General features: G+C 44.9%; 59 protein-coding genes and 1 pseudogene (2 of these 60 cut by a window edge). 30 read left to right on the forward strand and 30 right to left on the reverse strand.

All coding sequences use genetic code 11. The features are described 5' to 3' along the window. The 3 genes in view from napA to napF are tightly spaced (at most 20 nt apart) and all read right to left on the reverse strand, a layout consistent with a single transcriptional unit that may run on beyond the window. Positions 1-1,620, reverse strand: partial view of a periplasmic nitrate reductase subunit alpha gene (gene napA / locus LZU85_RS02105; RefSeq protein WP_237286249.1) — the 5' portion only. It extends 870 nt beyond the left edge of the window; only the first 1,620 of its 2,490 coding nucleotides appear in the window; it begins with the start codon at positions 1,618-1,620; its stop codon lies off the left edge, out of view. Continuing rightward, a complete protein-coding gene (locus LZU85_RS02110; protein ID WP_237286250.1) occupies positions 1,617-1,922 on the reverse strand; it encodes a chaperone NapD in 306 nt (101 codons plus the stop codon). Before LZU85_RS02110 ends, napA begins: the two co-directional genes overlap by 4 nt. Before the next feature lie 20 nt (positions 1,923-1,942). Next, on the reverse strand, positions 1,943-2,425 hold the full coding sequence (gene napF / locus LZU85_RS02115; RefSeq protein ID WP_237286251.1) for a ferredoxin-type protein NapF: 483 nt from the start codon (positions 2,423-2,425) through the stop codon (positions 1,943-1,945). A gap of 250 nt (positions 2,426-2,675) precedes the next feature. On the opposite strand from napF, the gene narQ reads away from it, so the two are divergent. From narQ to LZU85_RS02145, 6 genes are all read left to right on the forward strand, one after another. Then, complete coding sequence (gene narQ / locus LZU85_RS02120) at positions 2,676-4,391, forward strand: nitrate/nitrite two-component system sensor histidine kinase NarQ (RefSeq protein ID WP_011081651.1); 1,716 nt, start codon at positions 2,676-2,678, stop codon at positions 4,389-4,391. Beyond that, on the forward strand, positions 4,388-5,020 hold the full coding sequence (locus tag LZU85_RS02125; protein WP_017421675.1) for a response regulator: 633 nt from the start codon (positions 4,388-4,390) through the stop codon (positions 5,018-5,020). The genes narQ and LZU85_RS02125 overlap by 4 nt, the downstream gene beginning before the upstream one ends. A 145-nt stretch (positions 5,021-5,165) precedes the next feature. Beyond that, positions 5,166-5,411 carry a hypothetical protein gene (locus LZU85_RS02130; RefSeq protein ID WP_011081649.1) on the forward strand — a complete coding sequence of 82 codons (246 nt, stop codon included), beginning with the start codon at positions 5,166-5,168 and terminating at the stop codon, positions 5,409-5,411. A 282-nt stretch (positions 5,412-5,693) separates the two neighbouring features. Beyond that, positions 5,694-6,698, forward strand: coding sequence for a response regulator (locus LZU85_RS02135; RefSeq protein WP_176297038.1), 1,005 nt, complete (start codon positions 5,694-5,696; stop codon positions 6,696-6,698). After that, on the forward strand, positions 6,698-7,138 hold the full coding sequence (locus tag LZU85_RS02140; RefSeq protein ID WP_011081647.1) for a PAS domain-containing protein: 441 nt from the start codon (positions 6,698-6,700) through the stop codon (positions 7,136-7,138). The genes LZU85_RS02135 and LZU85_RS02140 overlap by 1 nt, the downstream gene beginning before the upstream one ends. 102 nt (positions 7,139-7,240) lie before the next feature. Continuing rightward, positions 7,241-8,743, forward strand: a complete 1,503-nt coding sequence (locus LZU85_RS02145) for an NAD(P)H-hydrate dehydratase (protein WP_237286252.1) — start codon at positions 7,241-7,243, stop codon at positions 8,741-8,743. Positions 8,744-8,829: 86 nt separating this feature from the next. Here the strand turns inward: LZU85_RS02145 and LZU85_RS02150 are convergent, their stop codons facing one another. Beyond that, positions 8,830-9,429, reverse strand: a complete 600-nt coding sequence (locus LZU85_RS02150) for a hypothetical protein (RefSeq protein ID WP_237286253.1) — start codon at positions 9,427-9,429, stop codon at positions 8,830-8,832. A gap of 87 nt (positions 9,430-9,516) precedes the next feature. Between LZU85_RS02150 and LZU85_RS02155 the strand changes: the two genes are divergently transcribed. Continuing rightward, a complete protein-coding gene (locus LZU85_RS02155; protein ID WP_419795948.1) occupies positions 9,517-9,846 on the forward strand; it encodes a DUF1496 domain-containing protein in 330 nt (109 codons plus the stop codon). Positions 9,847-9,879: 33 nt separating this feature from the next. Here LZU85_RS02155 and LZU85_RS02160 read toward each other — a convergent pair whose 3' ends face one another. Next, entirely contained in the window at positions 9,880-10,179 is a 300-nt protein-coding gene (locus tag LZU85_RS02160) for a YfcZ/YiiS family protein (RefSeq protein WP_176297041.1), read from the reverse strand. A 526-nt stretch (positions 10,180-10,705) separates the two neighbouring features. Between LZU85_RS02160 and LZU85_RS02165 the strand changes: the two genes are divergently transcribed. After that, positions 10,706-11,167, forward strand: coding sequence for a TetR/AcrR family transcriptional regulator (locus tag LZU85_RS02165; RefSeq protein WP_176297042.1), 462 nt, complete (start codon positions 10,706-10,708; stop codon positions 11,165-11,167). A 76-nt stretch (positions 11,168-11,243) separates the two neighbouring features. On the opposite strand, the gene LZU85_RS02170 is transcribed toward LZU85_RS02165, so the two are convergent. From LZU85_RS02170 to LZU85_RS02195, 6 genes are read right to left on the reverse strand one after another with little or no spacing between them, the layout of a single operon-like run. Next, positions 11,244-12,029, reverse strand: a complete 786-nt coding sequence (locus tag LZU85_RS02170) for a heme ABC transporter ATP-binding protein (protein ID WP_176297043.1) — start codon at positions 12,027-12,029, stop codon at positions 11,244-11,246. Further along, positions 12,026-13,057: a FecCD family ABC transporter permease gene (locus tag LZU85_RS02175; protein WP_419795949.1), complete on the reverse strand. Its 1,032-nt coding sequence runs from the start codon at positions 13,055-13,057 to the stop codon at positions 12,026-12,028. Before LZU85_RS02175 ends, LZU85_RS02170 begins: the two co-directional genes overlap by 4 nt. A 9-nt stretch (positions 13,058-13,066) precedes the next feature. Then, on the reverse strand, positions 13,067-13,891 hold the full coding sequence (locus tag LZU85_RS02180) for a heme/hemin ABC transporter substrate-binding protein (protein WP_237286480.1): 825 nt from the start codon (positions 13,889-13,891) through the stop codon (positions 13,067-13,069). Between the two features lie 43 nt (positions 13,892-13,934). After that, positions 13,935-14,348: an ExbD/TolR family protein gene (locus LZU85_RS02185; protein WP_176297046.1), complete on the reverse strand. Its 414-nt coding sequence runs from the start codon at positions 14,346-14,348 to the stop codon at positions 13,935-13,937. Continuing rightward, positions 14,341-15,045: a MotA/TolQ/ExbB proton channel family protein gene (locus LZU85_RS02190; RefSeq protein WP_176297047.1), complete on the reverse strand. Its 705-nt coding sequence runs from the start codon at positions 15,043-15,045 to the stop codon at positions 14,341-14,343. Before LZU85_RS02190 ends, LZU85_RS02185 begins: the two co-directional genes overlap by 8 nt. 2 nt (positions 15,046-15,047) lie before the next feature. After that, positions 15,048-15,794: an energy transducer TonB gene (locus LZU85_RS02195; RefSeq protein ID WP_237286254.1), complete on the reverse strand. Its 747-nt coding sequence runs from the start codon at positions 15,792-15,794 to the stop codon at positions 15,048-15,050. Between the two features lie 161 nt (positions 15,795-15,955). Here LZU85_RS02195 and hutW point away from each other — a divergent pair, with 161 nt between their 5' ends. From hutW to LZU85_RS02215, 4 genes are all read left to right on the forward strand, one after another. Further along, positions 15,956-17,329: a heme anaerobic degradation radical SAM methyltransferase ChuW/HutW gene (gene hutW, locus LZU85_RS02200; protein ID WP_176297049.1), complete on the forward strand. Its 1,374-nt coding sequence runs from the start codon at positions 15,956-15,958 to the stop codon at positions 17,327-17,329. A gap of 39 nt (positions 17,330-17,368) precedes the next feature. Next, a complete protein-coding gene (gene hutX / locus LZU85_RS02205) occupies positions 17,369-17,872 on the forward strand; it encodes a heme utilization cystosolic carrier protein HutX (protein ID WP_072610919.1) in 504 nt (167 codons plus the stop codon). Between the two features lie 38 nt (positions 17,873-17,910). After that, on the forward strand, positions 17,911-18,441 hold the full coding sequence (gene hutZ / locus LZU85_RS02210; protein ID WP_072610918.1) for a heme utilization protein HutZ: 531 nt from the start codon (positions 17,911-17,913) through the stop codon (positions 18,439-18,441). A 105-nt stretch (positions 18,442-18,546) separates the two neighbouring features. Further along, positions 18,547-19,098: an ATP:cob(I)alamin adenosyltransferase gene (locus tag LZU85_RS02215; protein ID WP_237286255.1), complete on the forward strand. Its 552-nt coding sequence runs from the start codon at positions 18,547-18,549 to the stop codon at positions 19,096-19,098. Here LZU85_RS02215 and LZU85_RS02220 read toward each other — a convergent pair. Continuing rightward, positions 19,095-20,018 carry a chemotaxis protein gene (locus LZU85_RS02220; protein ID WP_176297052.1) on the reverse strand — a complete coding sequence of 308 codons (924 nt, stop codon included), beginning with the start codon at positions 20,016-20,018 and terminating at the stop codon, positions 19,095-19,097. The two genes, LZU85_RS02215 and LZU85_RS02220, sit on opposite strands and share 4 nt — an antisense overlap. Positions 20,019-20,184: 166 nt before the next feature. Between LZU85_RS02220 and ppiC the strand changes: the two genes are divergently transcribed. From ppiC to LZU85_RS02235, 3 genes are all read left to right on the forward strand, one after another. Further along, positions 20,185-20,463 (forward strand): peptidylprolyl isomerase PpiC, encoded by a 279-nt coding sequence (gene ppiC / locus LZU85_RS02225; RefSeq protein WP_176297053.1) that lies wholly within the window; start codon positions 20,185-20,187, stop codon positions 20,461-20,463. A gap of 236 nt (positions 20,464-20,699) precedes the next feature. Continuing rightward, entirely contained in the window at positions 20,700-21,125 is a 426-nt protein-coding gene (locus LZU85_RS02230; RefSeq protein ID WP_237286256.1) for a universal stress protein, read from the forward strand. 348 nt (positions 21,126-21,473) lie between these two features. Further along, positions 21,474-22,697, forward strand: a complete 1,224-nt coding sequence (locus LZU85_RS02235) for a hypothetical protein (RefSeq protein WP_237286257.1) — start codon at positions 21,474-21,476, stop codon at positions 22,695-22,697. 72 nt (positions 22,698-22,769) lie between these two features. Here the strand turns inward: LZU85_RS02235 and LZU85_RS02240 are convergent, their stop codons facing one another. Beyond that, on the reverse strand, positions 22,770-23,783 hold the full coding sequence (locus LZU85_RS02240) for a hypothetical protein (RefSeq protein ID WP_237286258.1): 1,014 nt from the start codon (positions 23,781-23,783) through the stop codon (positions 22,770-22,772). A 180-nt stretch (positions 23,784-23,963) separates the two neighbouring features. Here LZU85_RS02240 and LZU85_RS02245 point away from each other — a divergent pair, with 180 nt between their 5' ends. The 5 genes and pseudogenes from LZU85_RS02245 to LZU85_RS02265 all read left to right on the forward strand — a co-directional run bounded on the left by LZU85_RS02245 (position 23,964) and on the right by LZU85_RS02265 (position 29,421). After that, the gene (locus LZU85_RS02245) at positions 23,964-24,548 is read left to right on the forward strand and encodes a hypothetical protein (protein ID WP_237286259.1); all 585 of its coding nucleotides are present in this window, start codon (positions 23,964-23,966) and stop codon (positions 24,546-24,548) included. Between the two features lie 49 nt (positions 24,549-24,597). Beyond that, positions 24,598-25,734: a hypothetical protein gene (locus LZU85_RS02250; protein ID WP_237286260.1), complete on the forward strand. Its 1,137-nt coding sequence runs from the start codon at positions 24,598-24,600 to the stop codon at positions 25,732-25,734. Between the two features lie 482 nt (positions 25,735-26,216). Continuing rightward, positions 26,217-27,497: a hypothetical protein gene (locus tag LZU85_RS02255; RefSeq protein ID WP_237286261.1), complete on the forward strand. Its 1,281-nt coding sequence runs from the start codon at positions 26,217-26,219 to the stop codon at positions 27,495-27,497. A 13-nt stretch (positions 27,498-27,510) separates the two neighbouring features. Beyond that, positions 27,511-27,603: pseudogene (locus LZU85_RS02260) on the forward strand (universal stress global response regulator UspA); the annotation flags it as partial. Positions 27,604-28,041: 438 nt separating this feature from the next. After that, the gene (locus LZU85_RS02265; protein WP_237286262.1) at positions 28,042-29,421 is read left to right on the forward strand and encodes an alpha-amylase family glycosyl hydrolase; all 1,380 of its coding nucleotides are present in this window, start codon (positions 28,042-28,044) and stop codon (positions 29,419-29,421) included. A 94-nt stretch (positions 29,422-29,515) separates the two neighbouring features. Here LZU85_RS02265 and LZU85_RS02270 read toward each other — a convergent pair whose 3' ends face one another. From LZU85_RS02270 to LZU85_RS02290, 5 genes are all read right to left on the reverse strand, one after another. Then, a complete protein-coding gene (locus LZU85_RS02270; protein WP_237286263.1) occupies positions 29,516-31,384 on the reverse strand; it encodes a methyl-accepting chemotaxis protein in 1,869 nt (622 codons plus the stop codon). 139 nt (positions 31,385-31,523) lie between these two features. Next, positions 31,524-33,395, reverse strand: a complete 1,872-nt coding sequence (locus tag LZU85_RS02275) for a methyl-accepting chemotaxis protein (RefSeq protein WP_237286264.1) — start codon at positions 33,393-33,395, stop codon at positions 31,524-31,526. 291 nt (positions 33,396-33,686) lie between these two features. Then, a complete protein-coding gene (locus LZU85_RS02280) occupies positions 33,687-35,063 on the reverse strand; it encodes a YjiH family protein (protein ID WP_176297058.1) in 1,377 nt (458 codons plus the stop codon). Positions 35,064-35,359: 296 nt separating this feature from the next. Further along, on the reverse strand, positions 35,360-36,028 hold the full coding sequence (locus LZU85_RS02285; RefSeq protein ID WP_176297059.1) for a DUF1275 family protein: 669 nt from the start codon (positions 36,026-36,028) through the stop codon (positions 35,360-35,362). 140 nt (positions 36,029-36,168) lie between these two features. Beyond that, entirely contained in the window at positions 36,169-36,567 is a 399-nt protein-coding gene (locus LZU85_RS02290; RefSeq protein ID WP_176297060.1) for a GFA family protein, read from the reverse strand. A gap of 86 nt (positions 36,568-36,653) precedes the next feature. Here LZU85_RS02290 and LZU85_RS02295 point away from each other — a divergent pair, with 86 nt between their 5' ends. Together LZU85_RS02295 and LZU85_RS02300 are read left to right on the forward strand one after the other, a co-directional pair. After that, entirely contained in the window at positions 36,654-37,280 is a 627-nt protein-coding gene (locus LZU85_RS02295; RefSeq protein ID WP_237286265.1) for a hypothetical protein, read from the forward strand. Between the two features lie 103 nt (positions 37,281-37,383). Continuing rightward, positions 37,384-38,673, forward strand: a complete 1,290-nt coding sequence (locus LZU85_RS02300) for a peptidoglycan DD-metalloendopeptidase family protein (RefSeq protein WP_176297062.1) — start codon at positions 37,384-37,386, stop codon at positions 38,671-38,673. A 101-nt stretch (positions 38,674-38,774) separates the two neighbouring features. Here LZU85_RS02300 and LZU85_RS02305 read toward each other — a convergent pair whose 3' ends face one another. Then, complete coding sequence (locus LZU85_RS02305; protein ID WP_237286266.1) at positions 38,775-40,604, reverse strand: putative bifunctional diguanylate cyclase/phosphodiesterase; 1,830 nt, start codon at positions 40,602-40,604, stop codon at positions 38,775-38,777. Positions 40,605-40,789: 185 nt separating this feature from the next. Further along, positions 40,790-41,677, reverse strand: coding sequence for a LysR family transcriptional regulator (locus LZU85_RS02310; RefSeq protein WP_176297064.1), 888 nt, complete (start codon positions 41,675-41,677; stop codon positions 40,790-40,792). A 103-nt stretch (positions 41,678-41,780) separates the two neighbouring features. Here LZU85_RS02310 and LZU85_RS02315 point away from each other — a divergent pair, with 103 nt between their 5' ends. From LZU85_RS02315 to LZU85_RS20885, 3 genes are all read left to right on the forward strand, one after another. Then, positions 41,781-42,974, forward strand: a complete 1,194-nt coding sequence (locus LZU85_RS02315) for a multidrug effflux MFS transporter (protein ID WP_011081529.1) — start codon at positions 41,781-41,783, stop codon at positions 42,972-42,974. A gap of 58 nt (positions 42,975-43,032) precedes the next feature. Continuing rightward, positions 43,033-43,383 (forward strand): hypothetical protein, encoded by a 351-nt coding sequence (locus LZU85_RS02320; protein ID WP_015728112.1) that lies wholly within the window; start codon positions 43,033-43,035, stop codon positions 43,381-43,383. Positions 43,384-43,577: 194 nt separating this feature from the next. Continuing rightward, positions 43,578-43,712, forward strand: coding sequence for a hypothetical protein (locus LZU85_RS20885; protein WP_011081527.1), 135 nt, complete (start codon positions 43,578-43,580; stop codon positions 43,710-43,712). Between the two features lie 92 nt (positions 43,713-43,804). Here the strand turns inward: LZU85_RS20885 and LZU85_RS02325 are convergent, their stop codons facing one another. The 5 genes from LZU85_RS02325 to LZU85_RS02345 all read right to left on the reverse strand — a co-directional run bounded on the left by LZU85_RS02325 (position 43,805) and on the right by LZU85_RS02345 (position 49,352). Further along, positions 43,805-44,410 (reverse strand): glutaredoxin domain-containing protein, encoded by a 606-nt coding sequence (locus LZU85_RS02325; protein WP_237286267.1) that lies wholly within the window; start codon positions 44,408-44,410, stop codon positions 43,805-43,807. 64 nt (positions 44,411-44,474) lie between these two features. Then, positions 44,475-45,353: a DMT family transporter gene (locus LZU85_RS02330; protein WP_011081525.1), complete on the reverse strand. Its 879-nt coding sequence runs from the start codon at positions 45,351-45,353 to the stop codon at positions 44,475-44,477. A 319-nt stretch (positions 45,354-45,672) separates the two neighbouring features. Further along, positions 45,673-47,448 (reverse strand): putative bifunctional diguanylate cyclase/phosphodiesterase, encoded by a 1,776-nt coding sequence (locus LZU85_RS02335; protein WP_088428509.1) that lies wholly within the window; start codon positions 47,446-47,448, stop codon positions 45,673-45,675. A 282-nt stretch (positions 47,449-47,730) separates the two neighbouring features. Further along, on the reverse strand, positions 47,731-48,708 hold the full coding sequence (locus tag LZU85_RS02340; protein ID WP_237286268.1) for a porin: 978 nt from the start codon (positions 48,706-48,708) through the stop codon (positions 47,731-47,733). A gap of 152 nt (positions 48,709-48,860) precedes the next feature. Next, the gene (locus LZU85_RS02345) at positions 48,861-49,352 is read right to left on the reverse strand and encodes a protein disulfide oxidoreductase (RefSeq protein ID WP_237286269.1); all 492 of its coding nucleotides are present in this window, start codon (positions 49,350-49,352) and stop codon (positions 48,861-48,863) included. 466 nt (positions 49,353-49,818) lie between these two features. Here LZU85_RS02345 and LZU85_RS02350 point away from each other — a divergent pair, with 466 nt between their 5' ends. Beyond that, positions 49,819-50,838: a porin gene (locus LZU85_RS02350; protein ID WP_176297070.1), complete on the forward strand. Its 1,020-nt coding sequence runs from the start codon at positions 49,819-49,821 to the stop codon at positions 50,836-50,838. A 106-nt stretch (positions 50,839-50,944) separates the two neighbouring features. Here the strand turns inward: LZU85_RS02350 and ohr are convergent, their stop codons facing one another. After that, on the reverse strand, positions 50,945-51,367 hold the full coding sequence (gene ohr, locus LZU85_RS02355) for an organic hydroperoxide reductase Ohr (protein WP_011081520.1): 423 nt from the start codon (positions 51,365-51,367) through the stop codon (positions 50,945-50,947). Positions 51,368-51,481: 114 nt separating this feature from the next. Here ohr and ohrR point away from each other — a divergent pair, with 114 nt between their 5' ends. Then, entirely contained in the window at positions 51,482-51,940 is a 459-nt protein-coding gene (gene ohrR / locus LZU85_RS02360) for a transcriptional regulator OhrR (RefSeq protein WP_061057996.1), read from the forward strand. Positions 51,941-52,042: 102 nt separating this feature from the next. Next, positions 52,043-52,657, forward strand: coding sequence for a fumarylacetoacetate hydrolase family protein (locus LZU85_RS02365; RefSeq protein WP_040110920.1), 615 nt, complete (start codon positions 52,043-52,045; stop codon positions 52,655-52,657). Positions 52,658-52,678: 21 nt separating this feature from the next. On the opposite strand, the gene LZU85_RS02370 is transcribed toward LZU85_RS02365, so the two are convergent. The 3 genes from LZU85_RS02370 to LZU85_RS02380 all read right to left on the reverse strand — a co-directional run bounded on the left by LZU85_RS02370 (position 52,679) and on the right by LZU85_RS02380 (position 54,603). Then, a complete protein-coding gene (locus tag LZU85_RS02370) occupies positions 52,679-52,993 on the reverse strand; it encodes an AzlD domain-containing protein (protein WP_176297072.1) in 315 nt (104 codons plus the stop codon). After that, the gene (locus tag LZU85_RS02375) at positions 52,990-53,703 is read right to left on the reverse strand and encodes an AzlC family ABC transporter permease (RefSeq protein WP_237286270.1); all 714 of its coding nucleotides are present in this window, start codon (positions 53,701-53,703) and stop codon (positions 52,990-52,992) included. The genes LZU85_RS02370 and LZU85_RS02375 overlap by 4 nt, the downstream gene beginning before the upstream one ends. A 69-nt stretch (positions 53,704-53,772) precedes the next feature. Next, positions 53,773-54,603, reverse strand: coding sequence for an AraC family transcriptional regulator (locus tag LZU85_RS02380; protein WP_011081515.1), 831 nt, complete (start codon positions 54,601-54,603; stop codon positions 53,773-53,775). Positions 54,604-54,833: 230 nt separating this feature from the next. Here LZU85_RS02380 and LZU85_RS02385 point away from each other — a divergent pair, with 230 nt between their 5' ends. Both LZU85_RS02385 and LZU85_RS02390 read left to right on the forward strand, forming a co-directional pair. Next, positions 54,834-55,466 (forward strand): LysE family translocator, encoded by a 633-nt coding sequence (locus tag LZU85_RS02385; protein ID WP_237286271.1) that lies wholly within the window; start codon positions 54,834-54,836, stop codon positions 55,464-55,466. A 135-nt stretch (positions 55,467-55,601) separates the two neighbouring features. Next, positions 55,602-56,024 carry a GNAT family N-acetyltransferase gene (locus LZU85_RS02390; protein WP_237286272.1) on the forward strand — a complete coding sequence of 141 codons (423 nt, stop codon included), beginning with the start codon at positions 55,602-55,604 and terminating at the stop codon, positions 56,022-56,024. 59 nt (positions 56,025-56,083) lie between these two features. Here LZU85_RS02390 and LZU85_RS02395 read toward each other — a convergent pair whose 3' ends face one another. Beyond that, on the reverse strand, positions 56,084-56,935 hold the final stretch of the coding sequence (locus LZU85_RS02395) for a phospho-sugar mutase (RefSeq protein ID WP_237286273.1). 855 nt of this gene lie beyond the right edge of the window; only the last 852 of its 1,707 coding nucleotides appear in the window; its start codon lies off the right edge, out of view; it ends in the stop codon at positions 56,084-56,086.

Below are 56,935 nucleotides of genomic sequence, written 5' to 3' on the forward strand. Positions count from 1 at the left end.
TGCGTTACCGTAAGCGCCTTCTTTTTCGATCCACATTGCTGTAGGAAGGATTAGATCAGCCGCTTGAGCTGTCGCCGTTGGGTATGGGTCAGACACCACGATGAAGTTTTCTGGGTTGCGGTAACCTGGCAGACGCTCACCATTGATGTTCGGGCCAGCTTGCATGTTGTTGTTACACTGAACCCAGTAACAGTTCAAAACACCGTCGTGCAGCATGCGGTCTTGAAGAACCGCGTGGAAACCTGGTTTAGGTGGAATGGTGCCTTCTGGAAGCTGCCAAATTTTCTCGGCAAAAGCACGATGTTTTGGATTTGCCACGACCATATCTGCAGGAAGACGGTGTGCAAAGGTACCCACTTCACGAGCCGTACCGCAAGCTGATGGCTGACCAGTCAACGAGAATGGACTATTACCCGGAGTTGCGATTTTACCTGTTAGTAGGTGGATGTTGTAAACAAGGCTGTTCATCCACACACCGCGAGTATGTTGGTTCATACCCATTGTCCAAAGTGACATCACTTTGGTGTTCGGATCAGCATACTGTTTTGCTAGCTCAATCAGTTTGTCTTGCGCAACGCCAGACATCTCTGATGCTTTTTCAAGCGTGTATGGTGCAACGGATTTTTTGTACTCTTCAAATGAGATTGATGTCATCTCGCCAGAGTTCGGGTTTTTCGCTTGTTTCTGTAGTGGATCATCATCACGCAAACCGTAACCGATATCTGTTGTTGCTTGCTTGAAGTTAGTGTGCTTGTTAACGAAATCCCAATTTACCGCATTGTTCTGGATGATGTAGTTGGCGATATAGTTTGCAATGACAAGGTCAGTTTGAGGTTTGAAAATGTAACCGCTGTCTGCCAGTTCAAAAGAACGATGGTAGTAAGTAGAAAGTACGTTTACTTTAACGTGTGGGTGGCTTAGTCGGCGGTCAGTGATGCGAGTCCAAAGAACTGGGTGCATTTCTGCCATGTTTGAACCCCAAAGCACGAAAGAATCTGCATGTTCAAAATCATCGTAACAACCCATAGGCTCATCCATGCCGAATGTGCGCATGAAACCCACTACCGCAGAAGCCATACAGTGGCGTGCGTTCGGGTCAATATTGTTAGAGCGGAAACCCGCTTTCATCATTTTCGCCGCAGCGTACCCTTCCATTACCGTCCACTGGCCAGAACCAAACATACCGATACTGGTTGGGCCCTTTTTAGCGAGAGAAGCTTTCCACTTCTCAGCCATAGTATCAAAAGCAATATCCCAAGACACTGGCGTGAAGTCACCATCTTTATGGTACTTACCATCTTTCATACGTAGAAGTGGTTGAGTCAGACGGTCCTGACCGTACATGATCTTCGATAGGAAGTAACCTTTGACACAGTTCAAGCCTTTGTTTACAGGTGCTTCAGGGTCACCCTGTGTTGCAACGACTTTACCGTTCTGAGTACCTACAAGTACAGAACAGCCTGTACCACAGAAACGACAAGGAGCCTTGTCCCATGTGATTTTGGTTTGGTCTGAGCTTGCGATCAGGTTTGCTGCTGAAGCAGGCAGGGTAATGCCAGCTACCGCCGCCGCTGATGCAGCTGCGTTTGCTTTCACAAACGCACGTCTTGTCATTTTCATACTTCACCCTCGATTTGGGAATGTTGTGTTCCAGTGTCTTCGTCCATGTCTTCCAGATCGGTTTCAATTTGGTGGTAAACCAGAACTGTGCTCAGAACGTTCGGTAAATTACTGATAAGTTCGATAGTGTCGGTCACGAAACCTTGGTTTTCGGTTTCCAGAACCACGACGATTTTTCCTTCTGGGCTATCACCATAAATTTCCGCGTTCTCGATGGCTTCGATTTGCGTCTTTATCGTGCTTAGATGCTCAGGGGCAACGTGTACCACCAAACTTGAAATATGCACTTCATTTAGTGCCATAATTCTCTCTCATTATTCTTTTATTCGTTTATGCTCACATTGATGGATGAAGAGGGGCAAACCGATACACAAGCGCCACATCCACTACATTCATCAAGGTTTATCTGAGGTTGTGCGACCTTGCCGATTTCCAATTTGAATTGGATAGCCATGGGTTCACACATCTCGCCACAACTGCGGCATTCCACGTTGTGGTACGACAAACAGGACTCATTGATTATTGCCCTCGCTTGCCAAGGTTGCGCATCTATCGCTAAAAAAAGTGACTCGGGACAGACTTCTGCGCAACGGTAACAAAACGTACATTCATCAATAGAGAAATCGACGGTAGGAAAGCCCCCGTCGCCTTTAACAATGATTTGAGTTTCACATTGCTCAACGCATTTACCACATCGTGTGCATTGTTCGGTAAACTGGGTACGATCAGCCAACCAAGGAAGACGAATTAAGCCGTCGTCGACTTTTTTTCTGGAAAATAATCGTCTTCTTGAAAGGTCTACCACGGTACTATCCTGAGTTTAAGAAACATGACTTAATGTTAGTTCACATTTCTTATTAATAAACTGTCATTTAAGCGCACATTAATTGTAGTTTTTGACATATTTGTATAAATACCCCTTAGGGGGTAATTGAGAGGCAATGTTGTTTTAGATCAATAAATTCCGGCGAGAGTGATCACATATTGATATTGTTAACAGAAAAACGTGAAACGGAGAGGCTTCGCTGCCGTTTTGTTAGTGAAGAGGTTATAAATTGCTAAAAACGGTGAAAAAGTCGGTAACAAGCACGATTGCGAAGGCAATGGGCTTGATCTTGCTGTTATCTATTGCAACGACCAGTTTTGCAATTATCAACCTAGCTTCTAGCTTGAATGATGCCGAGGCGGTCAACGTGGCAGGCTCGATGCGCATGCAAAGCTACCGTTTAGCCCATGATATTCAAATCAATGCGCAGGATTATTCCTCTCACATCTATTTGTTTGAGCGTTCGATATACTCGCCTTCCATGAAAGCACTGCAAAATTGGACAGTGCCTGATGACATTACCCACGACTACTATCGTTTGATCATGCGTTGGCACGAATTAAAAGAAGTGCTGCAAAGTAAAGATAGAGAACGCTACTTGGTTTTGGTCGCTGGTTTTGTTTCACAAATTGACGCTTTTGTTTTTAAGCTGCAACATTTTTCCGAGCAGAAGCTTATCAAGCTCGCTTGGGTCGGTGGTTTAGGCTTGGGTGGGATTTTATTGGTGAGCATTTTTGTTGTTCACTTTGTGCGTCGTGAAGTGGTTACGCCACTCAAGGCGATGGTCACCGCCAGTGAGCAAATTCAATCGCGCTCGTTTGATGTTTCCCTCAATGTCACCAGCGATAATGAAATGGGTATCCTCACCAGAACCTTCAACAATATGGCGGCTGACCTGGGTAAACTCTACCGAGGGCTGGAACAAGCGGTGAATGAGAAGACGCACAAACTGCAACACGCCAATCAGTCTCTTCAGGTGCTGTACCATTCCTCTCAAGAGCTGACGGCATCACGCATCAGCCAAGAGAATTTCCAAGCGATTTTGAGACACATTGTGAGTATCGAAGGCATTGTTTCTGCCAAATTAGAGATTGAAGAGATCGGCGAGCGTAACTTGGTGCTTACTGAAGGTCCAAAATGCGTCGGGCGTTGTAATCAAAAAGCGTTAACGCTCGACGGGCAACACCTAGGGTATTTGCATTGGTGCAGCGGTTTGCCGTGCCCAGATCAAGCGTTGATCGACAACTTCGTACAAATCCTATCGCGCGCGGTCTACTACAATCAGGCGCAAAGACAAGCGGAACAACTACTTTTGATGGAAGAACGAGCAACGATTGCGCGTGAGTTACATGATTCGTTGGCACAATCTCTTTCTTACCTCAAGATTCAGGTATCATTGCTAAAACGCAGTGTCGCGAAGTTGAACGATGAGCCTCAGTTAGCGCGCACCAATCAAGTGATTGCGGAATTAGATACCGGGCTGTCCTCGGCATATACCCAATTACGCGAACTGCTGACAACTTTCCGACTCACGATTAAAGAAGGCACCTTTGGTCAAGCGCTACAAGAAATGGTGGTGCAACTAGGGGATCAAACGGAAGCGGAGATTCATTTAACCAATGATCTTTCGTCGGTAGAACTGGACGCTCACCAACAAGTGCATTTGTTGCAATTGATTCGTGAAGCCACCATCAACGCCATTAAACACTCTAAAGCTGCCAACATTCGGATCGAATGTTGTGAAGAAGGGGAGTGGGTCACGGTATCCGTGAGTGATGATGGGGTAGGGTTTGATCAGTGTAACCAGAAATTGAATCACTACGGCATGTCCATCATGCAAGAGCGAGCAGCGCGTTTGAACGGATCGTTATCGGTCACCGCATCGCCACAGAATGGTTGTGCTGTAGTGTTAAAATATCAACGTATTAAGGAAACACGAATTTGACGGTGTGTAGAGTAATGTTGGTGGACGATCATCCCTTGATGCGTCGCGGTATTAACCAATTATTGAGCTTCGAAGAGCAATTTGAAGTAGTCGCAGAAGCCAGCAATGGCACAGAGGCCGTTGCCAAAGCGCATGAAAACGAACTAGACCTCATCTTGTTGGATCTCAACATGAAAGGTATGTCTGGTTTGGATACCTTAAAAGCATTGCGAGCTGATGGCTGTGAAGCCAGTATCGTTATCTTAACCGTATCAGATAGCCCCGCTGACATCGAAGCCATCGTAAAAGCAGGTGCGGATGGTTACCTTTTGAAAGATACCGAGCCCGATGAGCTGGTGGAGTTGCTTGAGAAAGCGCATTTGGGCGACAAAGCATACAGCAGCGTTGTCGCGAAATATCTGCTTCAGCGTGAAGAAAATACAGATGTCTTCGATGAGCTGACCGATCGTGAACGTCAGATCTTGCAAGAAGTGGCGCGTGGCTTTCGCAACAAGCAGATCGCAGACCGATTGTTTATCTCTGAATCGACGGTCAAAGTGCACATGAAGAGCTTGTTGAAAAAACTCAAAGTGCCTTCGCGCACCGCGGCGACAGTGCTGTTTCTTGAACGCTATGGTGAACTAAAGTAACGCAACATGCATGGCCGATGTTAACGTTTATTGGGCTTCTTCTTGCTAATCAGGTTAACTAAGACTTAAGTCCAAGAGATCTCTTTGCCTCATACCGCTACTATGATACCAAGCAGTAACAAGAGCGGTAGATGAGAGGGATCACATGGAAGCGGGTTTATACATGCTTGAAAAAGCCATACTGTTGCTAGGCATACTTTTCGTGCTAACAGGCGTTATTCAGTATGGAAAACGTAGCCAAGATTGGCGAGGAATTGCAACGATGTTCTACAAACGCATTCCGATGTCGATCAGTGAGTTTAAATGGTATCGCCTTGGCATTGGTTTGTGTCTGTTTGCGGTGGTAATGCGTTTCGGTTTAATGATCATTTTCCCTGTCTACACTCTTTAATACATTCCCAATCAAAAGCGCCTAATTCATTAGGCGTTTTCTCCTTTTAGATAGCAAATGAACAAAAGTTAAACGTTTCTATGTAACTAATTCTTATTTAAAATGTTTTTGTTGGCTAGGCCATAGAAAATCGTTCCCACTCTAGAAGTTATTTCGTATTCTCGTTAAATAACGTTCATACTTACAGCGAACAACAATAATAAGTACGTCAGTTTCCGTACGTCATTTAGTATCTATCTGTTAAACTTGTGGCAGTGGAATACCTGTTAAAAGGGTGGTTGAATGTCTTTTCCTGTACTCATCTGTGATGACTCAGCGCTTGCTCGAAAGCAAATGGCTCGCTCACTACCTGCTTCTTTGAATGCGGATATTACCTTCGCAGTGCATGGTCTTAACGCGTTAGAAGAACTGAGCCAAAAACAATTTAAATTAATGTTCCTTGATCTCACCATGCCGGAGCTGGATGGCTTTGGAACATTAGAAGAAATGCGAAAACGTGGTGACAATACGCCCGTTATCGTTGTCTCCGGCGATATTCAACCCAAAGCGAAAGAACGCGTTTTCGCGCTGGGAGCTAAGTCATTTATTCAAAAGCCGATTGGCCAAGATGAACTGAAAGCGGCACTGAGAGAATTAGTTGAACCAGCATCGGTGCCGCAAGTTGTCACGCCAAGAACCATCGAACTGCCAATTTTGCGCCGCCGTGACATCTACATGGAAGTGGCGAACGTTTCCATTGGTCGCGCTGCAGATGCGTTGGCAAGGCATTTTGATGTGTTTGTCAACCTGCCGCTACCGAACGTGAATATCTTTGAGCTTAGCGAGCTGCACATGGCACTGCGCGATTTGGCGGAAAGTGACAACGTTTCCGGCGTATGCCAAGGTTTCAGTGGCGAAGGGATTGCGGGAGAGGCACTCGTCTTGCTCAGCGATTCCAGTGTTGCCGACCTGAAAAAACTGATGAAAGTACCGGCAGACAGCGAAGAATTGGAAGAGCTCGAGCTTCTTATGGACGTTTCCAATATCTTAGTTGGCTCCTTCCTGAATGGCTTGGGGCAGCAAGCGGAAGTCCGTTTTTTCCAAAGCTCTCCTGTCTTGTTAGGTCAGCATATCTCAATTGATTCTGTGATTGAAAATACTACCGGTTCGTTTACCAAAACCATGACGTTTGAAGTGAGTTATACCATTGAAAATACGTCGATTCGTTGTGACTTGCTGTTTATGTTCGTTGATGAGTCACTGCCGTTGTTAGACAACAAACTTGCCTATCTGATGGAGGACTTCTAATGCTTAATCTTCCTGCAGAATTTGAACAGTTCCACTGGATGGTGGACATGGTACAAAACGTCGACATGGGTTTGATCGTGTTGGATACCGATTACAATGTGCAAGTGTGGAATGGATTTATGACGCACCACAGTGGCAAACAAGCGCACGACGCCATTGGCAAATCGATCTTTGAACTCTTTCCAGAGATCCCCCAAGAGTGGTTTAAATTAAAAACCAAGCCAGTGTACAACTTGGGTTGTCGTAGCTTTATCACCTGGCGTCAGCGTCCGTATCTGTTCCGCTGCCGCAACGTGCGCCCAGTGACACAGCAAGCGGAGTTCATGTATCAAAACGTGACCCTTAACCCGATGCGCACACCCACAGGACAAGTGAAATCACTGTTTCTCTCCATACAAGATGCAACCGCAGAAGCGATCATGGCGCAGCAACATCAATAGCATTTTGTCGCGTAATTTGTGCAAACTCTCTTTTAAGCCAAGGTTTTCCTTGGCTTTTTCGTCTATAGTCATCGTAGAGCTTTCAGTAACGCGCAAAATAAGGTGACTGCCATGGATTTACGCAAAGCACTGTATACCGCAAAGCAAGTAAGAGAAGGGGAAGTGGGCGCTGCCGCCAATGCGGGCGTGACACTCTATGAGCTGATGGAAAGAGCAGGGCGCGCCACATTCGCTGTGATTCTTAACTATTACCCAGCGGTATCACGCTTATGTGTGGTGTGTGGCAAAGGAAACAATGGCGGTGATGGCTATGTGGTTGCGCGATTAGCTCGTCAGCAAGGTTTACATGTGATGCTCATTCAAAGCGGCGATGCAGAGAGTTTAAGCGGAGATGCCAAACAAGCGCAGCAAGCATGGCAAGACGCTGGAGGAGAAATATCTGACACCGCCAGCCTCAACGTGGCACTTTCGGACTGCGATTTGGTGGTTGACGCTCTACTGGGTACAGGACTAGCTGGCGCTGTTCGTGATGAGATGGCTAAGGTGATGGATGCGGTCAACCTCGCGGGTAAACCGATTGTGTCCGTGGATATTCCGTCCGGACTTTGTGCTGATACCGGCCAAGCGCTTCCTGACGCCATTCATGCCGATCACACCATCACCTTCATTGGCACCAAACAAGGACTCGTCACGGGAAAAGCGAGAGCGTTTTGTGGAGCGATACATTTTGCTGATCTTGGCGTCGGTGCTGAATTTGCCAAATTGGTTCCGAGTTTCAAGATGACGATTGAGCGCGATGAGATTGCTCAATGGCGACTTACCAGAGACCGCTGCGCTCATAAAGGTGACCATGGACGTGTTGTGTTGATCGGGGGTAACCGTGGCATGTCTGGGGCAATCTCATTAGCGGCAACCGCTTGCGCGCGCAGTGGCGCAGGTTTGGTGGCCGCACTGACGCATCCAGAATCCGCCTTGCCGCTGCAAATCCATTGCCCTGAAGTGATGACGCTGGGCTATAACGAAGACAAGAAAGAACTCGAAAAGAAACTCGACTGGGCTGATCTACTCGTGGTGGGACCGGGTTTAGGAACCGATGAATGGGCAAAAAAACGTTGGAACGACATTGCCAATTTCCAAGGCCCAATGGTGTTAGATGCCGATGGTTTGAACTGGCTTGCGCGCTACCCAAACCACAATGATCGGCGCATTATTACCCCGCATCCGGGAGAAGCCGCAAGGTTGCTCGGCTGTAGCGTTAATGAAGTCGAAGCCGATCGATTTGCCGCGATTTCGGTATTGCAAAGCCAATACGGAGGCGTCGTGGTCCTTAAGGGGGCAGGAACCCTGATTTGCGATGGTACACAGACTTTCGTGTGTAACGCTGGCAACCCTGGCATGGCTTCTGGGGGAATGGGCGATGTGCTTTCCGGTGTGATCGGTGCGTTATTAGCACAGAAGCTGCCATTATTGAGAGCCGCATCGCTCGGCGTGCTTTTACACAGTTGTGCGGCGGATATCTGCGCGGAACAAGATGGGGAGATAGGCTTGCTTGCTTCCGATCTGCTGCTGAAGATACGCCAGCTAAACAACACAAACCCACATTGAATAACACATACCAATATAGGTTTATTGGGCAAGGGTGTTGGTCACTTGCTATTTATGTGGGCGGGATGTTTAGCGTGATGAGATAACTATCTGGCTACTGCTCCGCCTAAGTTTAAATCGGTTGGCCATTTGGTGATGCGATTACCACCAAGAAAAATATGCCCTTTGACCGTCATTTTGTTGGGAAACTCGGTGATAGCAGAACCGCCGATGTACAGATTTCCTTCGATGATGATGTTCTCTGGAAGTGCTGTGAGGGGGGTTCGTATAACGCTCAAATCACCTTTGACTCTAAGTCCGTTTGGTAGTTTTTCGAGTGGTGTGTCCGTGAGATTCAAATAGCCACCGAGCTTTACGCCGCCAGGCCAGTTCTTTATCTTTGAACCCAGTAAATTGGCGTAGCCTGTGATCGAAGTTCCAGCGTAGATTGTGGCAAGCTCGCTGTTGCTTGCTTCGAGGCTGCCCTCAATCTTGAGCTCTTTGGGCAGTGCTTTTATGCTGGTGCTGCCAATGTTTAAGTTCCCCTTAACGGTTAAGCTTTCTGGCAGAGAGGTGTATGGTTTATTGCGCAAATCAAGATTGCCATAATTATCAAGGTGATTGAGAATTTGGTAATAGTCGAGTGGAGTGGCGACAGCTAGAGCAGTAAAGAGTGATGTCAATAAAGTGGCGAGAAATCGTTTCATAGCGGTATGGCTACTTCCAGTCGCAGAGTGAAATACATCGGGGTATGTTGGCATTGTAGCTTACAAAGCTTGATTGGAGAGAAAGAGATGAGTAAAAAATTGATCGCTGTACAAAGCTTTAGAGCCTCCGCTTGGAAGAGTCTAGTGGGAAGTGGGTGCTTGCTGCTAATAATGGCAACACACAGCTCATTAGTGGTGGCGAAAACGAGTTCAACGGGAGACAAAGTAGTGGCAGTGGTCGCTGCTGGAGAGGCATCCCGTTTACGCGTCTGTTACTACCAAGACCAAGCGTATTCATTGGGCGCCGTTTTAAGCGTTGAAGGGGTAATTATTGAATGTGTAGCAGAGAAGAGTTTTGAAACTAATGGGGCGCTACGTTGGCAAAAGCTGCAAAGAAAAGACGAGCCAAAACAATAAGGCTCGTCATCCAATCATGGTGAGATCGCATCACTAACGAGATAGAGAGCGACTCTTCAATTCAAAAATCAGTTTTTCTGCGCTGACTTCAAATTTAAAGCGTGCTTTCAGTTCAGTGGCGTTATCGGCTAGTTCGCTGGTGTTGTATTCCACGTTTTCGTTGACCGCTTTGGCAAGCTCAACATACTTAGCAAACTCGGCTTCTAGCAATTCTTTCGAGCTGGCGTAGATAGTGACATCAGCAACGTCGTCGCCTTCTTTGATGATAAAGCCAATCTCACCCGCGCAGCCACAGGCTTCGCATACTTGGGTTTCTTCGTGTTCAATGCTCATAACGAATTCTCACTTAAAAAAGGGATTATACTCAAGACGCTTTTATTCTACATAAATAATTGGAACATCTTGGATAAAAAAATATCGGTATGCTATGTTGTAATGTGAGCGGTTTGATAAGAGATAAGATTAGTTCTTGTTAATGTAGGATGTGATCGGAATCAATTATTTGCTGGATTTCACATTTTAACAACTGAGGAATCTCTCCCAGTGAGTTGCACGTAGCAGGATTTTATAAGAGTATCTCGTGATAAATTATTTTTACATAATCTATCGCTATCAATTGAGTAAAAACGCAGAGCTTAATATTAAACTGTCTGCATTAATTGCTATTACTTAAGTTTCATATTCTGTGCGTTTGGTTCGATCAAAGACATACGTCTGCAAACTTGTTTTACAGTATCCCGTGATAAAAAAGTAGGTTTATTTATTTTGGGAGTATTGTTTTTGATTATTGGTTGATAACGATTTTCATTCTGACCTCAGACTTTGAGTCAGATGGATTTACAAAGAGAAGAGCTAAAATATGCCAAAGCGTAGCAAAGAAGATACCGAAATCACTATTCAAAAAATCATGGATGCCGTTGTTGATCAGTTGCTGAGACTGGGTTATGACAAAATGTCATACACGACCCTAAGTCAGCAAACAGGTGTTTCACGCACAGGTATAAGTCACCATTTCCCTAAGAAAACAGACTTTACCGCTGCACTAGACGGCCGAATTTTCAAACTGTTTGTTGAGCACCTAGAGTTCAACAAAGGTTTGGATGAATTTTCAAACAGCTGGATTATCGCACTGGAAGATGAGCAGTTCCGTGCCATCCTGCGTCTACTATTCCATCATATTGTGATTGCAGAGCGAGCTCATGAGTTCGCGGCAAACGGTATTGATCGCCTTTACAAAATGGCGGAAAGTCAATTTGGCGAAGGCAGCGAAAAAGAGCTGGAATGGCTCTTTGGTAAGTCGCTTGTTCGTATTAGCCAATAAGCACAAAGAAATATAAAAAAGCTCCAAACGGAGCTTTTTTTATGTCTTATGATGGCGTTGATTGCCGGCTCTCTGCTTAAGCGGCAGGATGAACCAAAGGAAAGCCTAAGGTCGGATGGCGGCCTATAAGCGCCTTATAGCCGTATACAGAGGCAATAACGTCAGGTGTTAATGCTTGTTCTGGCGCGTTGTCAGTAACGATCTTACCGTCGTTGAGGATAACTAACCGATCTGAGTACTGGGCGGCGAGGTTGAGATCGTGGAGTACAATAATGACAGCTGCGTTATGATCTTTTGCAAGTGTTCGGGCGATACTCAAAGTATTGTGCTGGTGAGCAAGATCGAGGGCAGAAGTAGGCTCATCAAGCATCAGTATCTTTTGCTCACCTGCTTGGTCAAGTTGGGTCAACACCCTTGCGAGATGTAACCGCTGCTTTTCCCCACCGGATAACGCTGGATAAAGGCTCTCGGATAGGTGCCAGACATCAGTCAACTGCATATATTTTTTCGCCACTTCTTGCACTTCATCATGGGAGAGCGAAAGCGGTATTGCCCCTAGTTCAACCACTTCTTTCGCTAAAAATGGAAAAGTGAGTGAGCTGCTTTGCGGCAGCAAACCAAGGTGTCGTGATAACTTTGCTGGGTTCCAGCGAGAGGTTGCTTTGCCAAAGTACTCTATGGCGTGTGACGATGGTATTTCCCCACTGAGCAGCTTCAGTAACGTACTTTTCCCAGCTCCATTTGGACCAAGTAATGCGACAACTTCTCCTGCACGGAACTCAATGTTAACTTGGTCTAAAACACGACGTTGTCCGTATTGAAGCGTCAGGTTTTTTCCACGAAGAACCACAGAATTGTTCACAGTATTCTCCCTTTCTGTTTAAACAGCAGGTAAATAAAGAAAGGTGCACCAATGGCGGCGGTGACGATGCCAACAGGCAGTTCTGCAGGCGCGACAGCGATGCGCGCGACCATGTCGGCTAGGGTTAACAGCAGAGCGCCAAGTAAAGCCGAAAGTGGGATCAGCTTACGATGGTCTGGCCCTGCCAGCATGCGTCCAAGGTGAGGGATAACAAGGCCTATAAAACCGATGGCCCCACAAATGCTCACTGTGATGCCAACCCCCACCGCGGAGAAAATGATCAATCCACGTTTTAACGTTTGAACCTCTATCCCTAAGTGTCGAGCTTCGGATTCACCAAGAAGCAAGGCATTGAGTGGCATCGCTTTGCCAAAGAAGTAACTATAAAGGATGGCAAACGTCACCGCTGCGAGAGTGATCGAGCTCCAATTAGCGGCCGCAAGAGAGCCCATCGACCATAGAGAAAGATCGCGTAGCGTTTGGTCGTCAGCGAGGAAGTTCAAATAACCAATTGCAGCCCCCGAAATGGCGCTAATGGCGACACCCGCAAGAAGCATGATGGTGACGGAAGTGCCAAACTGATTAGACCCCATTTTGTAAACAAGAGCCGTTGCCAACGCGCCACCAATAAAACTGGCGACAGGTAGCACGGCAAGGTTCATCACGGACGTGCTAAACAGAGCGACTTGAGACAGCGCGACAATAGCGATGGCGCCACCGAGCGCAGCACCTGCTGAAACGCCAATGATTCCAGGTTCTGCAAGAGGGTTACGAAAAAGTCCCTGCATAACTACGCCACACAGCGCGAGGATAGCGCCAATAAACATGCACAGTAACGTGCGGGGCAAGCGAATTTCTCGGATCACCACATCGATATGTGGTGCGAGTTCCCCAAACTGGAACAAACTCGCGAGTGTATCAGTAGCACTGATGTTCATAGGGCCAACCGTCACGGAGAAAATGGCGGTCAGAGTAAGCGCCGACATCAGTGCAGCGACGCAAGTAGTAAGTGAAATATGACGTAGCATCTTTTGTGATTATTGGGTGTAAAGTAGTTGGTTAAGGCGTTTGGCTTCCGCTAGGCTTTTTAGACCAAGCCCACCCACCAGAGCAGAACCATCGATAGTGATGATCTGTTTGTTTTTACCCGCTGGAGTCGCAGCGAGTAGCGGCATCATTTTAATGATCGCCTCTGGTCCGCCCAACTTCTCATAGCTACGGCCACTCACCAAAATAACATCAGGTTGCATCTCTACCATTGCTTCGGCAGACAGAGGCTTATAGGAAGTAATTTTATCGGCGGCGGGATTAATGGCGCCTGCTAAATCGATGATGGCGTTTGGAGTGGTTTCATTGCCAGCCACGTTGGCGGCGCGCCCTTCATGGATGAGCAGGAACAGGACTTTCTTCTTGGTTTGTCGGGCCGGTTGGTTACCCTCTAAACTGACGATTTGGCGATCCACCATCGCTTTGAGCTCTTTTGCTTCATCGGTTTTGTTCAAAATGGTGGCTATTTGATCGATGCGAGCTTTAAGCCCTTCAACATTCGCGTCTGTGTTAACGACCTCAATTTGTACACCGGTTGATTTTAGCTGTTGCAGTACAGGGGCTGGGCCCATTTCGTCTGAGCCAATCAGCTTGGTTGGAGACAAAGCGAGTAGACCTTCTGCAGAAAGACGACGGTGGTAGCCGATTTTGGGTAACACATGCCCATCAGGGAGTTGGCTCGTGACATCGATAGCGACCAGCAATTGCTCGGCTTTTAGTGCCAAAATCAGCTCAGTAACTGCGCTGCCAGCACTGATAACTCGTTCCTGAGCGGCCTGAAGTGGTGTAGCGATAGTGGCTGTGAGCAAAATCATGCTTAGGCAAAATGGTGTTAATTTCTTCATTCCTGAAATCTCTTTACTGGGGTTGTTCAGTCAGTAACTGCGTTGCTTTTATGCCTTTTTCCTGTAAGAAGGCCAATAGCGTCACTAGGTGTTGAATGTCTGCGGTTTTTTCTGCGCCAATAATCACGGGTTTATCCGTCTGTTTTGTTTCTTCGGTCAGCGCTAAGGTAAAGTTTTGCCAATCGATGTAGCGTTTACCGTTGATGGCCCAATGTGGCTCATCTTGCAATATGTTGATGGTGATCGATTGTTTATCCACTGCGGCGACGGCTTGTGAATCGCTGCTCGGCAAATCGACCTCAATGGACTCAAGCTTGACCGCTGCCGTCAACATCAGAAACACCATGACGATAAAAATAATGTCGAGTAAAGGTGTGAGATCCGGCGTTAGACCAAAATGTTCATTTGAACGTGGCGCTTTAATCATGAATCGCAACCTGTTTTTGAGTGTTCAACGTTTGCTGCTGTGCAATGTGTTTACCGGGTGCGATATGCTGCAGTGAAACGCCTTCCAACCATAAGTTGACGTAGTTAAGGCTATGCTCAAGTTTAGACATGACGCGATCCGCCCATAGCCCTAGAAGTTGCGCACTGGCGATAGCTGGAAGTGCAATCAATAGCCCCGCTGCGGTGGTTCTCATCGCTAACCCTAAGCCCTCGGCCAAGTCATTAGGTGTGATATTGCCGGTTGAAGCAGCAACGCCTTTAAACATCTCGATTAGGCCTAAAACCGTACCCAACAATCCGAGTAGTGGGCTGATCACACCAATTAGGGTGAGCAAGCGAAGTCCTGAGTGGAGTTGGTGACGTTTCTCTTGTAGCCACATGCCAGCGGCATCTTCACGCAGTGATTTCGCGAAATCATGGTGAGCCAGCAACATGGCGACACCACGGTAAAGTAATGGTTTTTTGTTTGCCAACGTTTCGGCTAGCTGTTCAATTTCTCGGCTGTTCGTTGGCGAAATTTGATTCAACTGTTGGCGAATGGCACGTTTACCAACGCCAATACTAAGTGCGACTTGAATCAAACGTTCTAGTACGATCATGACCGTCAGTGCTGAGCAAAAAATAAGGGGCCAAGCCATAAGGCCAAGTTGGTTTTGAAGTTGTATTAGTTGTTGCATGTTTATTCCAAAGAAAAACGAACGGGAACTTTAACGCGTGACGGCATTTTTATGCCATTCTCGCTGTGCGGCGAAAATCGCCACTGTTTAATTGCCTTTTGTGCTGCGTCATCAAGCACTTGAGCACCGCTAGAATTAATCAGCAGTAGCTTAACTAGGTGGCCTTGCTCATCTAACCAGATTTCAAACAATGCGGTGCCTTCAATCCCTCGTTTTTGGGCAACTCGCGGGTATTTGGGCTGCACAGGTTTTTGCATGAAGCTTGGTTTTTCAATCAATACAGGTTTGCTCGTTGCGCCTTGTGCAATTGGTGTTGGAGGTGGCGTTTCCAATTGTTTTTGTTCTTTATCCGGTGTTTTTTTAACTTCTTTTTCAACGGATTTTGAAGTCATGTTTTCCGTTGTCTCGGTCTTCTTTTTCGGTGTTGTGATAGGTTGTTTGGGCTCTGTTTTCACCGCTCTTTTTTCCACCGGAACCACTTTTTTCACCGGTGAAGGTTTCTCTTCGGTTTTTTTTTCTTGCAATGGTTTTTGCTCTGTCGGCTTTTCTTGTTGAGGCGTCTTTTTTGGGGGTGACTGTTTCTCAACAGGTTTGACTGGGGTTGGGCGAGAAACCAAATTGACAGCCACTGTGGGAGATTCACTACCAGTGTTCGTTTGCAATTGAATTTGAGGCTCTTCAGCAGAGAGAAGAGCAGCGTGCAACATCAGAGAGAGCGAACCCGCAAAAACGTATCTGGGCAAATTCATGATGTCGTGTTTCCGAAAATCTAAAATCTGGGCGAGATTATTACTCACATTGCAAATAATATCAATTATCAATTGCATTATCATTTAACTAATTTTATGATCCAAACAGTTTTAGATATCTGCCTGCTAAGCCTTATTCTGCGGGCAATAAGCGAGTGAGTATGACGCTTAAATTAAATAAGTATGATCAATCTATTCTGGGTGTTGATAGTCCAGATCCACTGAGGTTTGCTTTTGCTCAAAAACATTCAGCACATGCTGGTGGAATGAGTAGACCAATCGCCCAGACACAAATGGGTGAACGGTTTCGGATGCTTACATCTAATGATGAAGTGTCGAGAAATAAACGCTGCCTCTACATCCACATTCCATTTTGTCGCGTGCGTTGTACCTTCTGTAACTTTTTCCAAAATGCAGCAAGTCGCCAACTGGTTGATGGGTACTTCAATACTTTGTTGAAGGAAATAGAGCAGAAAGCAGCGCTTCCTTGGACGCAAAGCGGTGTTTTTCATGCGGTGTATATTGGGGGAGGGACGCCGACTGATCTTTCTCCCAAACAAGTAAAACAGCTAGGTGAAGCGATACGTTCTCGATTTCCCCTTTCTGCGGATTGTGAAATTACATTGGAAGGTCGCATTAATCGCTTCAAGGACGAGATGTATGACAGTGCGATTCAGGGAGGCTTTAACCGCTTTTCTTTTGGTGTGCAGAGCTTTAATACTGTGGTTCGCCGCAGTGCAAAGCGTCTAGATGATAGAGAACAAGTGCTTGCCAGGCTAAGCGAACTGGCGAGTTACGATCAAGCACCAGTGATCGTTGATCTACTCTACGGACTGCCGCACCAAACGCGCGAAATACTTGAGCAAGATTTGCAAGATTTTCTCTCCACTGGCGCACATGGTTTAGACCTCTATCAATTGGTGATAGGTGGTACTGCACCGATGCTCAATCTCGTGGAAAAAGGGAAATTACCTCCGCCAGCAACTACGCCACAGAAAGCGAGTATGTATGAGCTTGGGGTGAACTTTATGCAGAAACACCACCTCAAACAGTTAAGTGTGAATCACTGGGCAACGGACAATCGAGAACGAAGCTTGTATAACAGTTTGGCGAAAACGTATGCAGAAGTACTCCCTATTGGTTGTGGTGCTGGTGGTTCCATCGGCGGATTTGGCATGATGCAACATCGAAGCCTAGAGGCGTATATGGCGATGGTTGAGCAAGGGCAAACGCCATTAATGATGATGACTCAGCAACATCCATTGGAAGCGATTTTCGCCGCGCTCAAATCTGGATTTGATCGTGGCGTTGTGATGGCTGATAAGTTGCCTGAGTTCATGGGCGACAACGTCTTTGATTTTCTTCAACCTCTATTCCGACTTTGGCAAGAGAGAGGGTTGGTTGAGCTGAATGAGCGTAGTGCCACATTGACGTTGGCGGGCAGTTTTTGGTCCGTTTCCTTGGCACAAGCGTGTATTCAAATACTAAGCTCAGAATACCAAAACGCTGAACAAACACACGCGATTGCTTTGTAACCCAACGTCTAGCGCAAAAATAAAAACATAGGAATATCAATGAACTCTTTACATACTCAAGTCGCTGAACTTCTTCAGCAAGAGCCGACATTATTACCTGCAGCGATGGCAGAGCGTCTAGCAACATCAGAGCTGGAGATTGTACGTGCTCTACCGAACGATATGGCCACCATGGTCGATGGTGGTTTAGCGCAATCCATCTTAGAAAACTTAGTCGATTTCGGCCCTGTGACGACGATTGTTCACGCCTTTGGTTCGATTTTTGAAGTAAAAGCGCCATTTCCAAAAGGAAAAGAGGCAAGAGGCTACTACAACCTGATGGGCAAACAAGGTGAGTTACATGGTCACTTAAAGTTGGATAATGTCGCGGCGATTGCTCTCGTGAGCAAACCATTTATGGGCAAAGAAAGCCACTACTTTGGTTTTTTCTCTGAGAGTGGCGAAAATATTTTCAAGATTTATCTTGGTCGCGATGAAAAGCGTGAGTTGCTTCCAGAGCAAGTGAGTCGCTTTCACGCAATGAAAACCGAGTTCGCGCAATAAGTTCGCAGTTATAAAAATAATTAATAGAGGAGAGAGTCATGGATCAGCAGGTAAAACAAGAACGGTTACAAGGTCGCTTAGAGCCGGAAATCAAAGAGTTTCGTCACGAGCGTCAAACGTTGCAACTTGCGACGGTAGATTCGGATGGTCGTCCAAACGTGAGTTATGCGCCTTTTGTACAGAATCAAGAAGGGTACTTTGTTTTGATCTCGAAAATTGCGCGTCATGCACGTAACCTGCTTGAAAACCCGCAAGTGTCTTTGATGATGATTGAAGATGAAGAATCGGCAAAGCAGCTGTTTGCTCGCAAGCGTCTTACATTTGATGCAATTGCCTGTGTCGTTGAGCGTGATAGTGAACTTTGGCATCAAGTGATTGCGCAAATGGAAGCTCGATTCGGAGAGATTGTCTCAGGGCTTAGCCAGCTAGAGGACTTTGTGTTGTTCAACCTGAAAGCTGAGCGTGGCCTGTTTGTAAAAGGCTTTGGTCAGGCGTATCAAGTTTCGGGAGATGATCTGGTTGATTTTGTTCACCTTCAAGAAGGGCATCGTCAGATCTCCAACGGATAACTGAAGCAAGTTTGAACGCGTCAGATTCTCCAACTTAAATTCTCCAACAAAAACAAGGGAGCTCAGTTATACTGACTCCCTTTTTCAATGGCGAAAAAACGAATAATGAAACCTGTAACCAAGCAGCTTGATGAACTGTGCTACCCATTTATTTATGAAGACAGTCCTGTCTGTGATTTTGAGATCAGTGCCGATGAGCTTTGTAGTCGAGTTGGCTTGTTGCTGACCATGGAACTACCGGATCTTGTTCGTGATATTCTGACGCGAGTTCAACCGAACATTTATCACCTAAATGGTTCCGTGCGAGGAAAGTTGGCCATTGATGAGGCGATGATTGCTGAACTTAAAGAGGACTATCAAATACTACGCAAAGAGTTAAGTGGTGGCTTTGCTGGCTTTGTTCTACCGGGCGGCCATGCGGTGTCTGCCCAGTTACATCTATGCCGATGCCAAGCAAAGAAGGTGGTGAGAGCATTGGTGATGATTGAACATTCGGCGAAGAAATCACCCGAAGCGATTTTATTTCGCTATGGCAATCTATTAGCAAACGTCATGTATGCCTTGGCTTCTTACACCAATCAATATTATCAGGTGCAAGAAACCGAGTTTGTCAGTAAAAGCTATTCAATGCCATCGCCCGACAAGTCGCAACGTTAAACTGCGGCCGTTTTCTTCTTATTCTGCTCAATCGATTTAGCGCCGCGAAGCATGGCTTCTATTAGCTCACCAGCATTGAACTTTGACAGTGCTTCATGTGCGCCGACTTGGTGAGCTCTATCAACACAAATCTCACTCGAAAGAGAAGTGTGTAAAATGCGGTAAGAGCGATTCAACTGCGGATCGTTCTGTACTTCGAAGGCAAGCTCATAGCCGTCTAAGCCTGGCATTTCAATATCGCTCACTAAAAGATCAATTGGCTTACCTCGGCCTGCCTCAGATCGCATTAACTGCAGGGCATCTAGGCCGTTTTTGCAGATCTGATAGCCGATGTTAATACCGTCGAGCGCATCACTGAGTTGTTTACGTGCGATGGAAGAGTCATCCACTAGCAGGATATTTAACGCTTTGAGTCTTTCGCGCTCAACATCCGTCAGCATCGGAATATTTGCATTCTCGAATTGCGGGTAGATCTTTGAGAGGAGCAACTCCACATCGAGCATCTGAACAATTTCGTTATTATAGCGCGTGATACCAGTAACGAAGATATTGTGGCCTGCACTTGCTGGAGGTGTTTCAATAGAACGCCAATCACAATCAATGATCTTCTCAATCGAACGCACCATAAATGCCACCACAGTACGCAAGCAGTCTGTTACGATCAGATAGCTATTTTTGTACTCTGATTTGTCGATGGGGCGAAAGCCAATCGCTGCTGACATGTCGATGACAGGAACCGTCAGGTTGCGAATTGTAACGGTGCCGATGACATGACGATGAGAATAGGGCAATTGTGTCATGGGTAGGTATGGCACGATTTCCCTAACTTTGAGCGTACCAATGGCAAAATTCTGCTTTAGGCTCAGTTTGAACACCAGCATTCCTTGCGACTGATTTGCTTTACTTGGGGTTTTAGCCATGGTGATACCTTGTTATCTATTTCTACGCTTCAATCTTACTTTATAATTCTAGTCCAGCAAGGGCTAAAGCAAAGTTAAAGCGTATGGTCGTGTGTTTAGATCAAATTAATGACCGATTCCTGCCTTTAGGTTACACTTGCGCGTTTTTTATTTTAGGGGGTGTTTGATGGCCAACACAGCAGCAGCGATTCACATTTTGGTGAAGCATAAAGAGCAAGCGGAAGATATTATCGCTCAGTTGAAGAAAGGAGCGAAATTTCATGTGCTTGCGAAGAAGCATTCACTTTGCCCTTCGGGTAAACGTGGGGGTGACCTTGGTGAGTTCAAACGTGGCCAGATGGTACCTCAGTTCGATAAAGTTTGCTTTACCGGTGAAGTTTTGACGCCACACTTAGTTAAAACCAAGTTCGGTTGGCACGTGTTGAAAGTGCTGTACAGAACCTAATGCCCTACCTTGCTATTGATTGAATGCTGTATTCGCGGCCGGTAACAATAAGTGGTTGGGTATCGCAAATAAATCAAGTTAAGACGCAGCCAGATGGCTGCGTTTCTGCGTTTATAGCTTTTGGAAATTGCCTCTCATCCCTCGATAAAAAATGAGCTATTTCGGGATCTTATCGACACTTTTTTCGTTAGAGATCGCTATGCTAAAGATAACGCATTGCGCAAAAGGGTGAGGCTATGAAATACAAACATATCTTGGTTGCCTTGGAGATTTCAGACGACAGCACCGTGCTGATTGACCGAGCCGTTGAAATGGCGAGCTACTTTGGTTCAGAGATTTCCTTTATTCACATTGATGGGACTCATGGGGAGATTTATCGTGAACTCGTCGACTTGAATGTCGATCCGACGCAAAGGCCGCTCACAGAACATTCAATGGAGTGTTTAAGAAGCTTTAGCGATTATATGGAACACCCATTGAAGCACTTTTTTGTCGGGACTGGCGATCTAGGCGACAAACTTGAAGTCACCATCAAAGAGCACGAAGTTGACCTACTTATCTGCGGTCATCACCATAACTTCTGGAGCAAAATCATCTCGTATTCAAGAACGTTGGTGAACAAATCTCCTGTGGATATTTTGGTGGTGCCAATCTACGATTAGCCCAGCCATGATCCTAAGAGCCGCCTGCTAAACAGGCGGCTTTTTTGTCTGAGTTTAACTCCGTGTGAAATCATGCATAAATGCGTACATTCTTCCCATCGCTTGATAAAAGTAATTAGATTTCGTGGTGAAAATCAAAATACAAGTCTTTTAACGCCAATTTGGAGGAATAGTTTGCCTAGTGTGGAGATATTGAATTACACAGTTATATAAATACAGTTCGCTTTATTCGTGCGATTGGTTTTAGCGGTTTTGTGACTTGAAACATAAGATTAGAAAATCATCTAACATCAATAAGATATGTTGATGTTTAATGTGAAGGGTCGATTATTTTCAAGGAGTGAAAGTGTGAAATGGCAACCATCTGTGGTGAAAGAGCTAGCACGTGGGGTTGATTTTGAAACTATCTGTGTTGGACCTAGTGTTCATACCTATAGTGTTGAATGGTTTAAAGAGTTCAAACAGTTAAGTAGGATAACATTCAAAACGTTTAGCCAGTTTGCCGAGGAAGTGGGTACTCTTGATCTCGTCAATTCAATTGACGAGAATGCATACAACAGCTGGTTTAAGTCAGGGAAAGGTAACAGATTTCCCAATGGGAAGTATGACTATTTAGATACTTGGCATGCGCTGATTTCGGCTGTTTGCGAAGATGAAGCATTAGCAGAACAATGGCTTGAAGCATTTAAAAATGCCGAAAGTTTGCCCAGAACACCTCTTCCCAAATCTGATAGGATTGGAAAAGAAAAACAAGAAACTGAACAAGTGTCTACTGCGTCTATACGCCATCCAGATAAACGCAATAGGAGTTATCTTTTTATAGGCGGCTCGCTTTTAATAATAATCAGTCTAGCATTGTTTTTTTCTGGCGGGAAAAGTGGAGAACAAGTCGCCTTTGAAGGACAAACTGAGGAAAATACTAATGTGGGACTCAAAGGAAATATCACAATGCTTGACTCAGTAGAGCCATCTGATACTAAACTTCAGCCGAAGTTAGTGGCTAGTGATAAACGTTTTCCCGGACTTGTCAACCAAATATACTTAATAGGAAATGAATACAATGTTCCTCCATCAATACCGACAGGAGATATAATTGGTGAATATGTAGTCGAAGATTTGCAACGTTTTGGATTTAATCAAATTAAAGAGAGTCCACGTATCATGGCGATGATTAGTGATCGAGGTGTCGGTAGTCTATATTCTGGTCAAATAAAAGTAACAGAGTCTGGTATACATGTATTTTCACTCGACTATACGGCGGGAAATCATCTAATTAATCAGCTCGGGAGGGATTGTCTAATTTCGCTTGGTATAGGTAATGATATAAAGAATTGGACGGTGCCTATCGGTCTGGGCGAGAAGTTAAATTTATATTATACGAGCAGCTTGCACTCTGGCTATCATAACTTTAGTTTGTGGATAGCATGTGAAGATGTTCGTGGAAAAAACGCTGAACAACATTTAAGAACTTTGGTTGGCAGTAGCGTATCGCTTTCAATGAAATCTCCTAACAGTGCTCATCCAGTTAAAGTCTCTAACTTTCTATTCTCTAGAGTTACTGGGAATCTTTAACTTTTATGTCGATAGCGAAATTTTCAGCGGCAGCGTATTTTCTGCCGCATTTGAGAGTCGCGTTTTATTGACTTAGTTTTTCAAATGAAGCTGATTTTCATTAAGCCAAGCATTCTTACAATCACATTTCGGCATTGATTTAATTTCAAACTCTCCAGTTACCCTATAGTGCTCAAAAATATCGTAAATCATCGGACTACAGCGCTTGCAGTTCGCTGGAATAGCGATAGGCGTAGGGGTGTCATGAAAACGTCCCAATGATAGTGGCCACCCTTTTTGTTTAGCCTGATTGAGAATCTCAGCGATACTCCACAGGGTAGGAGGAGTAAAATGCCCTCTTAAAAATTCTCTCTCGAGAGGTGTATGTTCGCTAACAAATGCACATGAAAGGGCAATTTCATCCACTCCTAACTCTACTAAATAAGAAATAGTATCGAGAGCTTCGTGCATTGCTTTGATTTCACTGAGTCCTGGTGCTTTGAGAAAAACATAGACATAGACCTTAACCCCCATAGTTTTAAGTAATGTTACTTTTTGTTCGAAGAGTTGTTTCGATATTCCCTTATTGAGCAGTTGGTTCCGTATATAGTCGTCCTGGCTTTCGAATCCGATACCTATAACCAGCTGTTTACCATTAAGTTGCTCTATGGCTCTTAAAATATCGACTTTGTGTATAAAATTTGGGTAACACTCTACTAGCAGCTCTGTTATCGAGTGATGCCGTGAAACATAATCGAATACACTTTCTTGGAACGAAATTGGGAGCTCAGTTCTTGGAAAAAAGCTGCCGCCATTGAATATGGTCAGTCGTTGGCAATCTATGAGGGTCGGTTGGTGATAACTCAGCATCGCTTTGTAGACATCTCCTTTTAATGCCCAGCTTTTATAATTGGTTTCCCTAGAACCATTGAGAGTTTTAGTCAGTTGAGGGAAAGAGCAAAAAGTGCAAGCGGCTCCTTTTTTAGAACGCCAGTAAACACATCCTCCTCCGGGCACTAATAAGGTCCCTTGGCTAAGAATTTGTTTCTCTTGAAAATGATAGAACTGTTGTGTAAACGCATCGAAATGATATGTAGATAGGTCCATTAGAGTATCTCGTTATGAAATGACTCAAACAAGCTACTTTTGGTTCTCATTTCTGTATTGGTACTCTAGTAGTACAGTACTACTATCAGTAACTTACGGTTAGGACTGTACTGTTGCTGTACCTCGATTATCTCGGTTTGAATTTTTAGAATATTTGTAAAAATTCACAGGAGATCAAATATGAGAGTTACACAGTTTTCTTTAAATCGTACAGAGGAAGTGGTCGCTTTAGAAAAAAGAGTTTGGGGGGCACAAGGTGCAACTAAAGAACTAGTTTTGTCACGATTTGAAACATTTCCTAGAGGAAGTGTGATCGCTTTGGACGACAAGGACAGAGTTGTAGGTTACGCTGCTGTACAAAAAGTGTCCCACATTTGTGCTGATAGTTGGTATCAACAAACAGACAATGGGCTCAGTATTAAAACACATTTATCTAATGGTCATATTCTCTATGGAATTGGGATGGCCGGAGAACAATGTGGTGTTGGTTCGTCAATGATCGAATATGTCTACAGTGCATTCATTCAAACTGGAGAGTGTGCACTGTTAGCATTGGGCAGTAGAGTTCCTGGGTATAGAAACTGGTTTAATAAAACTGGTGAGAGTGTTAGGTCTTACATCCAACAAAAACGTTCAGATGGCTTCTCAATTGATCCTGAATTGTTTTTATATCAGAAAAATGGCTTTGAGATTTTATATGAGATATCTGAATATTTTGATTGTGATAAGAGCCTTAACAATGGCGTGATGATAATAAAAATGTAATGGACCGAGCGACAGTTTTCTGTCGCAAAAATTGTGTGTGAAGAATGGAATGATTGATAGTAAGAAAAAAATTGAGCGAGCTTTACGGAAAACGCTGAGTGATCCAACTAAATGGGGGAATGTGCTGGATGTACTCATACAGGAAACCGGAAGTAAAAAAGGGATTATTCTCCAAAGAGAGGTAAATACTGGAATGCTAATGCTTCCCAAAAACTTACCTGAAGAACTTTCTAAACCGCTTTTAAGGGGCTTCACTGAACATCAGATGATGGAGTATGAAAGCCATTATGCTGAGAGTGATCCATGGACCGAAATTGAGTTGCGCTTTCTATCGACTGAACCGTACGCTTTATCGAGTTATTTACCGCTTAACGAGCTTAAAAAACATCCTCTTTATGAATGGTTAGAACCACAAAAAATTACCGATACTGTAGTAATGGATATATACAGGGACGGAGATTATTGGGTTGCTGTCAACTTGTTTTTTGATGTCAACGACTTTGAAGTGAGAAAGTATTGCATTGATCTTCTTAGTGAAAGTAAGACAATATTACAAACAGCATGGTATGCTCTAATAAAAAGTTACACTTTACCAAATGTTTCTCAACCAATGGCATTCTTCCTAGAACGTAGTGATAAGGCTGAGATTATCATTAATGTAACTGGCAGAGTTTTAGCGTTTAGTGAGCAGGCAAAAAACGTATTGAAAGAGAATGATTTTCCAATAAAAATAAAATCAGGAAAAATATTTATTCGCAATAAATTGTTAAGTAAACAGTTTATGTTTATATTGCAAAGTTCATTCGAAAGGTGTGAAGAAACGGAATCATTTCAGCTTGGAGACTATCATTTTAATCTTACTAATCTAAATAACCATGTCGATATTGTTGGTAAAGATCATGGTTTAAAACTGTTGAGTTTTAATGATATCTGCTCTATACAATTAGAAAACACACCAATTTGGGAGAGTGATGTATTGACTAATAGGGAAAAAGACTTAGTTAAGGTACTTGCTCAAGGGGGAAGGGTCGTTGATTTTCAGAAAAAATACAATATCGCTAAGAGCACTGCACATAATTGTTGGTCTAAAGTAAAAGATAAGCTAAATATATCTGATAGATCTCAACTTTTTGGTGGAAAAATAAATAGATTTCCACCCGATAAGATAGAAGATATGGACAGGTGACTACTGTATGAAATTGTTGTGCTATCAGCTAAATATTTGTCGCAAGATTATTTTAGTTGCGTAAAATAATAACCACTTAAAACCTTATCGCTTGGCAGATGGGTAAAGTCTCCGATTGGTTTTTCTGAATTTTAGCTCCGACTCTTCGTAAATTAACTATTGAGCAACAAAGCCATTATGATTTGGTTTTGATTTTCATAGGCACTCTTTATATGTTGTTTGATGTTTAATCATGTTATGACTGCTATCTGTTAAACACACTTTATTTAGGTGTGAAGATAAAATTATGCGAAAAAATATCTTCTATTTTATTGAGCGATTTAAGTAAAGAGTAACTAGTTACTTTTTTAGATGTCATACATCAACTATGTTGATAGTGCTACATAATTGTCATTTTTTTGATTACTTGTTTTACTATTCCTTATATAAGGTGAAAGATAGCTATGGTTAATTGAACATTGATATTTATGGAGAGACTGAATATGTTGAAAACTATGTTCACCCTAAGAGTGTCCCTTCTCTGCTTCTTCTTGGTTGCTTGTGGTGGTGGTGGTGGTGGTGGTGAGAGCAATGCTCCAATTTCAGATTCTGGTTCTGATAAAACCAACGAGACAAAAATTGGCAAGTTGAAATCATTGTCTGAAATAAATGGAGAGCTTACATCTCTTGACGGTTATCTATTTGCCAATGAAAATGGGATTTATCATTGGTCAGACAATCTGACAGCTGAATTTATTGATATTGTTTTACTTCGACCTGATGGTGAACGCTCCACTTATAGTTTCGACCGACATCAGTATGGTAAAGGTTTATACACTAATTTACCTCTAGATTCATCGAGAGACATAGTGCCGATGACAGACAATGGGTTTTACTATAGAGAAATAACTGCTCCAGTAGAAAAAAAAGGAGATTACTATTTTTCTACAATCTTGGGTGTAAATGAAGATGGAAGTGATAATTTTCAAGATTGGATGATGAATTTTGGCGTTGATGGTGCTCCTGAATTCATAAAAGTAACGTTAAGTGAACCAGCATGTAATCAGGTTTATACAATTAATCATACTTGTAATATAGGTTGGACCTATGCTGCCAACCTAAATAACAATGATGCAAGTGATGATATTCATGAAAGTGGCTTACCATTCGATAAACTATATAGTAAATCCTATAGCGAATATGCGACCTACATAAATGAGACGGCAGGATTGTTAGTTGATGGTTATTGGTATGGGGTAACTGATCAGAATGATAGTCAAATTAGCTTTGTCATTGTTAATCCTCGTAGAGAAAAAACCTATGTTGATATAAACGTTAATGATTCATTAGGCAGTCCAGTTCGTAGTATTGCTGCAACAACACTACGTTATCATCCACAACTAAATACCATATTTTTTGTCGCACGGGATCCCGCTCCTAGTTATATTAGTCGTAATTTAGAATATATAGTTGGTGGATACAATATTGATGAAGGGAAGTTGCAATGGACAGTGACTAAATCCAGTAATTACCATGATATTATGTCAGCGATTGCTTTGGCGAAAGATGGTATTTACATCCTTTCAGATGACTTGGGATTGCCTTGTTACTATGACAGCAAGAACAATACGGTTAGCAAACTAGAGGTGGATGTACCTTCAGCTCGAATTCCATTCATAGTAGGGCAGCCTTATATGTTACCGAATGGAAACTTCTTTTACGTAGAAAAAATTTACAATTGGGATCTAAGAGAGAACAGAGTCATGTTTGGACAGATCCAGTAGTACGGGTGTTCTTCACCATAACTTCTGGAGCAAGATCATCTCGTATTCAAAAACGTTGGTGAACAAATCTCCCGTAGATATTTTGGTGGTGCCAATCTTCGATTAGCCAAGCCATGATCCTAAGAGCCGCCTGCTAAACAGGCGGCTTTTTTGTTGTGGTGAGTGGCTAGCAAAGCATCATCCAGTCGAAAATCGATTTTTGTATTCTCACCGAGTGTGACTTGTGCAGCATTTCTGGTTGATGGACAGGAAAAGAGAAAATGCAGCAAGGGGAGAACGTTGGGTTAGCTTTGGCATAAAGGCGTATGGAAAGAGGTGGTAAACATAGAGATGAGTTTGGCTTTTTAATATTTAAAACAGTACGTTAACTAAGTTTTTATTCTTGTCTCCATTAAATGGCTCATGACTTTTCCACCATACGCTGATGAAAATGAGTCACTACGCCTTTCCATTCACCCTTACAACTTGTTTGCAAAGGGGGAGGGCGGCGAGCAGACTCCTTTTATAATTTCAGTCATTGAATTCACTCGTACAGAAAAGAACGATGACGAAAGGTGACGTGAAGAAAATGAATCAAGCAGAACACGCTTTGCCGACCAGCAAAGCCAACGTAATTTTGCATGCATTTGATTGGAAATATGCCGATATCGCTAAACAGGCACAAAAAATTCAAGAGCTGGGTTATGGCTCAGTGCTTGTTTCACCGCCGTTACGCAGCGCCAAATCACCCAAGTGGTGGCAGCGTTACCAGCCACAAGATTACCGCGTGATTGATAACGCACTTGGCAACACCACTGATTTTCAGAACATGGTGACTGAGCTTCAGCGTTGTGGTGTTTGGGTCTATGCGGATGTGGTGTTTAATCATATGGCGAATGAAGCAAAACAGAGAGCGGATTTAAACTACCCAAGCAAAACCGTGCTCGAAGAGTACATGTGCGATCCTGAGTATTATGAAAGCCAGCGATTGTTTGGTGATCTCTCTGAGCCTCTATTTACCGAAGAAGATTTTGTTGAAGCATTCGGCATTCAAGATTGGAAAGATAAGTGGCAAGTGCAGAATGGTCGAATCAGCGGTGGCCCGACCGATCCCGGTTTACCGACCTTACGTGTTCATGAGCATGTGATCACCCAGCAGCGTCATTACTTAATGGCGTTGAAGGCGATGGGTGTCAAAGGGTTTCGCATTGATGCAGCAAAGCACATGACGCTAGAGCATATCAAGCAAGTGTGGACAGAAGACATTACGCAGGGCATGCATATCTTCGGTGAAATCATTACCGATGGGGGAGCCACGGAAGAGGAGTATGAACTCTTTCTGCAACCTTACTTACAAGAGACTCGTCTCGGTGCGTACGATTTCCCTCTTTTTAGCACCTTATTTAAAGCCTTTGCCGCGAAAGGCAGCTTTAAAAGCTTGATAGACCCTTACTGTTTTGGTCAGGCGTTGTCGAATCGGCGCGCAATTACGTTTGTCACCACACATGACATTCCCAACAATGATGTGTTTGCCAACTTAGTGTTGGAGGAAGAGAACGAGTGGCTAGCTTACGCCTATGTATTGGGGCGTGATGGTGGAACACCTCTGATTTACACCGATCTCGATACGAGCGGCATACTTAACCAGGATGGGCAACCGCGTTGGAAAGACGCTTGGCATGATCCGCGAATGGTACAGATGATTGCATTCCACAACCGTTTTCATGGCGAGCCAATGAAGGTGCTGGAAGGGAATGATGATATGTTGGTGTTCAGCCGTGGTGAGCGTGGTTTTGTGGTGATCAACAAGTCGGCGCGGAAACAAACGATCTCCTTACCACTAGCGCGTCCTCTTCAAGATATGTTGACGGGCAAGCATTTCTTACCAATGAACGGCAAGATTGACATTGTCGTTGCGGCAAAAACGGCATTGATGATGTGTTGAGATAACGTCAAGGCTGGTAGATAGCGAAACAAAAGAGCGAAAACAAAAAAGGCGAAGTCCCACTTCGCCTTTTCTATTGCAGTTCAAACCGAACTTACACAATAAATTTATTAAGAATGGCGTCCTGCTCTCGAACGTTCTCTACCTGAACTTGCATCGCGATGTTGGCATTTTCTGCCAAATCCGCGACTTGAACAGAGAGGTCTTTAATTTTCACGGTGTTGTTATTGATCTCTTCAGCCACCAAGCTTTGCTCTTCCGCAGCCGAAGCAATTTGAACATTCATGTCACTGATCTGTTGAATTGCGTTGCGGATCCGATCAAGCGCATTGTTTGCCTCTTTCGCACGCGCGACGGCATTGCTTGCAGTATTTTTGCTTTGATTCATCGCACCAGCTACCGAAGTTGCACTGCTTTGCAATTTTTCAATCATAGTGCGTATTTCTGTCGTGGACTGTTGTGTGCGTTGAGCCAGCGTACGAACTTCGTCTGCCACCACAGCAAATCCTCGACCAGATTCACCGGCTCTCGCAGCCTCGATAGCGGCATTAAGTGCCAGCAAGTTGGTTTGATCGGCAATGTCGTTGATGACTTTTAATATCGTCTCAATGTTTGCAGTCGCAGATTCAAGGACCTGTACTTCTTCGACGGCTTCATCAATTCGAGCGGATAGATCATCAATCGCTTGAGTGGTGTCACTAACAATATCGGTTCCATCAACGGTAGCGTCGTCCGCTACTTTCGCTGCAGAGGCAGCGCCTTGCGCGTTTGAAGCCACATCCGATGCTGTCGTGGCCATTTCATGCATCGCCGTCGCTAACTGTTCCAGCTCTCTGAGCTGCTCTTGCATCGCTGAGGCAGACTCTTGTAAACCGACAGAGGTTGTCTCCGAACCTCGTAGAATTTCTTCACCAATCGCTTTCGATTGCTTAATCAACTGCTGCAATGTGCCAGTAAACGTGTTGAAACCGGTTGCAAGAAGAGAGAACTCGGTATCTGTGTTGGTCTCCAGCCGTTGGGTTAGGTCACCCTCACCGGAAGCGACGTCTTGAATGGCATCGTTGAGAACGTCAAGAGGACGCATGAGGGTACGAATTAACACTAGGAGAATGGCGATACTAAAGATCAATGCGATGATGGTGTACACAACAGAACTGTTGCGTAGGTCATTAATCGACTGATACGCGATACTTTCATCAAGGACGACGCCAACATACCAGTTTTCACCGGGCACAGAAGCAAAATCCAATGTGTAGGCAACGCCATCGAGCATGACTTGCTGAGGCTCGCTTTTAATCTGAATGTTAGGCATGTAGTCAGACATTGGCGTGCCGTTCAATTTGGTGTTTGGGTGGGCGATGGTTGTGCCATCCTTTGAGACGATAAATACGTAACCCGCATCAAACAGTTTCACTTGGTTAACCAAATCAGCGAGACCTGCGAGACTGACGTCATAGAAGATAGCACCGATGAAAGTGCCATTGTCTCGAACTGGAGTCGCGATAGAAACCAGAATTTCATTTGTCGCTGAGTCTGCGTATGGGGCGGTAATGATGAGTTGGCCCGCATTTTTTGCATCTTTATACCAAGGACGAACACGAGGATCCCACGTTGGACCGGGGTTCCAGCTGGGGTCGTTGTTGATATTGGAACCATCCTTTTCAAATCCTAAACCCGCTAATAAAAACGTTTTTTTAACAATAGGGCGGGTGATGACATCGGAAATATGCTTGGGTGAGAGATCGGTTTCCATCATGCTGGTTGCGTACGCAGCAATCGCTTTGCGGCCATTGATTTCAGCAGCGACAGTGTTTCTCACACCATCAACGATTTCTGTGACACTCGCTTCGACCTGTTCGGTCAGTTCGTCTTGCATCGTAAAATACTGCTTAGCGGTAAGCAAAGAGACAGTGACCAGCAGCAACATAGATGAGGCGGCTACAATTTTGTGACTAAATTTCATCCCAATTCCCCCGAATGTGGTTGATTTGCCAACTATCTATATTTTTATAGTTAATAAAACGAACTTAATCCAACAAAGAGATGGTTTTAAGTTTGAATAAAAAGAAAAAAGGCGAAGGGATAACCTTCGCCTATTCCACCTACACAGTGAATCTGTTAAGTATTTCGTCCAGTTTTCGCACGTTTCCGGTTTGTACTTGCATTGCTTGGTTGGCATTAGAAGCTTCACCAGCAACTTGTGTCGACAAGTCTTTAATGTTGACCGTGTTGTTGTTAATTTCTTCTGCGACCAAACTCTGTTCTTCTGCCGCAGAGGCAATTTGCATGTTCATGTCTGTTATACGCTGAATCGCGTCACGGATACGTTGCAATGAATCATTGGCTTCACGCGCACGCTCAACGGCTTCAACCGCACTGCCTTTACTCTCTTTCATCGCACTGGCTACTGATGCCGCACCGGATTGCAGTTGTTCAATCATGCTACGGATCTCGGTTGTCGATTGCTGAGTGCGCTGAGCCAGTGTGCGGACCTCGTCGGCAACCACCGCAAAGCCACGACCAGATTCACCTGCACGCGCCGCCTCAATCGCAGCATTCAAGGCCAATAGATTAGTTTGATCTGCGATGTCGTTGATAACCTTCAAGATAGTTTCTATGTTCGCTGTTGCGGATTCTAGTCCTTGCACTTCTTCAACCGCCATATCGATTCTTTCAGATAACATGTTGATTGAACGAGTCGATTCATTGACGACCAAGGAACCTTGTTGAGTCGCGTCGTCGGCTTCTTGCGCAGCGCCCGCTGCTCCTTGTGCGTTATTGGCTACTTCGGTGGCCGTCACTGCCATCTCATTCATTGCTGTTGCAAGTTGCTCTAGTTCTTGCAATTGCGTTCCCATGGCTTCAGCAGAGCCTTTTGCACCCCGTGCGGTCAATTCAGTGCCATGCATAATTTCACGGCCAATCTCTTTGGATTGAATGATCTGGTTTTGCAAATTGCTAGTAAAGGTATTGAATCCGGACGCTAGCTCGGAAAACTCCTGATCCGTATTGGTATCGAGGCGATGAGTTAAGTCACCTTGGCCAGAAGCGATATCTTGAATCGCAGCGTTTAGTGCATCGAGTGGGCGCATTAAGAAGCGAATCAGCATGGTGAGTGCCACAATACTTAAGAGTAGCGCGACGACAGAATACAAAATGGAGCTGTCACGTAGGTTGTTGACAGCGGCAAAGGCGATATCTTCATCAATAATCGCACCGATATACCAGTTTTCACTCGGTATTTTGGTAAACGTGACTTGATAACGAACACCGTCTCTTTCGAAATGTTGTTCACCCTCTTTCAACTGAACTTCTGGAAGATACTTTGAAAATGTCTCGCCATTGTTTTGTGAATCTGGGTGGGCAATGGTGGTGCCGTCGGAAGAAACTAAGAAAAGGTAACCTGCATCGAACAAACTGACTTGGTTAACCAACTGAGCAAGGTTAGTCAATTGCATGTCGTAGAACATACCTGCGACAAATTTGCCACTTTGTTTAACCGGTGTGCCCACCGAGATGATGACAGCTTTACTAGACACATCCACGTATGGTGCTGTGACAACCAGTCTGCCCTGTGCTTTAGCATCCATGTACCAAGGACGTTTGCGAGGGTCATAATCTGGACCAGCTTCCCACCCATCATCATTTTCAATGACGAAGCCATTTTCTTCATAGCCAAAGCCGACAGCGAGAAAACTTGATTTGAGTTTTGGTTTCTCAAGAATGGTTTTGACGTAGTCTCGATCAAAGGGGTTAATCTCGATAACTTCAGTGGTGGTTTGCGCTAAATTTTTGCGCGCTTCCATTTCGGAGACGACGGTGTTGCGAACACTGCTGACCATCTCAGTCAAGCTGGTAGAAACATGTTCTTCAATCGTGCTACGAACCGTATAGATCTGCTTTAGCGACAGCAAAGAAATGGTCACTAATAGAAGCGCGGAGGAGGCGGCTACAACCTTGTGACTAAACTTCATAAAATCCCTCAGTTTAAAATACTTGTTTTTGTTAATACTAGGAGTTATATCGGCATTTGTATTTATAACATGAATATAAATTAATGTTTTCTGTTCGCCGTGAGCGTTTAGAGGGATGAAAAGTATCAATTTTGTGATGACGAGAGAATTTATATGCACATGTGTGTTTATGTGTTGTTGTTCCTCATGCGCTTAACCGCGGCAGTAAAAATTTAGGCGTCTTTGCTTCGAATGGTATGGTTTTTCCCCATAAAAAAGCTCCGCGAACGGAGCTTTTTTTTCAAGATCGGGTCAAAAAATGAGGTGCGCAACACCTGCAATGATTGGCAGTGTAATCAGCGTACGTAGGATGAAGATGATAAACAGCTCTACAATGTTGACTGGAATTTTACTGCCAAGCAGCAGTGCGCCAACTTCAGACATGTAGATTAGCTGAGTAACTGACATGGCTGCAATGACAAAGCGTGTCATTTCATTGTCGATAGACGCTGCGAGAATCGCTGGGATAAACATATCCGCAAAGCCCACTACGATGGTTTCTGATGCCGCCACGGCTTCTGGCACACCGAGTAACTCCAAGAAAGGAATAAAAGGCTGACCAAGGATGGCAAAAACGGAAGTGTATTCTGCGATGATAAGGGCAATCGTTCCTAAACCCATCACCACAGGCAGTACGCCGAATACCATATCGACTGCGTTGTGAACACCTTCAGTAAATACCGACTTAATCGATTTTACTTCGTCTGCACGTTTCAGAGCTAAGTCCATTCCCCAGCTAAAAGGGGTATGGCCAACTGGTACAGCGTTTTGATCCGCTTTTGGCTCGCTACCATCAATGTAGCAATCTTTCTTTAGGCTTAGTGGTGGTAAGCGAGGAATGATGATCGCTGCGACAACACCGGCTAAACAAATCGCGCCATAGAATGGAAGAAAAAGGTGCTCCAATTTCACTTGCGCAATTACAACCAAACTAAAGGTAATGGAAACGGCAGAGAATGTCGTACCCACTACGGCTGCTTCGCGTTGAGTATAGAACTTGTTTTCGTACTGCTTACTGGTAAGCAGAATCCCGACACTGCCATCGCCGAGCCATGATGCCATACAGTCGATGGCGCTGCGGCCTGGTAAATTGAATACTGGGCGCATCACTTTACTGAGCAGCGCACCAAACAGTTCCAACAAGCCAAAGTTAAGTAGCAGAGGTAGCAACATGCCCGCAAAAATGAAAACTGCAAAAAGTGTTGGCAAAAGCCCTGTCAGCACAAGACCACCCGTGTTTTCTTCCCAAATGGCTTTAGGACCCACTTGGAAAAACGTCATAACAACCGCGATACCACCAAACACACGCACCGCAAGCCAAAGAGAGCTTGGGTTGAACAATCCGTTGAGGAAGGCATTGTTCACGATCTTGGCTGGTTTAAAAAGCTTAGTTACCAGTGAAGCAACTGCCATGAAAGCGATAATGGTTGTGACCATGGCGATCAAATGATCACCCAGTAGAGCTGGAATCAACTTAGCCATCACAGCAACTGGGATGGTGAGTTCACCGTTGTAGGTGATAGGTGCCATAAACAGAAGTAAGCCAATAACGGAAGGAATAAAAAACTTCCAAAAGTTGGCTTTCTTTGCCGTCTCTGGGACAGCAGCAGTTTCAGTGTTATTGGTCATGCTTGTCTCTTGTTACTACTAGTCAATGTTATTCATTTTTAAGAATAGTTATTCACTAAAAATCTGTTTTTAGTCAAAGTGGGCGTGAGATTACTCTTAAAGTACTGCGATTGCAATACTATTCATTGAAATGCCCTAACTATTCAGACGTTAACTTTGAAATAGATAATGATAGTCGATTTTTGTTTTGTAATTGTTTCATGTGTTGGATTTTTGTGATTTTGCCGGGTGTTAAACTGCAACTTAGGCATGTTTAGTGTGATCTAAGTTGCTTTATCGGTGGGCTTTACGGTGAATTATGCTTGTCGAGAGGGAGAAAAGTAGAGCAGAGTCCAGTAAGCAATCGCGATCAAAACGGCAAAGGTGGCAGGCAAAATCAACGCATAAAGTTCAAATCGAATAAATGCGAATGCGCCAACCGAACCTCCTAGTAAAAAGCCAAAGAAGATGAAAACAAACAGTTTCGCTTTGCGCTTATCGAACTTTTGTCCTCGTAAGCTTTCTCCTATCATGATCCCGAGATCAGTAATGATGCCAGTCATATGAGTAGTACGAATGACAGCCCCACTGAAGGTCGTGATCATGGCATTTTGTAAGCCGCATGCAGCGGAAGCGAGGTATTGGCCATAGATGTTGCCGTTGATGAGAAATCCCAACGACATCAGCAATAAGAAACCTTCAATGCATAGTGCAACGCCGTAACGTCTGCCCAGCTTGAGTGCCGTGCTTTCGATGAAAAAACCACTGAAGGCCGAGCCAATTAAGAAACTGGCGACAATGAACATGAGGTGAATGGTGCTGGAGGAGCCAGTAAGGAAACTGCTGCCCAACAGAGTGACCGTGCCAGATAAGTGAGAAATGGCTTGGTGTTGAAATCCCATAAGGCCGATGGCATTCACACAACCCGCAAGCAGTGCAAGTACAAATGCACCAAATTCAACCCAACGAGGTAATCTAGATATCACGATTCTTGTCTCTTTATTGCTTAGGTCGAGATTATAGCGCTAGCGACCACAAGTTAAAGTGGTAAGATCTGTTTAGCTTTGATCCTTCTCAACAAAGGCGGCAATTTGTGTGTTACGGAAACATGCCTATTGTTCGGCAATTATGGTTTGTTGGGGGCTTTGTTTTGCAGTTGTTTCTTCTGTAGATCGAAATAGATGCCTGATAGTTGGTTAAAAAACGTTTCTTCTCTGAATCTTGCCATGGGAATAACCACCGCCGCAGGGGCCGAAGAGAACAACAACAGCATGGTTGTACTGCATGCGGGACAAAAGTGATAGCTGATTTCATGGCCATTATTGGTGAGTCGATTAAATGAGGCAACATCCCCATCCACTCGAATCTGTTCAGTCATGAAACGTGCGTGTACACCAAAAAAACTGCCTAAACGACGCTGGCATTCAAAAGAGTGGCAGATCGAGGTTTTGACTGGCTCTCCTTGGCAATGGATTTTCACCAATCCACACTCACATTCACACGTTCTTACGCTATTTTTTACCATTGTGCTTATCCTCGGGTTCACCTCTATTGATAATTATAAGAAACGCATTTAAGGTCTGCACAACCCCAATTATGAGTCGTGCATCAATGAGAAAGAAAATTTTACCCATCCCACTTATTCTATTGATTCCCATAGTGATGCTCTTGGTTGTGATTGTCGCTGGCCTCTATCGTTTTAGCCTCAACGATCACGAGATCATGGCAAAATTTCCATCGCAGCAAGTAAAAACCGATACGATCGTTGAATTGTTAACCGGAAAGAAAACGACTAACCCGATCACAATTATCGTGCCCGAAACTAAAGCGTTCGCTTTGATCTCAGAACTTGATGTGCAACAGCAAATAGCGACTGGAGGCTATGATTCTGGAGCAGAGCGAGGCATCGCAACAGTGTGGTTGGCACATTGGCATTCGCTTGAGGCGCGATCGTCGAGTTTGTACGTGGCCCCTGTGTCGGTGAGTAATCAAGGTAGCGGGCGTTTTTACTATCTCGGGCTGTTTAAATTTGATGCTCTGCCACAGCGACTGGTCATGGTAGATGCCATCTATTTGGGCGATCGAATTCATATCAAATCATTAGAAAAAGTTGATGAAGATGGTATAGCGGTTGTTTTCAATACTCATGATTCTGGTCAATCCTTTGTAGAACAACCGGTTAAAAGAGTTGAACGTCATTTTACTGTTGATGAAAACAAACTAAAATCAGCTAAATAATCATTTTTGAGGCGGTTTTTGGCTTGAAAATAGCAATTATTTGATGATTTATTGTTGGGAAATGCATAAGCTTGTAACCCTGTTCCGCAGGAGATTGTAAACCGTGTCCTCCCAAGTCATAAACAGTCGTTTTTCTCAGTTATCCAATGGTAAGAAATGGCTGCTATTGTCATTACCATTGGTTGCTATTGTGGGCATTTCAGCCTCGTTACCCAAATCTACCTTGACTCGTACAGTTGAGTTGAATCTTAAAGACTATTACGCGCAAACGAATTCTAATCTTTCAACCTCTCTAGAAGAGTGGCAGAATCCGCCAAGTTTTGAATACCAAATCCAATCTGGCGATAACCTAAGCACCATCTTTACTCAGTTGGGCTTCGGTTACCAACAGATGATGAAGGTCATGGAAACGGATCTTGATTTTTTGGTGCTTGATACGTTGCGACCAGGCAATACGCTACGTTTCTGGAAAGATGAAGAAACGGGCACATTAGATAAGATGGAACTTGCTCTTGGCATTGCAGACAAAGCGGTGTTCACGCGCAATGATGACGGTAGCTTTGCTTTTGAACAAGTCAGTTTGCCGGGTGAATGGCGGCAGCAACCTTTGATTGGCACGATTGAAGGCAGCTTCTCAAGTTCGGCTTATCGACTTGGACTAAATAGCATCGAAATTGATCAGGTTGTCTCTCTGTTAAGAGAGAAAATCAACTTTTCTAAAGATCTGCGTGCAGGGGATAGCTTCGAAATCGTGCGTAGAAATCAGTTTATTGATGGCGTCGAAAGTGGTAAACGCCAAATCGAAGCGATAAAGATCTTTAATCGTGGCCGCGAGATTACTGCGTATCTTCATACCGATGGACAGTTCTACGATGCTAAAGGTCAAAGCTTACAACGCGCTTTTCAACGCTATCCGGTGACCACGAACTGGCGTTTAAGCTCGAATTTCAACCCACATCGTTTGCACCCTGTGACCGGACGTGTAATGCCCCATAACGGAACAGACTTTGCGACGCCAATTGGCACTCCGGTGATGTCAACGGGTGATGGAACGGTCATCTTAGTACGTAAAAACCATCCGTTTGCAGGTAACTATGTGGTGGTTGAGCATGGCAGCAAGTATAAGACACGCTATCTTCATTTAAGCAAAGTTTTAGTAACCAAAGGACAAAAAGTGTCGCGTGGTCAACGCATTGGACTAAGTGGAAAAACTGGCCGTGTTACCGGTCCACATTTGCACTATGAATTACTTGAAAATAATCGCCCAGTTGATGCGATGAAGGCGAACATTCCGATGGCAAGCTCGGTGCCTAAGAAAGAGATGGCTGGTTTCCTTGCGACGGTAAATGAACTCAACACTTTGTTGAGAGAACAAGAGCAACAAAATATTTAGTAGGCCCCAAAAGCAAAAAAGCCTGTAAGTCTAACTTCAGGCTTTTTGCAGCCTCGCACTGTTCGGATGTGCCATAGTCAACGTCATATTATTGCCCCAGCTCAAATGGCACTTCTTAGTGATCGTCGTTGAATGGAGATAACGAGGTCTTTTGGTTTCATAGGACGAGAAAAGTAATAGCCTTGAATCTGCTGACAGCCCATTTCTGAGAGTTTATCTAATGCTTGCTTCTCTTCTACCCCCTCAGCCACCAAATTGACTCCTAATTGCAATGCTAACTGGGTAATCAGCCAAACCACTCTTTCGGCCGTATCGTTGTTGAGCATATTGTGGACAAAACTTGCGTCTATCTTGATGGTATCGATCGGGTAGCTGTGAATGTAGTTTAAGCTAGAATAACCGGTGCCAAAATCGTCCAACGCGACTTTAAATCCTTGTGCTCTCAAGGCATCTAGCACCATGTGTTCTTTTCCCGTCTGTGTCAGAAGAACGGTTTCAGTCAGCTCGATGACAAAATCTTGGGCGTCCAGCTGATATTTTTCCATCATGTGGTTAAGGTTAGCAACGTATCTTTGATCATCATTTAGTTCATAGGCAGAGCAGTTTAAACTCAGCTTCACTGGGTAGTTCAATTGTTCCTCTAGATATAACTTGCTGAGGCAAGCCAGTTCAATGATGCGTTCCCCAAGTTGAACAATAAGCCCAGATTGTTCTGCGGCATCAATAAACTCGGCGGGTGAGATTGAGCCATATTCTGCACTCTCCCAACGCGCAAGTACTTCGAAATAATCCCAGCGATCTTGGTGAACGTTGACTATCGGCTGGAGGGCTACGTAAATCTCATTGTTGTCCCCAATGGGTTTAGCGAGTTCTTCTCGAATCGCTTCAATCAGTTGGGTTCTTCTATGATAGAGAGCACTAAGGTGTGTATCGTAGCAACGAATACGATTATTAGGGTGTTTTTTACACTCTTTCATCGCAAGGCTGGCATTAAGAAATAACTCGTCACTGGTGATCAACCTCTGCGTGGCTTTAGCGATACCAATACTGATGTCAAACTGAACATGGTTGGCGTTGTCTTGATAGCCAAAAGCAATTTTGTTGAGAATATGTTGGCATACCTCTTCTGGGTCATCGGTGTACGTGATGAAGGCGAACTCATCTCCGGCAACACGATACGCAAGCGCAGGGCTAGGAAGGGTGCTTTGTATGGCTTTGGCTGTGAACTTAATTATTTGATCACCAATATAGGTACCGTGAATGTCGTTAATCAGTTTAAAGTTATCGATATCGATGCACACAAGGCTAAAGGAGCGATCCGATTGTTGTGTCAAGGTTTCAAGCGTATCAGATAAACAACTGCGATTAAGCAGTCCAGTTAAATTGTCATGGGACACTTCATAGCTAAGTTGGTTGACGAGTTGTTCTGAACGGTCACTCAGCCATTTTTCTCTTAGCCCATGAATAATCATGTTTGCGTAGATACGATGGTACTTTATGAAGAGCGCCTCATCGTAAGGCTTGAATGAGAAAGTTGAGACCAATATCCCGAGAATATCGCCATTGTGGCCTCGTAAAGGGATACCAATGAAGGCATGGTTTTCCGCGTCTTGTAGTACGGCTTCTTGTTCACAGGCATAGTAGCTCTCTTGGTCGTAGCGGCAATGGTCTATGATTTTTAGAGCAATGTTTGCAAAAGGTGTATCTTCTAAACTGTGCCGAGGAGATCCTACAATTCCCCCATTCTTTGCATAAGACAAAGTATGTGTATGACTACTGTGGAGATCGATCTCTACAATGCAGGTGCAGTTTGAGCTCAAAGTGGAATGCAGCTTGAGCGTTACTTGATTAAGAAGCTCGTTACCGTCGAGAGATAGAGTATGAATAAGCTCATCTAAGTCGATACAAGCTTGGATCGTTGAATCATTCATCTGACGTTCTCTACCTGATTTTATATTGACATTTTTATTACATAGAGTTGTACAAACAATCTCGATATGCATCACGTTAAATATCGCTCACCAGACCAAGCTTTGCAAAAGAAATTCGGAGATATGATCCTAATCCTTAGATTATTAACGGGTTAGAAATCAAAAACAGATAGCACTTTTTTGCTCTATACCGACTTTTCTTGCTGTAGCCGCTCTTTAAGGTAATCCAAAAACAGTTTTGTTCTTGTGTGTTGGTAGTCCAGTTTTGGGTAGTAAGCGTAAACGGTGGCTTCGTCGGCGTGCACGTTTGGCAGGACAGGAACTAAAGCGCCAGTGCGCAGCTCTTCTTTGATCATCACGTTATTACTGAGCAGAATGCCCATGCCTCGTTTTGCGCCGTGGAAAAGCGCTTCTGGATTGGTTGTCGAGAAGTTGCCACGCAAAGTCATGCGTTTACCATTGTTGAGTTTCAGTTCTCGACTCGGCTTTTCTCCCCAGATCAAGATATTGTGATTCACCAACTGCTCTGCATTCTCCGGCATGCCATATTTTTCAATATAGCTGGGGGCCGCAAAAAACGTCGCTTTATGCTCAAACAACGCGGTTGCTTTAAAGCTCAGGGAGTTCAGCTGTTCCAATTCTCGGCTGATAAAAAGATCTAGGCTCAACTCAGGCAGTTGCCCTGGCAATGTGGTAAAGAGCTGAACTTTAATATCTGGGTATTTTTCCAGAAAATCATCCAGATAGTGAACTAAGAACTTGGATCCGACGGCAAGGGTTGCGCCAATTTTCAGTAATCCAGCTGGGCTTTGGTTGACGGATCGCGTCTCATCTAAAACCGATTGCCAGCCATCGAGTTGCAACTTTGCGCGCTGATAAAACAGAGCACCCGCTTCGGTTTGGCTGATGGATCGGGTGGTGCGTTTGAGTAATTGAACACCAATTTTCTCCTCTAACCACTGTATACGCTTGCTGATGGCGGAACTAGTGGTATTCATTTTACGCGCTGCCGCGTTAAAACTGCCTTCTTCCACCACTCTGATGTAGCTGTTTACGCTTTGAAACCAATCCATATTCTTTCCTTTAGGGAATTAATCTCTTTCCGATTGGGGAGATTATCATCAATCAAAGGCCAATATAAACTGTAAATCATTTGCTGTAAGAGAGGAGAGGGGAATGCTGAAGTCGTTACAAAAAATGCCATTGCTTTTAGCGATGATGATCATCGCGACAGGGCAAGTGGGCGTGGCCATTTATTTACCGTCTCTTCCCCTTATTAGTCACGACCTCGGATTGACGCAAGCTGACGTACAAAATGTCGTGACTTTCTTTCTTGTTGGCTTTGGTGCATCACAACTCTTTTATGGTCCTTTGTCTGATGCGATTGGTCGACGTCCAGTTTTCATTCTTGGCCAAGGGATCTACTTAGTCGGCACCGTCATCTGTATCGCGTTTTCATCCAGTATTGAAGCGTTAGAGTTAGGTCGATTGTTGCAAGGATTAGGGGCGGGTAGTGCATCGGTGTTGGGACGCTCTGTATTGCGAGACAGCTACGAAGGGGCACAATTGACCAAAGCGCTCTCTTATATTTCGATTACCGCGTCGATCATGCCGATCATTGCCCCGGTTTTTGGTGGCTGGATCGCCTTTCATGTCAGTTGGCAAGCGGTGTTCGTTTTTGTGTTGTGCTATTTATTGGCGATATTTACGTTGGGCTATTTTGTGTTGCCAGAAACCTTGCCTTACGCCAAGAGACGTTTTCGCCCTTTAACCGTGTTGGCGACTTATCGCACTTTGGCGACTAATCCACAAGTGATCGGCAGTGCCAGTTTTAACTGGATGAGCTACCTGGTTAGCCTTGTTTCGCTGTCGGTATTCCCTTTCATGATGCAAGGAGAGCTTGGATTTTCTGCTGCAGATTATGGCAGCATGATGATCATTCCATCTGCCGGTCTTTTGCTTGGTAGTGTGACAGTCAATGTCTTGTTGCGTTATTTCGAGGTGAAGAGGCTGCTTGCCGCCAGTTTTGTTCTTGTGGCTCTGTCTGGTTGTGGGCTCATTTGGGCGCCCTTTAGTAGCGTTAGCTTGATCGCTGCCTTTACCGTGATGAGTTTTGCTCAAGGGATGTCATTCCCTCTGTCGATCAGCTTGCTCCTTGCCCCTCACAAGCAAAATGCAGGTTCTGTTTCTGCGTTGTCTGGCTCAGTGCAGATGGTGATGGCAGCACTGCTCGGTGGATTTTTGGTTGAACACTGCGTTCGAACTCAGGCTCAATTAGGATTGTTTTATATTCTAGTTGCGATGGGGTGTTTTGCGGTGTTGCTGCTCAAAGGTAAAGTGATGACGACGCCGGAGGTACAGAAAGTCTAACTTGATTATCTCACCCCCCGTCACTACAATGCCGCGCAGTAGTTAATGAGGGTTACCCATGCAACAAAATGAATTTGAACAGTTGGTTAAGCAGATTTGCCAGCAAGAGAACTTACCGAAAGCACTAGAGCTTCTAAAAGCGTGTGACGATGAGGAAGTTGCAGAAGCGGCAACATCGCTTTCAGGGCAATTTGCTTTGGCAGAAGTGGATGGCGAAAAACGAATCTATCACGTGACGTTACAAGAAAACGAAGCAGGTGAAGAGACGGAATACGTTGAGCATGTAATGAACGAAGGTGAGCACTTGGTGAAGTTTGCCGCTTGGTTCTTTGATGTCATGTTCGAGATCAAGGCCAAAGAGACCTACCAAGCTGCAGGTAAAACCTATCAGCAACCGAAGCGTAGCTAACGCTGGCGGAATCGCTTTTTTAGAACGCTCAAAAAAACGGCAATGTTACTGCCGTTTTTTTGTTTTCGTGATAAATGTTTTTTATCTTTTCATGAAATAAAATTACCAAATAAATGTGATCTTCGTCTTGTTATCTGATGATTTTGTAGTAATATTACACACGAAAACAGAAGAGAAAACATTGGAGAATCAAGATGGGTTATGAATTAGGCGGTGCTTACATCGGTCAAATGATGGCAAAAGACGCAATGCACAAAGCTATGTATGGCAAGACAGCGAAGAAGAAAGCGTCATTTATCAGCCGCATGCTAAAGAAAATGGCAAAATAACAGCAAGCTTAAAGCGTTATTTTGTAGTAAAGTTTCAAAAAAACCTGGCATCGCCAGGTTTTTTCTTATCTGCTTATCTATGGTCAACTTAATCAGTTTGCCATCTCCACCACATTGTTCGGAACGACATCAAGCCCACGCTCTTTAAGGTAGGCTTCCAGCTTATCGCAACCTCCAATGTACGAACCATCTAGCCAAATTTGTGGTACGGTGACGGGCGTTTTTTCGCCAATAATGGCTTTGACTTCAGGAATCATACGATACAGCGCGGCGCTTTCTTTAACGACATCGTGATATTGGTAGTGAATGCCCGCCGAATCCAACAGCTGCTTGGCTTTGACACAGTAAGGGCAGGTCGCTTTACCAAAAACAATATTCCCTTTGAGGGTGTCGCGCTTTGTCCACTCTTTGATCACAGATTGAATCAGTACGCCACGGTTAAGAGCTTCTCCTTGGCTAATCACTTTGCCTTCAACCACCAAAATAGGCGCATGCCAAGCGCCGAGCTTTAACGGCTCCCACCAATGAGAAAGCCAGTCTTTGACTTCCAATTCAACAGGAATACCGTTGAGTTCATTGGCAAACGTATCGGTTAAGATATCTTTGGTTAACGTACACTCACCACATGGGATGTTGACTTTAAATGGTCCCCAACTTCCCGCCCAACGGTACAGGGTGATTTTAATCGCTTCACTCATTAAATATTCCTCAAAATCGCTCTATTAGTGTAGTAGAACGCACTGGCGATGTTTTCCTTTCACGCTATTTTGTTTTTTTGGTTTCCCAATGAGTAATAAAGGCCACAGAAGCAATAATGATGAAGGCGCCAAGCCAGAGTCTGCCCGGTGGCACCCAACCAAAGACAAGCCAACCGGCAAGTACGTTCAATGGTAGTTTAGCGTGATCAAAAGGCTGAACAAAGGAGGCATCGGCACTGGCATAAGCTTTGACGATGGCCCATTGCGCCAGTGCAGTCATGCAGCCCGCTGCAAAAAGGATCAGCCAAATGGTCGTGCTGCTAGGCATGGTGAAATCAGGAATCGCCAGCATGATGTTGAATGGCGTAATCAACAGCAGCAGATAAACCACCATGGTGGAGGGCGGATCGTTGACCGAAAGTTTTTTAACCATCAGTGAATAACATGCCCAAAAGAAGGCCGCGCCGACAGGCAGTAAGGTCGCAAGATGAAAATCATCTGCCCAAGGCTCAAGAATGATCATCGCACCAATGAAACCGAACAGCGTCGCGCCCCAGCGTGCCACACCAACTTTCTCTTTCAGAAGCAGCCCAGAGCCGATCGTCGCAAAGAGTGGGGAAGTCATTAATAGCGCGATGCCTTGCCAAATCGGCACCGGATAAGCGAGTGCCCAAAGCCAAAGCTGAATACCGATAACCGACAAAAAGACTCGCAGTGCATGCCAGCCAAAATGAGAGGTGCGCAGCGATTGGCGAATGCCCAGTGTTTTTAAGTACGGCAAAATCACAATCAAAGCGATGCCATATTGAATCAGCGCGACGGTGGTCGACGGAATGGCAAATTGAATACTGGCAACTTGCGCCAGGCTATTGACGATAGCGAAAGCTAAACCGGCGGTCAGCATCCACGACGCGCCAAGAATTGGGTGGTGTTGAGACTGCATAGATAGTTGGTGTTGGAAAAAAGTCCGAGAATCATACGTTTTCTGCATGATGAAGCCAAATTTTTTGCACCGTAGAGAAAGAAAAAAGCCTCTGACAGTCAGAGGCGCAAATGCGGATTAAAGGACGTACCTCGGTGAGGAGGATAAGAACGAGAAGCACAAACGCTGCCATGCATTTGTACCTCTATCATTGCAGAAGCTGTGCCAGTTTTAAGTTGTTGATTTTGTTAGTTTTGGATTTTTGAGTATTCCAAAGCCGCACCATAACCATTCAAAAGGCGACAATCATGGTGCAAAGGAAACATGGTGCAAGGGAAAGCTAAATTTGCAGTAACTGGCGGTTAAACTCTTCCACATCAAGGGGTTTGGAGTAGAGATAACCTTGGAACTCATCGCATTGCTCACTGACGAGCAGTAGCCGCTGCTCTTCGGTTTCCACGCCTTCTGCGACGATTTTTTTGTCCATGTTGTGGCCTAGCTGAACGATGGTTCTGACTAGCATGTGATCGTGATGGTTCTCAACACAGTCATCGATAAAGGCTTTATCTATTTTTAACACATCAATAGGTAACTGCTTTAAGTAGTTGAGCGATGAGTAGGCAACCCCAAAATCATCAATCGCAACCGTCACGCCAGATCGCCTCAAGTTGTGGCAAATTGCGATGAGCTTTTGCGGCTCTTTCATCAAGACAGTTTCGGTGATCTCTAATTGCAGATAACTGGCGGGAAGGTTTGATTCGAATAATGCGGAATTGACCTGTAGTTCAATATCATCATTGGCAAATTGAACGGTTGAGACATTGACCGAAACAGGGATATCGTAGCCAAGATCTAACCACTTTTTAGCTTGTTTACACGCCTCGAGTATTACCCAGCGACCAATCGGAATAACCTGTTTGGTTTTCTCTGCAATAGTAATGAACTCAAGAGGACTGATGGTTCCGAGTTCCGGATGTTGCCAACGAATGAGCGCCTCTGCGCCAGTAATTTTTCCCGAAGTAAGGGAAACCTTAGGTTGGTAAACCAATGAAAATTGCTTTAGTTCAATGGCTTTGTCGAGTTCTCGTTCAATCTGATGTTGGCGTATAGTCTCGTCTAACAAAGTTTCGTCATACCAGCGAACTTTACCTCGACCTTTAAGCTTCGCTTTTTGAACGGCAATGTCTCCGTTTCTAAGCCAAATATCGAGGTTTGACATGGCTTCGTTAAAAAGTGCCACACCCGTAGCGTAAGAAAGCTGGTAAGACCCTCTTTCGAGTTCAAAAACGGCCATTAGCTTCGAACGTAGTAGCGTATTTAATGCGTTGATTTCTTCTTTTAGGTCTTGGTTTTCAAAAACTAAAACGGCGAACTCATCCCCTTCCATGCGGTAGGCTTGACCATAACCAAGTACGGCTTTCTTCAACCTCCTTGAAAAACGCTTTAATAACAGGTCGGCCTGCTCGTGGCCAAAGCTTTCATTGATCTCCTTGAAGGCATCGATGTCGATTTTAATTAGCGCACTGTTTTTTCCTTGCTGAGATAGTGCTTCCACTTGTTCGAGATCGGTGTAAAACGCTCGACGATTTGGTAACTGAGTGAGGTAATCTGTGCGGCTGTCTTCGCGAAATTTGGTTAATTGACGATAAAACTTCTGTTGGTAATAAACCATGACTGAGGCGAAAGCGGAGATCGCAAGAAGCTCGATGGCATCTTCAACGAGTTCATCGACATCTTCTGGCGCGACTGATAAGAAGTACGAAGTCGTGAGTAGTAACGCGATGACAAATGCCCAAGAAGTCCCAGGGAAAAGGACCAAATAACATAACGGTAAGAGAATAAACGTCTCTTCAATCACGTCAATATCGAGCGGATCGACGATGCTGCCGACAAAAAGGTAGCTCGTGGCGACCAAAGCACACACATTTTTGGTTTTGTGGGACGTAGAAAAGAGTGCCACAATCATGGCAATCGCAAACAACACGTAAGACCAAGGCAATAGGCTATGTTCTTCCACCAAGGTTTGCGTGATCAACAATACCGCCACAATATAAGCGGCCTTTAATAACAATACTATTTTTGAGTTTGTCACGATTTTACTTCTGCCATCTACCATAAATATCCTCGGTTTGGATTATATAGCATGGCGTTTTGTTGTTCTATGTCAAAACGCTTTTATCTCTATCTGGTCGGTTCTAAGACAAGATGATTGATAGATTTCCATTAAGTATATAAAAAAAAATGAAATTAACCTCTAAACTAGCACTGTTATTATCGCTATAAATATAATTAACGTCACAATTACAAATTAATTCGAGTTGATTCACACAAGATAAGTCTAGGGAAGAAAAAAGCCGGTAGGGATACCGGCTTGAAAAGGCTCGATGAAAACAAGCATTTAGAAATCGTAGCGTACACCAAGTCGAAGTGTGTCTTCACCAGAAGTGACTTTGCCGTTTACGTCTTTTACATCATCAAGCTTGTTGAGGTAGTAAGACAAGTAAGTGCGGAAGTTGCTGTTTAGCTTGTAGTAACCCACCAACTCGAGACCTTTAGTTGCGTCCGATTTAGTGCCGTTATCGTCTTCTTCGGCGAAGGTGTACATCGCGGCAACGCTAAATGGTTTGCTGATTTTGTACTGAACCGCAAATTCGTAGGCGGTGAATTCTTGCTTCGCTTTGTCATCGAGATCACCCGTCGAGAAAGTCGCACCTAGATAAAGATCATTTAAGGTATAGCCTGCGCCGACAAGGATCTGGTTTTGGCTACCGTTGCCAGCACCGTTATCACCTGTGGAGTAAGCCAAACCCAGATCCAGACCGATAGGAAGAGAGTAAAGGCCACTGATGCCCATCAGGTCGCTATTGTCAGCATCGCTTGCTGAATAAGTGGCTTCAATTTGCAGAGCATCGAAGCTGCCGCGATAGGCAAACGTGCTGTCTGTTTTGTCTGATGACGCATCAATGAACTGCTGCACGCCAGAAAACTCGGTAATATCCGTCAGGTCTGAAACGATGACAGAAGCCATATCTTGCTTACCAACAGAAAACGCACCTGCGTTTGTCTTCACACCGGCGTACATGTAACGGTTTTTGAAGCTGCTTTCGCCTGTTTTCTGTTCAGCTTCGTAAAAACCAAAGGCTTGTAGATCGTTCCCAAGGTCAGTGGTGCCTTTTACGTTAAGACGTGCACGAGTGCTGTCTGCCATGGTGCCGTCGATCTCAACACCTTTGTCGGTACCAATGAAATCACCACGGAACTCAACACGCCCACCAATTTTTAATTCAGTACCGTCTGTTTCATAAACGGTTGCTGCGAAAGATGACCCGGTGACCACTGCGGATAGGATTGCGGTTGCTAAAGCTGCCTTTTTCATTTTTCAATTACCTTTTTATATTCAATGGGCTTACATGCCCGATTCCTGATGCAGCTAAGGTACTGATTAAAAATGAACAAACGATTTCTATTTCATGACGCTTTGGTTGTGCTTGTATTGCAGTTCAATGAATGATGAGGACGATAGAATCGCTAGCTCAACCATAATCTGAGCCACAGGCCAATCGGAGAACTGACGCCTGAGGTAATAAACTCAATTTTTCCATTGCGCACAATCACAACGGTCGGGGTCACTTGTACCCCCCAATCACGGCTAATTTTGCCAGTTGGATCATTGATGGTGTCGTAATCATACAGTTGTGATTGCAAATACTGATTAACGCTTCCTTCGTCTCCCGATTGCATCGCCACACTGATAACGGGGTAGGACTCTGCGATCTGGTTGATCGTCGGGCTAACGAGTTTGCAAGGACCACACCAGGTTGCCCAAAAATAGACAACTACAGGGGAGTCTTCACTGGCGCTCAGTAAGTCAACTTGTGCTCCAAGTGTTGTCATAGCGGAGAGGGGGAGCGCGTTTTCTTTTGGCAGATTTCTCGAATAGTAGAAATCAAGAGCGATGGAGACAATCAATACCACCGCCAGCACGGGTAGCCACTCTTTTAGGATTTTGACGATTTTCATAATGGGTTTCTCATTGAGCTGTTACATGCGCCTCATGGATTGCGTGCGCTTTACGATATGGATTCAATCTCTCTGAAACTTGCATCTCGAGGTTACTTGGGTATAAGACCAGCGTTTTCCAATTTCTCTTCATTAAAGAAGGGAGAAAGTATTTCTGTTTGTAACATCCTTATTAACATTTCGGTTGTTTTTCTGATTTTGCCAATCGTTTACTCGGTTTGCTTTTGATGGGATGTAACTATTTGTAACATCAAAATAACTCATTTTGTTTTTGTGCTTTTAAATTTAACTAATTGAAAATTAATGATTTATTATCTTTATGGTCAATTTATATTATTTCACTGGGTGGTTTGTTGTGCCATCGCATAAAGTTCTCGCCAGATGTTAACCAGAAGTAGCTGAATTCTAAGGTTCTCTACCTGGTTGGAATATGCATGTTATGTGTAATAACTAATGGAACTTAAAAATGAACAAAAACATTTTGGCTCTTGCTGTTGCTAGCGCAACATTCGGCACTCAAGCAGTTGCAGTGGAAGTTTACAACAACGATGGTACGACTTTCTCTATTGGCGGCCACGTTTCAGTTGCGTTGGAAGACTCCAAGCAAGGTGACCTAGGTGTGACAGCGGTTTCTCCGCGTATCAACTTCAATGCGACTCAAGATCTCGGCAATGGATTTACGGCTGATGCAAAAGGTGAGTGGTCTATCAACTACCTAGATGGTGGTGAAAACGCACTTTCTACTCGCTTAGGTTACATTGGCCTGACGCATGAAAACCTTGGCCGCGGTGTTGTTGGTACTCAATGGGCACCTTACTACAGCGTTGCAGGCGTGGCGGATATGCCAATCGCATTCGCGAACGATTTCATCTACCAAGATCACGGTAACCTAGGTACAGGTCGTGCAGAAGAGATGGTCAGCTACGCTAAGGCGTTTGAACTAGGCGAAGCGGGCAAGATTGGCTTAGGTCTTGGCTGGCAAGGTCGTAAAACAGACGACAAGAACTCTTACGGCAACCGTGCACAAATCGCATTGAACTACAGCATTGCTAGCGTTACCGCAAACTACGCGTACAACACGGGTGACGTAAACTACACCGCTGGTGTTGGTGCGAAAACGTCTGAATCTCATGTTATCAGTGCAACTTATGGCGCTTACGGCAAAGGTCTGTACGTAGCGGGTGTGTACGCAATGAATGAGTACATGAACTCGGGCAATGGTAACTTGCTAAAAGATACTTCAGCTTACGAAGCGCTAGCGGCTTACACGCTAAACAACGGCATCAACCTAAGCGTTAACTACGAATCTGTGATTGATGAAGAGCTAAGCAAGCGTGTATACAGCACGTCAGCGGTTCAAGCTGAGTACAACTTCACGCCGAAGTTCGTTGGTTTTGCTGGCTACCAGTTTGACCTACAAGGTTCTGGTGACTACAAAGAAAAAGCAGACGACAAATGGATGCTAGGTGCTCGTTACTACCTATAAGCGCTAACATGTTTTAGCCGTCCAATTGTCCACTCATGTGGAAAGCCAGCAGTGTCACTGCTGGCTTTTTTGTATGTTGAAGCGTGATTCGCTATGCGTGCCTTACTTAAATCGCAACGCCATTGACTGACAACTGGACGTCAATATTGCCACGAACGGCATTAGAATAAGGACACACTTGGTGAGCTGTGGCGACTAATTTCACCGCCTGATCCGCAGGCAGGTCGATTTCTGCTGCCAGTGAGACCGTTAGGGCAAAACCGCCTTGTTCATTCGGGCCAATGCCTACCGTCGCAGTGACAGGCGCTTGTTTAATCGCTATTTTTCCTTCGCGGGCGACATGCAAAATCGCATTAGAAAAACAGGCGGCATAACCTGCGGCGAAGAGCTGCTCTGGGTTGGTGGCAGCACCTGTTCCGCCCATTTCTTTCGGGTAGCTTAGGTTGAGCTCCAGCAGTTTGTCGTCAGTGCTGACAAGGCCGTTTCGTCCAGCAGAAGCCGTTGCGGAAGTTTGGTAAAGTGTTTTCATGGTCGATGTTCCTTTGTTATTTAAGTTGTGTGCAATCTAATTGTTTGCAATCTTATATCGATCCTTTTGTTGTTTGCAAGTATATTGTGCGCAATTTATTTTGTGAGGTGAGTGATGTCTGAACAAACTATCCGTTGCCAAGGGGATTCTGAAGCGCAACTTTTACTGGAAAATCAAATATGTTTCCCGTTATACAGTGCGGCTAATGCAGTGATCCGTGCTTATCGACCATTACTTGAAGCGTTGGAACTGACCTACTCACAATATCTGGTGTTGTTGGTCTTGTGGCAGCAAAACGGCATCAATGTGAAAGATTTAGGCGCCAAGCTTCATCTTGACTCTGGCACCTTAACCCCGCTATTGAAGCGCTTAGAAGCAAAAGGCATTGTTGAACGTCGCCGCGGTCAAACTGACGAGCGTGTGAGAGAGCTGTTTCTCACGGAAGCAGGCAGAGCTCTGAAACAGCAAGCTCAACAGGTGCCGCAAAACATGCTTTGTCGTATCGATCTCAGCATTGACGAGTTGGTGACATTGAAAAGTTTGTGCGAAAAAGTGCTCGAAAAGCTCAATTGATGGATCGAGCTTCTCATTTTGGATGATTCTGTGATTGGATTCTGAGCACTTTATCAGTGGCTGGTTTAGAATCGCGTTTTTGTGTTTGTTCAGGGAAGAGAAATGAGCCATATCCACTTCAGAAACAAAACCTTGCAACCGGGCAAAGTGCTCTGCGTTGGGCGTAATTATGTTGAGCATATTGAAGAGCTGCAAAACACAATTCCCGATCAAATGGTGCTGTTTCACAAGCCGGCGTCGGCAGTCACCAGCACATTGCATTCTTTCCATCAAGAGCCGCTTCATTATGAAGCCGAGATCTGCTTTGTGATTGAAAACGGCCAGTATGCGGGGGTGGGCATCGGCTTAGATCTCACCAAACGTCAGACACAAAGTTATCTCAAAGCAAAAGGCCTCCCATGGGAGCGAGCGAAAGCCTTTAACGGTGCTGCGGTACTCAGCCGCTTTATCGAATTGAAAGGCATCGCTAGCGACGATCTCAACCTCGAACTGTTTATTAATTGTGTCCGCGTACAAAAAGGGCATGTCAATCAAATGCTGTACTCACCGCAAACGGTACTGGAAGAGCTCAAAGGTTACGTGACATTGGATGATGGCGACGTCGTGATGACAGGCACACCTCAGGGGGTGGGCGAAGTGCATAAAGGCGACGTGTTTTTAGGTCGCCTTAAATGTGGTGACACCACCTTATTGGAAGTTGAGTGGGTGGCCTGTTAACAACCATTGAGCAACGTCCAACTAGAATACCCACAATTTTAAAAGCAAAAACAGGAACATACTGACAATGGTGGTGAGCAGTACGTTTTTGCTGCGCCAAGCGATCAACGCCGCGACAAACGCCGCCAACAGATAGGGGTTTTGCAGTGAAAGCTGCAACTCACCCTCTGGGATAAACACGATAGGTGCCCAAATGGCGGTTAATACCGCCGGGCTGGCGTAGCTTAAGAATCGCTGTGTTTTGTGGCTCAGCTTCAATGGCAAACTCGGCTCCAAAAACAGATAACGACTAGCGAAAACCAACACGGTCAGCGCTAAAATGGTTAGCATGATCATAATTTGCGAGCTCCTAATTGTTCTGCCAAATAGCCAGCACTCATGGCTCCGATGCTGGCAATCATTAATGCCCCTTCAATCTTCAAGAAGTGAAGCACCACCGAAAGAATGAGTGCCGTCACCACACTGACCAAGACAGCAACGCTCTTGATGCTGGGGACCACAATGGCGATAAAGGTTGCGGCAACCGCGAATTCCAGCCCGAGAGCGTTAAGTTGTGGGAGAAACTGGCCCGCCAATATGCCGCCAAACGTGGCGGCGTTCCAAAAGAGATAAAAGCTCAAACCGCCCCCAAGGGCATACCATCGGTCAAACTGCTTGTCAGGTTGATGACCGACCAAAGCAAACAACTCATCGGTTAAGAGAAAGCCCAACGACAAACGCCAGCGCAAGGGAAGGGGAGCGATTTTACTGCGCATGGAAACGCTATAGAGAAAATGGCGCGAAGTGATAAAGAAGGTGGTAAGCAACATGGTGGCAACGCCAGCCCCTGCTTTGATCATCCCCATAGCGACAAGCTGAGCAGAGCCGGCAAACAAAATAGCCGAAAGGGCTTGCCCTTCCAAAGCCGTGAGACCGGAATCGATGGCGAAAGATCCCGCCAGCAGCCCCCAGGGAAGAACGGCAATACTCAGTGGCATCATCGCCATGGTGCCTCGTAGAAAACGCCGAGTTTTCGAGTTGTCGGCGTGAGAAAGTGTGGTATCCATTTTATGACTAATCGTGATGTTTTCTTCAGCCTAAAGTGATGGTGATGTGCAGGCTTGTACAGAATTGCCTCATGCTAAATTTTTCACATATTGCCCAGGCGTCACCCCCATCGCCTTTTTAAAATGGCGGTGGAAATGGCTTTGATCATGAAAACCGCACTCTTGAGCTACATCCAAAATACGTCGGCCTTGGCGCAGTAGTTGTTTGGCGAGCCTTAGCCTTTGCTGTATCTGATAGGCATGTGGCGGGAATCCATAGCGTTTTTGAAACTCGCGAACAAGATGAAAAGGGCTGATACCGCCCAGCCTTGCCAGCTCCTCTAAGGAAACGTCAGCTTGCGGAAAGTCATCAAGAAACTCTTTAACCAAGGTTAATTGACGTTGCGCTGCCGGATTGTTTTGAGGCGAAATCCGATGGGTACTGTGTTTCGCCGCGAGTTTAATCAAGGTGCCATACACCAAGGTTTCGCGCAGTAAGCGATTGTCTGAATTGGCTAAGGTGTCAAAAACCAGCCGAAGCTGCATGGCTAATTCAGGGTCGTAGACCACAGGCTGTGGAAAATAGGGGATGGCGATATTCGGTGCATTCAATTCTTCACTGAGTCTTTGAAACTGCTCTGGCACTGGGTACATGGCTTTGTACTCCCAACCGCCTTCAGTGGCGGAATGCCCGTTGTGCACTTCGTCCGCGTTAACAAGAATGATGCTGTCTTGCGGCGCAATGTGGTTCCCCCCGGTGCGGAAAAAACGTTGCGCGCCTTTTTCAATCACGCCGATGGTATAGCCTTCATGACTGTGGCGAGAAAAATTTTGCTTCTCATATTTGGCATCAAGTAACTCCAATCCCCCCAGTTCTGAGGCAATTTGGAAATGCGCGACTTCCTTACTGTTCTTTTTCATTATTTGCCTTGTCCGTTGAGATGATTTGAGTGTACGCCAAACCTTCCCCCCATTTTTGTACAAAATTGCTCTCAATCCTATCGCTCGGCACAATTTAGCGGAACACGCTGGTTGCTTTCGTAGGATTGGTTATTAAATCGGCAAATGAAGCTTGTTGTGGAGGTATATCTGGTTGTTGTGGGGCTGTTTCGGTAAAATCCGCGCCCTTGTTCCAAAAGACCAGAATAAAAATGATCGATATTACTATTTTGCCTGTTTATTTGACGGCAGTGATTGCATTGCTATTGTTGCCAGGCCCAGACATGCTGCTGATTGCCAGTTCAAGCATGAGTTACGGTAAGAAAGTTGGGCTATTTGCCAGTTTGGGCAATGCCACGTCGGGGATCATCTTAACCTTGCTGGCCGCGATGGGCGTTTCAGCGTTGATAGCCATGAGCCCTTTGGCTTTGAAAGCTCTGCATTTACTGGGCGGCGCGTACTTGCTCAAAATGGGTTGGGACTGTTTGCGAACTTCTCCAGCGCAAGCACCGCAATCTCAGCATGACAATGCCATGGCATTGACTTACTACCAACGCGCATTAATGAGCAATTTACTCAATCCGAAGGCGTTGGTGTTCTTTGTGATGTTTTTGCCTCAGTTTGTGTCGAATAACATCTCTGCCTCTTCTGGTGAACAGATGTTGGCGTTAGGTCTGCTTCTCAATGTTTTGGGTTTATTGTTCAATTTTGTGTTGGTTGCTTTGGCTGGCACGGTTGGTAAGAAGCTTTTGGACAATGCCACGTTCCGACTTTATCAGCACAAAGTGATGGGGGCGGTATTTGTTTTCTTATCTATTTGGATGTTATTGAATTTTAACTCGTGATAGATTGTTTGACCTAAAAGCCAGCGCCGCTGGCTTTTTTCTTAACTAGGGCTCGCAATAACTAAAGCTCGTCAAAAACAAAGCAGTATTGCTTAAGCATAGAGTGGCGGGTAACGATCACACGGGAGGAATGCAATGGACTTGAAAACAGAATTCACCTTTGACCTACAAAATGAAGAATTTGAAACCATTCGTCAGGGGATTCGTGCTTACAATGCTCAACATCTTCCTGATGGCGAGGTAAAAAAGATCGGCTGTTTTGTTCGTAATGAGGAGGGCAATTTGGTGGGCGGCCTAACGGGCGATCTGTTTACCAACAGCGTCTTTGTGGAATTTCTTTGGTTAGATGAACACTACCGTCAACATGGCTTAGGCAGTCAATTGATGCAGCGTTTGGAACACGAGGTAAAACCACAAGGGGTGACGGATATTTGTCTTGATACCTACAGTTTCCAAGCGTTGGATTTCTATCTCAAATTGGGTTTTGAGCAGGTTGGACAATATAGCGATTACCCAGCAAAAGGCATCAATAAGTACTTCATGCAAAAAGCTATTTAATCATTAGACCGGTTTAGTCAAAGAGCACACTCATACGTCGAGTGTGCTCTTTATTTTTATTACGATGACAGGCTTTGTTGATGGGCGGCAATGAGCGTATTCATTTTGCTCTCGGCCTTAAACTGCGCGGTTTGGTAATCCAACTCAGCAGGGAAATCGCTAATCACCTCATAGTAACACTTCAGTTTCGGCTCAGTGCCTGAAGGGCGAACGATAACGCGTGAGCGATCTTCAAGGTGATAGATCAGAACATCGCTGGCAGGCAGGTTAATCGCTTCTGTCACGCCATTGGTCACGTATCGTAACGACGCTTTGAGATCTTCAATCACCGTTACCTTCTGCCCTGCAATGGTTTTCGGCGGTTTGGCTCTCAGCTGGTCTCCGATGGGTGGTGAATCAGGCGATAAGGCAATACTGCGCTGCGCGTTAAAATAGAAGCCATGTTGACGATAAAGCTGGTCTAATTTATCCCACAAGGTAAGGCCATTTTCTTTAAGATGTGCCGTGAGCTGGGCAAACGCGACCAGCGCTGACAAACCGTCTTTATCCCAAACTTTATTGCCCACGGTGTAGCCCAGTGCTTCCTCATACGCAAACAAGAACTGCTTGTCATCGTTTTGCTGAGTCATGGCTACATTGGTGAGCCACTTAAAGCCTGTGAGCGTTTGGTAGTAATGGGCACCGTGCTGTTTGGCGATGTCAGCCAAAAAGCGAGAAGAGACAATGGTGTTACCAACCAACTGCTTGCTGGCATCCACGCTGCTGAGGAGATAATTGGCGAATAACGCACCCACTTGATCCCCTGTGAGCATTTGGTAGTTACCATCCGGTTTGCGAACAGCAACGGCAAAGCGGTCGGCATCAGGGTCATTGGCACAGGCAATCTCTGCATCGACGGTTTTTGCCAGATC

The organism is Vibrio floridensis, from assembly GCF_021852965.1.
GTDB lineage: Bacteria > Pseudomonadota > Gammaproteobacteria > Enterobacterales > Vibrionaceae > Vibrio > Vibrio floridensis.

Coding starts and splice junctions, on each gene's coding strand:
- LZU85_RS02375 (WP_237286270.1), bottom strand. CDS start 53,703: ATGGATACCACACTTTCTCACGCCGACAACTCGAAAACTCGGCGTTTT.
- LZU85_RS02175 (WP_419795949.1), bottom strand. CDS start 13,057: ATGCTACGTCATATTTCACTTACTACTTGCGTCGCTGCACTGATGTCG.
- LZU85_RS02190 (WP_176297047.1), bottom strand. CDS start 15,045: ATGCAACAACTAATACAACTTCAAAACCAACTTGGCCTTATGGCTTGG.
- LZU85_RS02290 (WP_176297060.1), bottom strand. CDS start 36,567: ATGGTAAAAAATAGCGTAAGAACGTGTGAATGTGAGTGTGGATTGGTG.
- LZU85_RS02275 (WP_237286264.1), bottom strand. CDS start 33,395: ATGAAGTTTAGTCACAAGGTTGTAGCCGCCTCCTCCGCGCTTCTATTA.
- LZU85_RS02195 (WP_237286254.1), bottom strand. CDS start 15,794: ATGAATTTGCCCAGATACGTTTTTGCGGGTTCGCTCTCTCTGATGTTG.
- LZU85_RS02155 (WP_419795948.1), top strand. CDS start 9,517: ATGAGTAAAAAATTGATCGCTGTACAAAGCTTTAGAGCCTCCGCTTGG.
- LZU85_RS02185 (WP_176297046.1), bottom strand. CDS start 14,348: ATGATTAAAGCGCCACGTTCAAATGAACATTTTGGTCTAACGCCGGAT.
- LZU85_RS02310 (WP_176297064.1), bottom strand. CDS start 41,677: ATGGATTGGTTTCAAAGCGTAAACAGCTACATCAGAGTGGTGGAAGAA.
- LZU85_RS02265 (WP_237286262.1), top strand. CDS start 28,042: ATGACGAAAGGTGACGTGAAGAAAATGAATCAAGCAGAACACGCTTTG.
- LZU85_RS02255 (WP_237286261.1), top strand. CDS start 26,217: ATGTTGAAAACTATGTTCACCCTAAGAGTGTCCCTTCTCTGCTTCTTC.
- LZU85_RS02270 (WP_237286263.1), bottom strand. CDS start 31,384: ATGAAATTTAGTCACAAAATTGTAGCCGCCTCATCTATGTTGCTGCTG.
- LZU85_RS02295 (WP_237286265.1), top strand. CDS start 36,654: ATGAGAAAGAAAATTTTACCCATCCCACTTATTCTATTGATTCCCATA.
- LZU85_RS02380 (WP_011081515.1), bottom strand. CDS start 54,603: ATGAAAAAGAACAGTAAGGAAGTCGCGCATTTCCAAATTGCCTCAGAA.
- LZU85_RS02345 (WP_237286269.1), bottom strand. CDS start 49,352: ATGAAAATCGTCAAAATCCTAAAAGAGTGGCTACCCGTGCTGGCGGTG.
- LZU85_RS02390 (WP_237286272.1), top strand. CDS start 55,602: ATGGACTTGAAAACAGAATTCACCTTTGACCTACAAAATGAAGAATTT.
- LZU85_RS02130 (WP_011081649.1), top strand. CDS start 5,166: ATGGAAGCGGGTTTATACATGCTTGAAAAAGCCATACTGTTGCTAGGC.
- LZU85_RS02340 (WP_237286268.1), bottom strand. CDS start 48,708: ATGAAAAAGGCAGCTTTAGCAACCGCAATCCTATCCGCAGTGGTCACC.
- LZU85_RS02320 (WP_015728112.1), top strand. CDS start 43,033: ATGCAACAAAATGAATTTGAACAGTTGGTTAAGCAGATTTGCCAGCAA.
- LZU85_RS02140 (WP_011081647.1), top strand. CDS start 6,698: ATGCTTAATCTTCCTGCAGAATTTGAACAGTTCCACTGGATGGTGGAC.
- ohr (WP_011081520.1), bottom strand. CDS start 51,367: ATGAAAACACTTTACCAAACTTCCGCAACGGCTTCTGCTGGACGAAAC.
- LZU85_RS02370 (WP_176297072.1), bottom strand. CDS start 52,993: ATGATCATGCTAACCATTTTAGCGCTGACCGTGTTGGTTTTCGCTAGT.
- LZU85_RS02315 (WP_011081529.1), top strand. CDS start 41,781: ATGCTGAAGTCGTTACAAAAAATGCCATTGCTTTTAGCGATGATGATC.
- LZU85_RS02180 (WP_237286480.1), bottom strand. CDS start 13,891: ATGATTTTGCTCACAGCCACTATCGCTACACCACTTCAGGCCGCTCAG.
- LZU85_RS02330 (WP_011081525.1), bottom strand. CDS start 45,353: ATGCAGTCTCAACACCACCCAATTCTTGGCGCGTCGTGGATGCTGACC.
- LZU85_RS02245 (WP_237286259.1), top strand. CDS start 23,964: ATGAGAGTTACACAGTTTTCTTTAAATCGTACAGAGGAAGTGGTCGCT.
- LZU85_RS02240 (WP_237286258.1), bottom strand. CDS start 23,783: ATGGACCTATCTACATATCATTTCGATGCGTTTACACAACAGTTCTAT.
- ppiC (WP_176297053.1), top strand. CDS start 20,185: ATGGCCAACACAGCAGCAGCGATTCACATTTTGGTGAAGCATAAAGAG.
- LZU85_RS02385 (WP_237286271.1), top strand. CDS start 54,834: ATGATCGATATTACTATTTTGCCTGTTTATTTGACGGCAGTGATTGCA.
- LZU85_RS02135 (WP_176297038.1), top strand. CDS start 5,694: ATGTCTTTTCCTGTACTCATCTGTGATGACTCAGCGCTTGCTCGAAAG.
- LZU85_RS02350 (WP_176297070.1), top strand. CDS start 49,819: ATGAACAAAAACATTTTGGCTCTTGCTGTTGCTAGCGCAACATTCGGC.
- LZU85_RS02325 (WP_237286267.1), bottom strand. CDS start 44,410: ATGAGTGAAGCGATTAAAATCACCCTGTACCGTTGGGCGGGAAGTTGG.
- LZU85_RS02165 (WP_176297042.1), top strand. CDS start 10,706: ATGCCAAAGCGTAGCAAAGAAGATACCGAAATCACTATTCAAAAAATC.
- LZU85_RS02335 (WP_088428509.1), bottom strand. CDS start 47,448: ATGGTAGATGGCAGAAGTAAAATCGTGACAAACTCAAAAATAGTATTG.
- hutZ (WP_072610918.1), top strand. CDS start 17,911: ATGGATCAGCAGGTAAAACAAGAACGGTTACAAGGTCGCTTAGAGCCG.
- LZU85_RS02215 (WP_237286255.1), top strand. CDS start 18,547: ATGAAACCTGTAACCAAGCAGCTTGATGAACTGTGCTACCCATTTATT.
- LZU85_RS02110 (WP_237286250.1), bottom strand. CDS start 1,922: ATGGCACTAAATGAAGTGCATATTTCAAGTTTGGTGGTACACGTTGCC.
- LZU85_RS02220 (WP_176297052.1), bottom strand. CDS start 20,018: ATGGCTAAAACCCCAAGTAAAGCAAATCAGTCGCAAGGAATGCTGGTG.
- LZU85_RS20885 (WP_011081527.1), top strand. CDS start 43,578: ATGGGTTATGAATTAGGCGGTGCTTACATCGGTCAAATGATGGCAAAA.
- hutX (WP_072610919.1), top strand. CDS start 17,369: ATGAACTCTTTACATACTCAAGTCGCTGAACTTCTTCAGCAAGAGCCG.
- hutW (WP_176297049.1), top strand. CDS start 15,956: ATGACGCTTAAATTAAATAAGTATGATCAATCTATTCTGGGTGTTGAT.
- LZU85_RS02230 (WP_237286256.1), top strand. CDS start 20,700: ATGAAATACAAACATATCTTGGTTGCCTTGGAGATTTCAGACGACAGC.
- ohrR (WP_061057996.1), top strand. CDS start 51,482: ATGTCTGAACAAACTATCCGTTGCCAAGGGGATTCTGAAGCGCAACTT.
- LZU85_RS02250 (WP_237286260.1), top strand. CDS start 24,598: ATGATTGATAGTAAGAAAAAAATTGAGCGAGCTTTACGGAAAACGCTG.
- LZU85_RS02280 (WP_176297058.1), bottom strand. CDS start 35,063: ATGACCAATAACACTGAAACTGCTGCTGTCCCAGAGACGGCAAAGAAA.
- LZU85_RS02160 (WP_176297041.1), bottom strand. CDS start 10,179: ATGAGCATTGAACACGAAGAAACCCAAGTATGCGAAGCCTGTGGCTGC.
- LZU85_RS02305 (WP_237286266.1), bottom strand. CDS start 40,604: ATGAATGATTCAACGATCCAAGCTTGTATCGACTTAGATGAGCTTATT.
- LZU85_RS02150 (WP_237286253.1), bottom strand. CDS start 9,429: ATGAAACGATTTCTCGCCACTTTATTGACATCACTCTTTACTGCTCTA.
- LZU85_RS02365 (WP_040110920.1), top strand. CDS start 52,043: ATGAGCCATATCCACTTCAGAAACAAAACCTTGCAACCGGGCAAAGTG.